The following is a 56940-nucleotide window of genomic DNA, read 5'->3' on the forward strand; positions in this document are numbered from 1 at the left end:
GGCCGGCACTCTCCGGCCCGGGCACCGCGGCCGCGGTCCGTCGCGGACTGCGGCCGGCTCAGCTGTCCCTGTCGCGACGGCGAAGGCGGAAGCCGCCGAGGCCGAGAAGGATCGCGCCGACGCCGGCCACCACCCCGGCCTGGGTGGTTTTCATGCCGGGGCTCGCCGCGGTGTTCTCCATTGACGACTGCCTGGCATTGCGGCCTGCCGCGGCGGGACCGCGGTTCACGTTCTTGGTGTGCGGCAGGGCGACGTAGGGGAATGAGCCGCCGAACGGGACCTCGTTGGTGTCGACCTTGTCGCCGTCCGCGAGCGCGGGGACGAGAACGCCGGTCTGGGCGGCGCCCTCCACGGCCTGGAGCGAGATGTCGATGACGTCGTCGGCGAGGCGGCGCCCGTTCGGGAAGCCGGCCAGGTCGCCCGCGAGGACGCCAAGGCGCTTGGGCCGCGCGGTGGGCGGCACCGCCATGTTCAGGCGCAGTTCCTCCGCCGGGACGATCTTCCGGAGCGGCGCGTCCTTGTTGAGGCGGTGTGCGTTTAGGTCCGCCTTGATCGGACCGCAGACCTTGCAGATGCCCGTCAGGTAGATCTCGGCGAGGTCGTTACGGGGTGTCGCGGGGGCCGGGATGCCGTAGACACGCTCAATGAGCTTGGGCAGGATCGGGTCGTACACCTTGTCGACGACAGGCTGGACGGTACGGTCCTGACTGGGGTTGAGGGTGTTGAAGGCGTCCTTGAACTTCAGCGGGACGACGACCTCGTTGACCAGCGGGTTCCCGAGGCGAGAAACCTGCTTCCACTGCGCCCTGCTGCTTGCTTTCCGGGAGTCGTTGACGGTGACGCCTCGACGCTCGGTGGTCGACCACACACCGATGACCGGGTTACGGGAGGGGGTTCCCCTGAGGGCGAGCTGCCTCTTGGGGACCTGGATGGCGATGGTGTTGACGTTGTAGCCGGCCAGGGTGTCCTGCCCTCGCTCGCTCAGGTCACCGCCGTAGAGGAGGTCGAAGACGCGCAGGTCGGCGAAGAACGGGTCCTCGGTCTGCCCTGCGTACGTCTTGCCGCCGCCCGGCAGACCGAAGGTCGCCTGGTTGCGCAGCGTCGCGTAGTCGGGCATCGACGCCTTACCGGTGCGGGACGGCGCGGCCGGCACACCAGACAGGACGGTCCTGCTCCTACCGCCGCTGGTGATGACCAGGTCGTAGACCTGGCGGAAGTTCAGGTCCGGGTCGTTCAGCGAGGTGACCTGGCCGGTGTTGTAGAGGAACTGGTCCGCTGCATCGCGGTAACTGCTGCGGAAGCGCCAGCTGTAGGTGATGTCGGCGACGCCGTCACCGCTGTTGTCGACCTTGATGGTGTAGCGCAGGTCGTCGCCGAAGGCGTAGAAGTTCGGGCCGCCGTTGGGCTCCTCCATCGGGATCCAGTTCGCCACCATCGTGACGGTGTCGGCCTTGTCGGGGCTGGTGAACGCGTACACGTCGGTGTTGTCCGCCCGCGGGTCCCCGGCGATCAGGGGTGCCTCACGGTGGCTCGAGGCCAGGCTGACGCCCGGGGCAAGAGCCATCGCACCGAGTCCGGCGGCCAGGGTCGTGGCACCGAGCACGAGCAGGGACTGGTCCAGGACGCGTCGAGAGCGTGGCCTGGCCGGGGAAACCTTCACGGCACTCCTTCTATCTGCTGACCCCCCTGCCTGGCAGGCATACGGAAGCGAGGGCAGGCTGATCGGGACGGCGTTCGGCACCGTGGCGAGATATCTCGCACCGGCCGTGCCGACGGGAAGAGGGGTAGATCAACGGGGATGGCCGAAATGCGGCCACACCGTCAAGAACTACGCAGCCGTAGACAAGCACGCCGAAACCCGTCCCGCGCAGACTTCGATTGCAACCTGACGTCAGCTGCGCGACCCGCGACGGATGAAAGCGCCGGTGGGACCGGCAAAGTGGCGAAGTGAACGTCCCGCAAATTCAACGACGACACAGACGCCGGACACTGGGCCGAAAGGGTCGCTCCCCTCTTATTGCAAGCTGACTGCAATAAGAGGGGAGGTGGGAGTTCATTCTTCCGGCGCAGCGGAATAGCCTCCTCGTCGGTGCCGTCGGCGAGGAAGGCTGCCTTGAACGCCGCGAGGGCGTCCAGGGCGGCGGTGCACTTCCTTGTGTTGCGTACGTAGGGTGAATGTTGATCTTCATGTGGCGTCCGGTGAGATTGCCCGAAAATCGCCCGCTCGGAATACAGGGTGGTCAGCAGTCCTTCGCCGTGAACGAAGTACTGCCGCAGCTGGATGAGCTGCCGTTCTCCTCGCCGAAACGGTGTGTCTGTGGTGTCGGTCGAGGTGACCGACACGGTTGTCCGGGTCGCCGCCCGGACGACCGCACAGCAGGCGGCCTGCCCGGGCTGTGGACGCTGGTCGATTCAAATACACGGCTCCCATCTGCGGTTTCCTCGTGATCTGCCAGCGGCTATCAAGTTCGCCGTGGTGTCCTTACGAGTCCGCCGGTTCATCTGCGCGGAGGAATCCTGCTCACGCAGGGCCTTCGCCGAGCAGGTGCCGGGACTCGCCCGCCCGTTCGGTCGGCGGACCGAGCGGTTGCGATCGACGCCGGTCTCGGTCGGCTTTGCGCTCGCAGGCCGGGCCGGGCCCGGATGACGAATGTGTTCGGAGCCCCGGTCAGTCGCAACACTTCCTGAGGCTGATCGCCTACTGATCTTTTCGTAAGTTCGGTGGGTGTGGTGGGCGGATGGTCAGGCCGGTATGGGCGAGGAATGACCATGGCAGTCGGGGGTTGGCGTTGATGCGGTGGATGCCTTGCTCGGTGGCGTCGGCGACATCGGCGAGGTGGTCGCCAGCGAGGTTGGCGAGTTCACGCTTCTTGAGCGAGGACCACAGCAGTTCCACCGGGTTCAGCTCGGGAGCGTAGGCGGGTAATCGTTCCAGGGTGAGCCAGTCCTGTTCGGCGACCCAGGCCCGCATCGCCCGGCTCCAGTGGGCGGACAGGCCGTCCCAGACCAGGACCACTCGCTCGCCGCGGTAGAACACCTTCACCTGCTCCAGGACCTCGATGAGCCCGGCGGTGTCGTAGCTGCCGGGCTTGAGGTGGAAGCACAGGCGGGCCCCGCGATCGGGGTCGGTGGAGTGGTAGCCCAAGGCTCCAGCCATCGACGCGCGTTTCCAGTTCAGACGGTGCCGCAGGAGCGGAGTCCGCCCTCGGGGCGAGTAGGTGCGGCGGATCTGAGGGAGCAGGGAGACGCCTGATTCGTCGAGGAAGACGATCCAGGCACGTGTGTTCACGGCCCCTTTTTGATGCGCGGCCACTCGTGCGCGATCCAGCGGGCGATCTCCGACTCGTCCCGCTCGACCGCCCGCCGCTCGGGCCGTTGCAGGCTCCATCCGAGCCGGCCGGTCAGCAGCCGCCACACCGACGCCCTCGACAACACCACCCCCGTTGCCCGGGTGACGACCGCGCCGACTCGTTCCAGGGTCCACAGGTCGGCCTCGAAACCATGAGCCTGGGCACCTTGCTCCAACGCGGCCCGGACCATCTCGACCTGGGTGTCGTCCAGCTTGGGTGGGCGTCCGGTGGCTGCCCGTCTCCGCAGGCCCGAAGCACCGTCTTGCTCCCACACCCGCCGCCAACGCCGCACACTCTCGGCACACACCCCCACCGCCCTCGCGATGCACGCCTGCAAGGGGCACGCCCAGCAGGCCGAGGCCGCCACCCGGGCCGCCGCGCACCTGCGCACCGCCTACCAGTCCGCCGCCGCCCAGCCCCTCGGTGTGCTTTACCAGCGCGGTCGGCGTCTGAGCAGGCCGATGCTCCAGCGGCAGACCGTACTGGTCCGGGAGGCGGTGCCGGAGCTGGCCGAGCAGATCCTCGCCGAGCCCGGCTGGTACGCATTGGCCGCCACCGTTGCGGAGGCCGAAGCCGCCGGCCACGACCCGGCCGCTCTCCTGTCCGACGTTGCCGCACGTCGCGAACTCGCAACTGCGGACTCCGTCAGCGACGTGCTCGTGTGGCGGATGCGGCGGACCGCCGGCCTGCCCGCCGATGCCTCCCGCCTGCCCGAGACCAGCACCGCAGGGAGCCGGTCCACACCGCGCGGATCGACGACCAGGCCCTCCACGCCTGGCAGGCGGCGCAGCGGAGCGGAGAACGAGCGTCAGACCCGGTAGGGCTGCCGGGTGCCGCCACGCGGCCTCAGCACATGTCCGGGAGGAGGGCTAGCGCCACCGCACCGCCCGCCATCCACAGCATGGTCATACGCCACATCGGGCCTCGGTGGCGACCAGGTCCGCTGCGGAGGCTGCGGGCTCACGTGCGCCCGCAGGACGGTCGGGCATGGGACAGGTGGGGCGCATCGAGCCATAGGGCATCGCGGAGTTGAGCGCACGAAGGAAACGGCTATGTGATCGGGCACACCACGGCAACGTCGCCTCGCCGCACGGAGACACGCAGCGTGGCCAACTCGTCGCCGGGGCAACCGAGAAGCCCGATCACCCTGCTGACCTGGCCGAAGGTGACTGTGGACGTTGTGAATTGAAACCGCCAGGGGCGTGGGGCACGATCATGAAACGCGCAGGACGAGGTGCCGAGGTAGAGGAGGACGCCAGGGTGTTTCACCGGATACGCCGCCGGGCCAAGGAGCCGAGCGAAGCTCAGAGACGGTTCGCCGAGCTGCACGCACAACTGCAGGACCAGGTCCCGCCCGGCTTCGGCGTGCGGGCGCCTGAGCCGGAGCCCGCCGCGCCAGCCGCCGTCGTGGACGACTTCCTCCCGCCCGAGTTGCGCGTGCCGAGCCACGACCAGGTCGACGGCAAGATGATGCCGTGGAAGCAGCCCCTCGTCCTCGACGGCGAGATGGCCGCCTGCGCCGAGTGCGGCGCGTACCGGGACTGGCTCATCCTCTCCACCCGCGGCGAGATCTGGCTGCGCTGCCGGGCAGGCCACCAGCAGGTGGAGACCCGCATCGACACCGCCTGGTTCAACCGCAACAGCGGCCCCGCAGACGCGACGTACGCCACGTTCGAGGACTGCCTGCGCCACCTCGGGCACTGACCACCACTCCTACGACCCCACCGGGCCCTCGGGCCCGCACTGACCACCCGTCGCCTAGCACCAAGGGGTCAGTTCCGTCATGCGCGTTCGCGTCGCCACCACCGCCCTCGGTATCACCGCCGTCCTCCTCGCCCTGCCCGCCTGCTCCACCGACCCCACCGGGGCCAAGCACCAGACCCCCTCCCCCGTCCGGACGGGAAAGCCGTACGGCGCCGTCCAGGAGACGGCCCCGATCTCGTCGGCCGCGCTGGAGTCCCGCCTGCTCGACCAGAGCGACCTCGGCAGCGGCTACCTGCCCAAACCGCAGCGTCCGGCCCAGCACGACGACGTCACCGTCGTCGGCTGCCCGGCCCTGAGCGAGCTGGGCGGCGACGCCGCGACCGGCGGCACGCTCACCTTCCCGCACAAGGCGAAGACGGCCTTCACCTACGGCGGCAGCTCCTCGGAGATCTCCGAGGACCTGTACAGCGACAGCGCGAAGAAGCTCTCCGACAGCATCGGCCGGATCTTCGACGCCATGACCGGCTGCCCGGCCTACCAGGTCATCGCGGGCGGTACCCCGATCGACGTCACCTCGCGGAAGCTGCCCGCACCCCACGCCGGCGGCGACGAGCAGTGGAGCCAGCTCCTGACGTTCACCGCCGCAGGACGGAGCACCGTGGTCAAGCAGACCGCGATCCGCGACGGCAGCCTGCTGCTGATCGTCTCCGGCTCCCCCGCCCTCGTCGACCGCCACCTCGAGACCGCCCTCGCCAAGGCCGCCACTCGCTGACTGTCGGCTACCTGATGGGTGCCCCCGACCGATTACGGTCGGGGGCACCGTCGCACTGCCGAGTGGAGCTGAAGGGCGTCACAACGAGCATGCCCGAGCCGACGCCTAGGGAGACGAGCAGGAGGCCCCAGCGCCGACAAAGCCTGGGTGCAGGGCCGGACAGGCCGAACACCTCGTCAGCTTCCCGCTGTGCCCGACCCCGTGCTCGCTACGAGTCGGGCCCGCCTCAGCCCCGGTCGTACCCTAGCTCCCTCCTCCACTCGTGTAGTGCGGCGGTGAGCGCTGTCCCGTCCGCACGCGCTGAACCGAGGCCCCTCCGGATCTGGGCGCTCTGACTGATCACGAAGGCCCGGTGATCGTCAGGGAGGTGGTCCAGCACCGTGCGCCGAGGGCCGCGGCGATTGCTCTGAGGCAGCCGTCCCAGCACCGGCATCCCGTGCCGGGCCAGTTCGGCGTCGACCATGCCGTCGAAGGAGTCTGGGCCGCTCGCTTCGGGTTCACCTTCGAGCAGCAGGCCGGTCATGGGTACGTCGGCGTAGGGGAATCTCGACAGCCGACGGTTCAGCCATGCCACTGCGGACTCGGCGGGGGTGAGTTCGATGGTCTGACGGTGGAGTCTCCCGGAGTGCACCGTGGTGCTTCTGGTCGTTTTCGGGAAACGGCCGCCAGCGACGATGAGGTGGTCGTCGGCCAGCGGGGAGATGGACAGCGCGGGCATCTCCACGCACTGACACTTGACCATGATGATGTGGTCGAAGTCCGCCCGGGCTCTGGTGATGTCGTCTTCGAGGCTGCCACGCTCGGTGCGGCCGGCCGCACCTGTGAACATGGCGCCGGATCCTCCAGTCAGGCGGGAACGCTGCCAGGAGATCTTCCCGTCGTGCCTCTCTCGGTCCCATGCCCAGACCCGCAACGCGAGTGTGAGCAGCCCCTGCTGCGCCCAACCAGCGGCGAGTTGCTCAGCAGCATCCATGAGTTGCCCGTCGTGGCCCTGGGGGTCCAGCAGCTGGAGGACGTGTCCTTTTGGGACTTCACCCACCACGGTGTCGCCGGGAGTGTGCCGTTCGCGCAAGATCGCCGCGGTGGCGCGGGGGCGAGTGCGCTGCCGGGCGGCGGGTGCACCCTCGCCGTCGACCGTGCGGATGGTGAGCCGAGCTGAGGCGAAGCTCTGGACGCACTGCTGATGGTCGCAATGATGGCCGCTGGTGTCTGCGGTCAGTCCCGGGCCAGCCACCGGGTCGGCGAGGATAGCGGCAATGTCGTTGTCATGCAGGTCGCTGCCCTGCGGTAGACGCCGTTCCACCGTCCAGGCCAGGCCGTGCCCCTCCGGCTGCGGTCGGCTGGTGACCGTGACGGTGCTGTCGCCGGCCAGTTGCTCCCACAGGCGCAGCCGACGCAGTACAGCGCTGGCCAAGCGATCGCTGGAAGGGTGTACTTCTTGGGGCTGGGCGCGAGCCGAACGGCTTGGGGCCCGTGCCGGACGGGTGCTGATCCGCGCGGGCCGGGGCAGTGGATCGTGTGGGGTGTCCTCAGTCCACAACGGCACGTGGCGTCGGGCCTCCACCGCTGCCCGGTGGGCGACCAGGAATGAGGCCAGATCACAGCCTGTCCGTGGCCCAACCAGGAGAACCTGTCCGGAACCAGACCTTCCCACGACCAGCTCGATCCCCCCGCGCCTCGCCGCAGCGCGTAGGTCGCCGACGCCGTGCCGGGACCTGCGCCCATCGCGATAGGGCAGCAGCGGCAGCATCGCGGTAAGAAGTTCGGCTGATTCCAGGCGCAGGACAAGCCGGTCAGCGAAGGGGACGATCTCACTGATGCCCAGCGGGTGACGGCCTCGTCCCGTGCCCAGGGCCTGCAGCAGGTGCGACTCCAACCGCTCCTGGTCGCTGTTCTGGGCCGCTGGTACCGGTGCGGACCAGTCACGCAGTTCACGTAGGTGTCGCCGCGCCCCCGCCAGGCTCTCGCCGGTGAACTGGCGGCGGACACTGACGATGTGCTGCTCGATGAACATCACGCTCTCCTTCGTTCCTGCCCCGACCCGGCAGAAGGCGCGTGAAGATCAACAACAGACCGGTTGGCGTGGACAGTATGCGAGGAGGGGTTGTCCGCCGGTACCAGGGTCGGTTCACGGCACCCGGAACTGGCCGCCTCGCACAGCCAGGTGGCAGCAGATAACCCCATGGATTGGCGATGCTTCAACTTCCAGAGTCCGTAACCGGCAAGGTCCATCCGAATGGATCACAGCAGACGTGCCTGCGGTCGAAGCCGGTGGAGGCGCTTGCCGGACGGGGGCGGACCCGGACGACCGGTCGGGCTGGGTCTATTCACGTTGAAGTTGCCTGTGCGGCGTGTGGATCAGGCGCGAGAGTGACCGTCATCCATTCCACTGCCTCGCCCCGAAAGGAGTGCCCGACAGGATCGGTACCGCCGAGGTCGTCGAGGCTGAAGCCGGTCACCATGACCATGTCCGAATCGACGTCCACGGAGACGAGATGGCTTCCGCATCGGGGGCAGAAGCCGCGATGAAGAGTGGGCCAGGTCGCGTACCAGGTGGGCTCGCCGCCCAGGCCGGTCCAGGCCAGCGTGGACTTCGGGAAACCCACCCACAACACAGCGGGACCGCCCGAGAGACGCTTCTCGTGACGGCATGAGCACAGGTGCGGATCGTACGGAGCACCTGCCACCTCATAGGCAATGTCACCGCATTGGCACCGGCCCGTCCGCAGCGTCGGGGCGGTGGTTGATTCGAGCATTTCGACCTCTCCTTCACGACCGACCAGTCGCGGAGTCAGTGTGCTCCCCGCGAGTCCGGCCGCGCTGATGTTCGGGAGTTCGTGCCCCCTGCGAGGAGGCAAGTTCATCCCGACCGGTGAACAGCAGTCCAGAAACGGACCGAGCCGGCCGCCCCGAATGCGGGGTGGCCGGCTTCACACAGGTCGGGCAGACATAGCGGTCCAGCTTCTTCAGTCGGCCGGGGCGCGCAGGAGGCGCTCTCGGGTGGCCTCGGGCAGCACCCGGCGCAGGACCGGTGCAGTCGTGCTGAGGGAGGCGGCGAAGGCGGCGACGAGGTCGTGCGGAACGCTGCCCCCGAAGCTGGCCGCCCACAGGCAGGGTGCGCCGAGCGCGGGCTCGGCCCACGCCTGCCATCCGGCCGGTCCCCTCTCGTCGCCTTCGGTCGTCAGGGCGCGCGGGTCGGCGTCCTGGATGAGGGGCGGTACCTCGCCGAGGCTGATATGCGAGGTGAACGTCGGGTCCGTCGCCGCCGCCTGGGGCTGGTCGATATCGCGGATCCATCCGTGGGCGGCGACAGCGTCGAGGACCAGCTCAGATCCGGCAAGCTGCACGGCGGGTTGGTCGCTTGCGTCAAGCGCGACGAGGAAGTCGGCCACCGCCTCGCCGGGAACATCGCCGGTGAAGTAGGCCGACCACTGGGCGAGCGGGCTGCTCGCCTCGGCGCGGGCGGAGATCTGCCAGGCGATCGGCAGCTCTCCCAGGTGGAACGGCTCGTCCGCCAGAACCCACTGGGCCCACCGAAGCGTGTCGGGGCTGATGTGCAGGACGGTGCTGCGCAGAACCTGGCGGTCCTCCAGCGCCTCGCCCGGCTCATGCCGTCCGCGGACGATCGTCAGGCCCGTCCAGCCCAGGCCGGAGAGGGCGTCGGCGACCACGTCGTAGAAGCGCCCATCATCACCGGCAAGATGCCGGGGACCGACCCAGAACGCGGGCTGCGGGGTGAACGGGTCGGGCGGGACATCGGGATACAGGGGCGCCTCCAAAGGCTCGGTGCGTATCTAGTTGCCGACGGCACGGCGGCGGGGACGGCACGGGGGTGCCTGGACAGGGCCCTGCCACGTCAGCGCGACGGCGACCTCCGGCGGCAGGTGGCCGAGCTGTGCGTCCTTGTCCCGCCCTTCGGCGAGATAGACGACCTTCCGGCCGGTCTCGTCCACCGACTCCACGACCTGATCCAATCGGTGAGCCATCGGGAAGAACGGGTTCATCGCCTGGCGGACCGGAGCACTCCGGTCGCAGGCGGACAGCAGATCGATGAGACCGCCGACGGTCATCTCCGGGGACGTCACGAACAGCCTCCTGGGGTGCGGGGAAACGGGGAGCGATGGAACGGGCCGGCGGTCGGTACAGCCGGCCACTGACAGACCGGGCATTACCTGTCGGTGTCCGTCCTGTCAGAGGCGGCGTGAGGTCTCGAGCACGCGCGCTACGGCGGCGGCGACGATGTCGGCCGGCGTCTCGGTATCGAACGACAGGTGGTAGCCACGGACCTTGGCGGTGCCGGTGACGGCGATCTTCCATCCCTCGCCGTCCGTTCCGGGGCGGCCGAGCGGGAACCAGCCGAGGTAGAACCTGCCGTCCGTGGAGCCGACGTGCACGTCCCCGCGATCATCGACGACCACATGGAAGTCCTCGGCGGAGAACTGGTCCATGACCAGCGTCGGCTGTCCGGGACCGAGCTGCCACTCCCGCAGTCGCAGGGCTTCGACGGTGGTGGAGAAACCGGGGCCCACAGGGGCGACGGTCACAGGCAATCACCTCTCTGACCTGGGGTTTCTTGCAAGGTCGTCTACGTTGACATGTCCTCGCACCCGTTGGCCAGTCTTTCCGCGACCTTTCCTGTCTGCCCCCGGCGAACTGTCCGTTGTCAGCGAAGCCAGCCGCCTTGCCATCCAACCCAGTCGAGTAGCGGTGATCTCTCGGTGTCTCCGCAGTGGACACGGCCATGCCATTAGGCGTGAGCTACGCACTCTCGGATGGGACACTCGTACACATGAAAGAGGTGCGCTGCGAGCGATGCGACAACGTCATCGGCATGGGGTGCGCCTGCCCTCCTGATGGCAGCGTGCCCAAGGCGCACCCGGACGAAAGGCGTGTTCGACAGGAGTGGCGGCGGTTCCCCGGCAACGCCATCTTGATCAAACAGAATGGTAAGGCGCACGTTCCAGGCGCCTGCGATCACATGACAGAAGACGAGGTGCGGCCCCCGAAATGGGGTTGGATCCTCGATCCGTCCCCCGGAGATTGGGGCCGTATCAGCGAAGGCAGCCCAGCCATCGCCACTGGGGGGGAACGCGAAGCTGCGGGCGACGAGCCGGTGCATGACGTGCATGGGGACTCTCGGCGGCTGACGAGCTGCAGGGCGTGCTGTGCTGTGGGATAGCTGACCAGAGGGCGGGCGGCTTGCCGTCGGCCCTTGTTCGTTTCGTGGTTCTAGGCACGCCGGATGCGGCACGACTCGGTTCGATGGCAAAACGACTGGGTTCGATGTCAACGGACACGAACTGCTGTCCCTTGCCACCCAACGGAGTCGTTTGACAGCAAACTCATCTTCCGCGCTCGCGCGTGACGCCGAAGCCTCTCGCACGGCCGGTGTTGCGCGGCTCCGGCCAACAACGACGCCCAGCCACAGGGAGGGGCGACCGAGCACATCAGTTGGCCACTCTGAGCACCGCATCTGACCCCTGCTCTCTCCGCCTCAGCGCGGGGAGAAAGCGGCATGGGGACCAGCTGAACTAGGGTCCGTCTTCAAAGATCATGAGCGGTGGATCATGGTGGGGTGACTCGCCGTCATGAACTCACCGACCGCGAGTGGGGCTTGCTCGCTCCGCTGATACCGCGGGCCGTCTGTGGACGGCCCCGGTCGTCGGACCGCCAGGTCATCAACGGGATCCCCGAGGCCCTGCGACCGCCTCGACCCCGACCCAAAGGTTGGCGTGTTCACGCCGACAGGGGCGGGGTGTCAGCAGCCCATACTGTGGCCTGGACCAGCCGCGTCCTGGCCGGTTGGCACACGACAGCGGCGTCGCCGGGCCCAGCCGTGGCGCCCACAAATTCCGAGGAGACTCTCGTATGAGCGGATTACGGATGACCGGACGTCTCAGATCGCTGGCCCTCGTCCTGGCCGCGGGCGCATTCATGGTCGGCGGTCTGTCCAGTACAGCGGCGTACGCGTCGGAAGCCGCCCCACAGAGCGCCGAACCGCAGATCGGCATCCAGTTCCACCCCGACGGCACGGGTCAGTGCGAAGGGAGGACCGGGGAGCAGTGGGCCACCTCGCCGAACTGGACGGAGGCCATCCGCTTCGACACTGATAACCGTCCCGGCGGCTGTCAGCTGGCGTTCGGCGTCACCGACCCGGACGGCACCCTCGCGGGCTCCTCCATCAGCTATCAACTCACCCGCAGCGCCGGCGGTGTAGGCCAGTGCGGGGACAACCTGGGTCCCAACGCGGTGCCGATGCTGCCGATCCCGGCGTTCGGGACGCCGGTCCGGGTCGACACCGACAGCCAGCCGGGCTGGTGCAACCTCACTTTCACCGTGACGGGCAGGATCGTCCTCGACGTTCAGCTCTATGCCGACGGTGAACCGGGCCAGTGCTCGGACTCCTCGCCCGTGACCCGCTCGGCCTTCGCCAACTCTCCGGTCACAGTGAAGATCGACACCGACGGACGCTCCGGCGGCTGCCAGTTCCTGCTGCGCCTGCGGCACTTCTAGGCTCCGTCTTCAAGAGGACCTTGCCCGGAGCAGGAGCGATGTGAGTGTGACCGTTACTTCGTAAGAGGTGGCGGTCTTCTCGTATCGGGTGGCGATGCCGCGGAAGCCCTTGAGCCACGCTTTGCCGGCCTTGGAGATCCCGGAGCCCGCTGGCCCGTCGTACCTCGATCCCGATCTAGCGGGCTCCGCCAGGTCCTCGCGCTGGCAGACCTCCGCGACCTGGCCGGGGCCGGGGCCGGGCTGGACGGTGAACCGGGTGCTGGGGAGTGCGGAGGCTTTTGGCGGGCATGCGTGATATTGACCGTATGTACTCGGGACAAGGGTGACAGGTGTGGCTCTACCGTGCGCGAAAGACGGACACCAGCCGACAGCGCCCCCGTCCGCCGTGCTCTTCGACGGCAGCGAGCCGATCGCTGACGCCCGGCACGCGGCCCGCCGTTTCATGACCGACGTCGAGGCCGTCCATGGGCTGCACGTCTCGGATCGTGCGACGGGCGTGGTGGAGCTGGTGGTCAGCGAGTTGGTGACCAACGCGTTCAAGTACGCCCCAGGGCCGTGTCAGCTGGACCTGGAGGTCAGCGATGATGCCGTGGCCATCAGTGTGTGGGACACCGATCCGACACTGCCGAGGGCCTGCAGGGCTGATCCGGGCCGGGTCGGGCGCCACGGCCTGGAGGTCGCCAGGGCGGTGTGCCGGAGCTTGGAGATCAGCCACGAGCCGGTGGGCAAACGGGTCACGGCTGCCGTCGTGCTGGCCGACGATCCCGGCAAGCCTCCGCCGGGCCAGAAGTGACGGCCACGAGTCCACTACACGCCCGCCCGCCTGGGAGTGCCCCTTCAACCCGGCGAACCGGCACCTCTCCCCTCTCCGACATGAGAGTTCCGGCCTGCGTACACCCGGACAAGACCAACCTGGAGCCCGACAGGCTCGCCCCGTCGCCGAAGACACCGCCGGACCGAGAAGGGGCAGACCCGCCTCCGGGGTACGCAGGCTTCCTGGCGTGCTCGCCTCATGTGCTGGCGGGGCCGGTCATGAAGCACCGGTCCGCCAGGACGCACCAAGATCGGCAAGATGCCTGCGAAGTGCGCCGCACTGTTCCTCAAGGTCTTGCGAGGTGGGAGACAGGAGATAGACATTGTCTCGGTAGGGGCGGAAGCCCAGGCGCTCCCACCCCTGGGCGATCCTGGCATTCACGCGGTCCCACTCGGACCTGTCCGTCAGACGCTGGCTGCTGAGGTCGGTGATGCCGGGCGAACAGGCGATGGCCCGGCAGCCGGCCATGAGCCGGGTGATCGCCTCACTCGCGAGTACGGCCGCCAGTCCGTGCCCGCGCCATGGGGGATCCAGCGTCACCCGATCCATGACGAGCAGCGCGGAGCCGACGTAGTCCAGTCGCTCGCTGGCTTCTTGGGTGAAGAAGCCCGTCTCGGGATCGAGGAGGACCTGGGCGGTCTCGTACAGCTCCTGGGACTCCTCTTCCATGGCCCAGAATGCGTTGCGGCCTCGGTCGAGGTGCACCCGGTAGAACGTCATGGACCCGACGGCGACGTCCTCGACGGTGCCCGACGGGGAGTCGGGGGCCACGTACCCGCTGGGCCTGACCGGCTCTGGCCCTGTGCCGTGGGTGTGCTGGCGGTGCAGGACGGCCACGTTCCAGCGCTCCAGCGTGTCAGCCTGTGGGGTGTCCCAGAGTTCGTCGTCGTAGGAGATGCGCAGGCGGAGCTCGGAGGGATCGCCGGGCAGCGAGGAGGGCTCGATCACTGCGGCAGCCTACGAGGCATCCACGTGTTCGAGGACGACAGAGCCCCCGGATTCCAGGCTGTGGAATCCGGGGGCTCTGTGTCGCGAAGAAGGCGGGGTTGGGGTCAGCTCTCGGTGGAGTAGTCGGCGGGGCCGTCCGTGCGGCTGCGGCGCGCCATGGCGAAGGCACCACCGCCTGCCGGGATCAGCACTGCCGTGCCGCCGATCAGGGGTTCGGGACGAGGGCTCAGCGGGTGCGGGCCCCGGCGGGGGTAGCCAGCTGGGCTGGAGTGCTGCGCGGGGTACGGCCGGCCGTGCGCCTGGGCACGGATGCGGCCCAGGCGCCGGGGAACCAGACGGCGGTGTACTGCTCGATGGCGTCGCGCAGCCCGGTGGTCACGGCCCCGTCCCACGGCGGGCGGCCGGGGCGATGGTGCTTGTCGAAGGTCCCGTGCTGCTGGGTGTTCGGCCGGGTGTTGGTGGCCTCGTCGCGGCGGTGGAAGGTGCCGTGGTCCAGGAAGCTGAGCGCCACCGCGTCGATCTCGCCGCAGTCCGGGTGGACGACTGCCAGGCGCAGGCCGCCGTAGGTGTCCGCATGGATGGTGCGGCTGAAGTCGATCCGCAGCCGCAGGGGCGTGCCCGGGACAGGGGCGGCGTAGTAGGTGTTGGCCACGACGGTGTGGTCGTGGAAGGGGAGGCACAGCTCGGCGAAGAACTCGGGCGCCATCAGGGACATGAGGGAACTCCAGTCGAGGTCGGGCCAGTGTCAGCGGCGTGGGCCGGGCAGGGCTGGCCGGCTGGTGGTGCTCCAGCGCGGGATGCTGGGCGCGGGGAGCGCGGCCGGGCGGCGGGATGCGGCGGCCCGCTGCACGTCGAGCGGAGTGGGGGCCACCGGGCCGGGCGGGACGATCGGGGTGAGCTGGGCCATCCCCTTGAGGTAGCTGAGGGTCTCCTCGCGCCATCGGGGCAGCGGGGCCGGGTCGGCGACACACTCGGTGACGGCGGCGAGCAGGGCGACGGGCGTGTCGGTGCTAGCCGTGGCGTACTAGGCGGGCCGGTCGATGGAGCTGCCCGCCCACAGCTGCCAGCGGGCGTCGCGTGTCGTCAGTTCGGCTTCCGGGTCGAGGTCGCCGGTGGTGAACTCCATGCCGGCGAGTCCGTCCGGGGCCTGGACCGCGAAGACGCCCCAGCGCGGGCGGTCGATCTCCCAGCCCTGTTTCAGGAGCGGGACGATAGCGAGGAAGGGATCGTACTCGTCGATCCCGGAGACCGGCCGGGCGAGGTAGGCGTCCGGCCCCTGCTCGTACGCTGTCGCGAGGGCGATAGTGAACGCGGTCACCAACTCGGTGGGGACGCGGTCGTTGAAGCAGACACCCCATGTCGGCGGGCCGAACGGATCTTTGTAGGCGTTGATGCGCCAGAGCCCGTCGTACTCGCCTTCGGGCAGGTAGCCCAGACGTGCGCACCGGTCGGGGGCGCTGACCTAGACGTTGCCGAGATCGTCGTACTGGAGGTCCCAGCCGAGGTCGAGCAGCGGGCTAAGGGCGGGGTCACCGGTATAGGTGCTGCTCGCGAGGTGGCGCGGGAAGACGTAGACGTCGCCGTCGATGTCGCGGCGGGGATCGGGCCGGGTGTTCATCGGTCCGCCCTCGTGGTGACGGTGATCTCGTCGGCGGCGGTGTCGAGGCGTTCGGTGACCTCGGCGGTGTTGCGGCCGGTGACGATGTAGAACCCGGCCCGGGCGGTGAACAGGTCGCCTCCGGGTGGCAGGACGAGTTGGTCGCCGATCTCGCGGATCCACTGGACCTGGCGCAGCCAGGGGGTGTGGGCGGCGAACGGCTGGTTGATGTGCCGCTCGGTGAGTGTGCCGGAGGCGGCGGGGTAGAGCATGCGGATACCTGCGGCTCCGCTACGGGTTGGGGTGAGGTTCGGCGCTCGGCCGCAGGCGAGGTCGGCTGCGGCCTTGGGCAGGTCGATGCCGGTGGCGAGGAGGACGAGGTGGCCGATCATGTCGCCGCCGACGCGCGCGTTGACTTCGATCAGGCGGGGCCGGCCGTCCACGAGGCGCAGCTCGACGTGCTGCACGCCGTCGGTGATCCCCAGCGCCTTGACCGCAGCGGCGGCGGCCGGGGCGACCTGTACCAGGAGCGGGTCGGCGGCATCGACGGTGTGCCCGGTCTCGTCGAAGTACGGTGCGGGGCCCAGCTGCTTGCGGGTCACGGCGACCGCCGTGGTGACGCCGCGGTGGGTGACGCACTCGACGGAGACTTCCGGCCCGTCGAGGTACTCCTCGACCAGGACGCCGGTGTCCTCGCGGCTGCGGCTCGCGCCGGCCGAGGCGAACGCGAAGGCGGCGGGCAGTTCTTCGGGCCGGTCGACGCGGATCACGCCGATACTCCCGGCGGACGCGGCGGGCTTAATGACAGCGGGATAGCCCAGCGTCATCGTCGCAAGGCCGGCCTCCAACAGGGTCCGTGCCTTCATCGAGGCGGCCGACGGTACGCCGTGGCGGGCGAACAGGGTGCGGGCAGTGGCTTTGTTGCGGCAGGCCCGCATCACCTCGACGGAGGAGGAGGTGAGACCGAGCGCGCGGGCGAGACAGGCGATGGGTACGAGGTTCCACTCGTCCCAGGTGACCACGCCGGCAAGGTCGTGCCGATCAGCCAGTGACCGGCCGCAGGCCAGCAGGGCCGCGGGGTCGCTCAGATCGACCACGGTGTGGTCGATGATGAACGGCTTCTCCCACGACGGCTCGTCCCCGGTCAGCAGGACGCAGTCGTACGCGGCGGCCACCTGCTCAAGGATGTAGCCGCGGTAGGTCTCATCGCCGGGCGAGACGACGAGAACACGGGGGCGTGCGGACAAGAAGGGTTCTCCGAAATGAGTGCGCGGCAGGATGGGGGAAGGGTGCTGTCAGTCGGCACGGCGGCGGCGCAGCTCGAACGCGCCGGCCCAGTTGGGGTGGGCCGCGATCAACCGCCGGGCGTAGAGGGCGGTGAAGTTGTTGTTCAGCCCAGCCACGCCGTAGGGGAGTTGGCGGCGCAGGTCTTCGAAGAGGTCCTTGAGGCTGACGCGCGTGTCACCGGCGGCGAGGCGACGGGCGGCCATACGCTCCAGGGCGCGGTAGACGTGCGGGTTCCGAGCGTCGAAGGCGTGGAAGCGCTCGGTGATGGTAAGACCGGTCGCGCGATGCGATCCGAGGGCGGCGATGGACATGCAGTTCTCCACAGGCTGGGGGCGCAGCGCGGTCAAGTGCGCAGGGCAGGATCGGTGCGTAGGCGGGCGAAGGCGCAGAACAGGCCGAGGGCCTGCAGCGCGGCGCAGATGGTGATGACGTGGCCCAGTGCGTCGGGCGGGGTGATCGCGGTCAGCACGCCGGCGACGGGGAAGGGCAGCAGGAGGATGAAAATGGTTGCCGACAGGGTGCTGGCGAACCGGTCGGGTGGGATCAGGCGGGAGCGCAGGGTGCGCAGGACCACCGTCATGCCGCCCTCTGCCGCCATCAAAACCGCGACCATGACCAAGTAGCAGAGGTAGTCGGGGGCTTGAGCGGCGGCGAGACAGGCGATTGAGGCGAGGGCGGCGCAGGCGGCTCCGACCGGCCACAGGCCCAGGCGGTCGATCGCGAACCGGCAGAGCGTGACGCTCAGGAGCGTTGCTGCCGCAGCGGCGGACCACACGAGGCCGACAGCGGTGGCCGAGTACCCGAAGTGCTTGACGACGATCACCGGACCGGCGGCCTGGAGGAAGCCGATCGCGAGGTTGGAGAGGGTCAGCCCGGTCACGAGCCAGCCGAGCGCGGGCAGGGACCGGATGGTGCGCCACCCGGTAAGCAGCCCTGCACTCGCGCCGCCCTTCGAAGCCCGGACTGGGGCATCGGTCGAGGGCGGTGTGCGCAGGGCGAGGAGCGCGGCGAGAAGCGAGAGCACCGTGATCACCGCGAGCATCTTCGGCGGGCTCGTGAGCAGGAGCAGTCCGGCGAGCGCCGGTCCGGCCAGGGTCGCGGTCTGGTCGATCCCCAGCAGGACGGCCTGGACGCGGTGGGCCCGCGTCCCCGCTCTACGGCTGGCGGCGGCGCCTGCGGTCTCGGCCGCGATGTAGCTGAACTCGGTGAGCACGCCGGTGGTCGCCGCGAGCACCATCACGGTCGCGCTCGCCACCGTGCCGGACGGATGGAGGTGGAGAAGGAGCGCGCCGGCGGCGAGGGCCAGCGCGCGTCCCAGGGAGGCGAGGTGGAAGACGATGGTCGCCCCGCGCCGTTCGACGATCGCTCCGGCCCACCCGAACGCCGCCAGCCTCGGGATCCACTCCAGGGCGAACGCCAGGCCCGTGAGCGCCGCGGAGTGTGTGGTGGCCAGGACCAGGAGCGGGATGCCGTAGGTGGACATGGCGAACGCGAGGGCGTCCGCTGTGCGCGGCAGGTAGATGCTGCGCATCAGCCCGGTGGTGTGGTGTGCGTGCCGGGGTGTGACCGCTGCGCTCACGCCGCCGGCTCGGGCTTGATCACCGTGGCCGCCTGAGGGTTGCCCGCCAGCCAGTGGATCAGGAGCGTGCGGGGACGAGACAGGTCCGCCTCTGCTCCGGCACAGGTCAGGCGCGCGGAGGCCAGCGGGGAGTGACCGTCGGAGCGCTCGGTGGTGAGGGATGGTGCCAGAAGGTCAAGGCCGTGCTGGATACGGCTGCTGAACTCGCAGACAGGGGCTGGGACGGCGTGGCGTCGGGCCCAGCGAGCGATCGCGTCGTACAGGTCGGCCAACTCCGTCCCGGCGTGTGTCAGTTCCAGACCGGCGCCGGGTGCCAGCCGGACGAGACCGAGGGCGCGGGCCGTGTCGGATGCGCTGCGCAGTTGGTGCGTGGAGAGGTCGGGCAGGGTGCCGGCCAGCCGTCGCGGCGGTATGGCGCCGTTGTCGTCGATCTCGGTGACCAGGCGGATCAAGGAGCGCGAGGCGAGCAGCTCGACAGCGCGACGCGCTTCGGCAGAGGTGTAGGGGGTGTTCATCGGCGCGGGCCTCCCGCCGGGACGGCTGCCTTCGGGCGGGCGGTCGTGGCGTGCGAGAAGAGATCCCCGTTGTGCCAGGCCGGTGAGGACTGGGCTGCCCGAATGGGTGGGAGCGCCGTGGGGGCCGGCCTCGACTGGCTGCTGACCCACGGCCGCGGTGTGGGCTTCGCTTGCGGGTTCCCCCAGATCGGGTGCTGGGCCGCTTGGTCGAGGGGCTGTCCGGCGGACCAGGCGGACAGGGTTCCGAGCACGGGGCCAAGGCCGTCGCCGGCCGCGGACAGCCGGTAGGGCCGGCCGATGCCGTCGGTGTCGACCAGGCCGTCGGCGACGAGCTGCCGCAAGGGCGGATAGATGTTGGTCCAGTCGCTGCTGGGCATCACGAGCCGGGCCAGGGCCCGGCCGCTGGCCTCCTGGCGGGACTTGAGCACCCACAGGATGGCGGAGGCGTGGCGGCGGGTGAGCAGGGTGAGGCTGTCTTCGATCTGCTCGATCGCGGGCAGCGGGCGGTCCGTCGTCTCCAGGTGTTCCTCGGCCCAGTTGACGATCGTCGGCAGGACCGGCAGCAGGGCGGCGCCTCGTTCGGTGTGGCCGTAGGCCACGTGCCGTGTGGTGTGTTCGGTGCGTTCGACGAGTCCGGCCTCGCACAGCGCCCTGAGCTTGAGGTGGGTCTGGCTGTTCTGCAGCCAGGACACCTTGGCCGCCAGTTCGCTGTAGCGCAGGGGCGGGCCGGAGAGGGCCAGGAGGATCCTCACGTTCCAGCGCGGGGTGATCATGGCGAGGGCCTCGGTGACCCGGGCGATGTCGGCATCGGTGTCAGGGGGCAGAGCGGTGATGGCCAAGGGAGGACTCCTGGGTGAACGAAAAGGGGGGGATCGCCCGCGGGTCAGCGGCTGTGCGCCGAACTCGGCGCCGTATGAGGCGGAGCCGGAGCTGGCGGCGAGGGAGCCGGCGGGGCAGGTGTCGGGGCCGGGACGCGGGCCAGGCTCTGCAGGACGGCGGCGACCGATTTGGCCTGGACCTCGCGGACGGCGACGGCTTCGGCGAGCCGGCGGGTCCCGTCGAGGAGGTGGGAGACCTCGTGCGGGCCGATCTGCCGCTCGGGGTGAATGAGCCGGGCGAGATGGTCACGGTGGAGGTCGATGCTGCGCTCGGCGAGGGCCAGGTCGTCGTGCATGCCGAGCAGGGCGGAGAGCATTCCGGGCGGCTGGCCCTGGGCGTGGGCTTCGAGATCGGCGAGCGGTGCGCCGTACAGGTCCTCGATCCGTCCGGCTATCTCGAGGGACGTCGGATGGGGCAAGCGGTGGCTTTCACGGTGTTCCGTGCCGGGCCGCCCCGGCACGTGGGGGTGCCGGGACGGCCCGTCGCCGGGCGGCCCCTGGTCGGGGCACCGCGGCGGTGACACGCCTTCAGGCCGGTGTCACGAGAGGGCTTCGGGAGGAGGGACAGCTCCTACTTGATGAACTGGTGCCAGGCCCCGCACTTGGTGGGCTTGTGGCCGCTCTTCACCACGCAGACCCTCAGCTTGAAGTTCACGCCCGAGTAGATCGTCGGCGTCTTCCAGCTGCCCCGGCCGTTGGCCAGCTTGTCCGTGACGTCGGTGACGTAGTAGCCGTTCCGGACGGTGCGGACCTGGGTGATCGCGCTGTAGCCGTCCTTCTTGAGGTCGTTCGCGTACACAGCGCTTTGGGCGCTGTTGTAGTAGCCCTCGGCGCGGTTGCCCGGGGAGGTCCACCAGCCCGAACTCGCCGCGGAGGCAGGCGTGGCGGCCAGCCCCGCCGTGAGGGCGAGGCCCAGGGTCGCTACGGCCGCCCCGGTGCGGATACGCGGTTTCTTGATCAGGTGTGACATGGGGATATTCCGTTCTCAGATGTGGTGGCGCGCAGCTGGGGACGGCTGCGGATGCCCGGGGGTCAGCGGAGGGCCGGCCTGTCCGACTGCCGTGGGAGGGGGCAGGGTCGTGGAAACGCGCGCCTGCGCGAGCCGGGCAGGCCGGGGCTGCTGGCCGGGGGGCATGGTGCGCAGCAGGTCATCCAGGGCAGCGCGGTAGCCGTCGCGGGCGTCGAGGCCGGCGTCCAGCCACTGCGCGTCGAGGCGGAGCTGGTTCGCTGACAACTCGGCCATGTCGCGGTCGGGCGCCATGTCGGCGTGTACGCGGTCGCGGACTCGGGCGACCTGCTCCTCGGCCAGCGCGAGGAAGGAGCGCAGCTCCAGGGCTCGCGTCAGCGCAGGAGAGCAATCGGCGCTGGTGGCCGCCGCGTACAGCTCGGGCACGAGGGCGCCGAAGACCTCGGCCAGTCGGCTGTCGACGGTGCTGGGCTTGAGCCGGACGCTCATCGCTGCACTGCCCTGCCCGTTCGCGATGCCGTTGCCGGCTCGGTCGCGGGGCGACGCGGGGCGCTGGTCTGCACGGCCGGACCCTTGTGGGTGCCGCGGTTGAGACGGGCGAGCCGGTCGGCGGCGAGACCCTGCTTTCCCGGGGCGTTCGGATCGAGGAGCCACCGCACGACCAGGGCCCGTCCGTCCCGCGTGGTCACGGCCGCGTTGACGCGGTGGGCGAGGTCCATCGTCGGGTCGTCCACCTCGCTGGGCTGTGTCTGCAGCGCAGCGACGAGGGCGTCCTCGGCCCGGTCGAGTGCCGCCTGGGACTCGGTGAGCAGGCCGTGCCACCTGACGATGTCGGTGGCATCACGGTTGGCCGCGGGGGCTGCGGCGACCGCTGCCTTCAGCCGGTCGAGATCCATCCCGAATCGCGTTTCGATCTGTTCGGTGAGTACCCCCACGACATCCGTGGCGGCTTCGGCTATCTCTTCAGGCAAGGAGAGTTCCTCTCCGAAAAGGGCTCAGCGGCCCGGTCGTTCAGGGGGCGTAAGTCGTGAATGCGATGAACTCGGCAGCGCCACATTCCGGTTGTCGCGAAGCCCTTGCCGTGGTGGTTGCGGGCGCCGCGCAGCTGCTGGTGGGGCCCCGCAGGGGGAGAGCGATCGCGCCGATCATCGCGGCGGTTTTGAAGGGTGGGGTCGTGTGCATGCGGAAGAGATCTCCGTGCAGGCATAGGGATTGCGTGGAATGGTGCAGCGGGGGTCTTCCCTGCGGCCCCATAAGAGTCCGGAGAATCGCCGGTTTGGCTAACCGGCGATCGTCGGCTATGTTTCGCCGCTCTCCCCGGTCTCAGCGCTCAGCGCGAGCGGCCGGGAGGGCGCGGAGCAGGGGCCTTCGGCACGCCGGCTGGGCGGCTGGCTGCGGCTGCCGGGCGGACCGGAGGGAGAGGGCCGGGCTCGCCGGCGAGCCGGTCGCGGCACCACTGCAGGGCCTCGCCCACCGTGTCGAAGCCGCCCTCGCGCAGGGTGTAGGACCACGCCTCGGTGTCGACCTCCTCGACCAGGACACGAAACGGAGAGAGGGTTCGCTGATCGAGGGCACGCAGGGCCACCACGGTGACCGGGTCGTCCAGGTCGTCCCGGGTGTAGGAGTAGCCCATCGCGAAGTGGTCTCCGTCGCCGACAAGACGCTGTTGCAGGGCTCGTGTCATCTCGTCTGCCGGCGGCGGGCCAAAGTCCGGGTTGAGGCCGATGGCGTCGGGAGGGCATCCGCGGTGGATCAGCCAGGACTGGCCCATCGCGGGCAGCGGCAGCAGAGCATGATCCCAGTCGAACGTCCGCCTCGCCTGGTCCCGCTGCAGGTGTACGGCGATGTACTGAGGGATGCCTGGGTGATCCCAGGTGGCGGTGCGGTCGAACAGGACGTAGTAGCTGTGCACGCCGTCAGGGGTGTGGTGTTCGGCGAGGGGGACGAGCATGTCCTCGCGCACTGCGACGTCTCGGTAGAAGGCGCGGTAGACCCAGGTCGAAGACGACTTCGGGGATGCCCTTCCGGGTGGGCGCAGGGTCGATGGGAGGCAAGAAGAATCTTTCGGTGCGGGGTCAGCGCCGGGGCGCCGGAGTGGATGGCCATGAGCCGGGGCGAACAGCCCTCTTCGGCAGAGGGGTTGGAGTCGGCTGGGGGCGAGCGGTGCGCAGTGCGGCGCGTCCGGCGTCGGTCAGGACAACGGGCTGTCCGGCGTGTACGGGGTGGTCGGTGTCGCGGAAGGCGAGCCCGGCGTTCTCCAGCCGCTGCAGCTCTACGTAGGGGATGCGCGCACCGGAGGCGCACGTCACCGACATCCGGTGAGTGAGCAGGTGCTCGTAGAGCTTGGCGCCGCCCGCGATCGCGAGCAGGGCTGCCTGGTCGGCAGCCGATACCGCGTCAGCCTTGACCGTCGGCAAGGTGCTTGCGGCGGCGGCCTCGATGGGCTCCAGGGCGGCCAGAACCCGCTGCACGACTGCGGCGCGTACGTCGGCGGCTTCTCCCAGTTGGTCGAGCGTGCGGGCGATGCGCTGGAGCAGAGCGCGATCGACGGGGAACTCGCCGCTGGACAGACGGTTGAGGAGCGTTCGGTGGAAGGTGACGCCGGTTTCGGCCTGGGTCAGCTCGCGATGCTGGTCGACGAGGCGGGCGTGGTCCTCGTCGAGGACGCCGCGCTCGCGATGGGTCCACAGGGTGTCGACATCGTGGCCGGTGGCGGCCTCGATGCGGTGGTCGAGCGAGGAGAGCGCACGCCGGCCTTTGGCCGGCGCGGGATCAGGGGGCATAGGCAAGATCTCCAGATGGTCAACGGGATTGGTCGCGCGAGGCGTTGTGCGGCGGGCGGGGCAGGCCAGGTTCTGCGGAGAGCGGCGGTCCCGGCCTGGGTGCCGGCGCGCGGGTGGTGAGCTGGGGTGAGCAGGAGCGGGCCGCGTGCGTGCGGGCACTCAGGGGCCGGCGGGGCATCCCCAGACGGCGGCCGACCTCGTCGTAGACGTCGTTGCCGGCCCGCGGGCGGACGGCGACCACGTGGATCTCCCGCCGGTAGGCGGACTCCGCCGGTGCCGGGCGCACGCCGTAGACGACGCGCCAGTCCTTGCGGGAGTCGACGAACAGCTTGCGGTAACCCTCCAAGTCACCGGTCAGCCGCAGCCCGAAGCGCTCCGCGTTCACCACTTCCTGCAGGTAGGCGAGGGTGAGGTCCCGGATGTCGCTCGGGGCCTGGAGGAGATCGCTCAGCGCGCGCGGGTCGAAGCTCAGGCCGAACGCCGCCCGCTGCTGGCCCCCGCTCACGCCGTCAGCTCGAAGGACTCACCGGACCCGGAAGATTCCGCCACCTGGGCCTTCTCGCCACGTGCCGAGGGAGGCGGGCCGGGCAGGAGGCGGTGAGCCGGGCGATCCGGGGAGGTCATGCACGCCGACAGCGGGCCACCGGGCGCACGGATCGCGGCCATGGCGTGGGCGAGGAAGTCGCGGTGCCACACGAACAGCCCGGACAGGCCCGACTCGGGGTCCCTGTGCTGCTGGTAGGCGAGCCACAGGGCGTGCAGCCACGCCACCACCACGTCGTGCTCCTGCCATTGCAGGCACCAGGGCGCCGCGGTGGTGACCTCCGCCCCGTAGACGGGCAGGAGGAAGTCGTCGACCCAGTCCGACAGCGAGTCGAGTTCGTCCTCGCGTTCCTCCCCGTCCAGCTCCAGGATCGGACGCGGCTCCGGCGGCGCGGCCGGGGGCGGGCCGCCGAGCCCTGGCATACCGAACGCCGCGAACGGCGACTGGGCGGGACCGGGCGGCGGGGCGGAGGCGAGGTGGTCGAGCTGCTGGGCCTGCTGCGCCGACTGCTCCATCAGCCGCCGGACGCTGGCCTCGATCCCCTCCAGTTCAGAATCCGGAAGACGCACCGGCTCCAACCCCCCATCGGCCGGGGAATCCGCGGGCTCAGACATAGAGGAATGATCTCCTAACAGGAAGGGAATGTGAGAAGCGGACACGGAAAGGGCAACAGCCAGCCACCCGGCCATGAGACATGCGAGTCACGCCAGCGGTGGACGTGAGACCGGCCCAAACTTCCGTGGCAGAAGACTTGGTTACCGGGTCAGCCGGTGAGAACCACGTCATCCTGCGTGAGGGTTTCGCGGATCGTCTCGGTGAGCCGGTCGGCCGCGATCGATGCATAGTGCTCGGTCTTCTCCACGCCGATGAAGTCCCTGCCTTCCAGCAGGGCAGCGACCCCGGTCGAGCCGGATCCGGCGCAGAAATCGAGGACCGTGCCGCCTTCGGGGCTGATCTTGACCAGGTCGCGCATCACCTCGACGGGCTTTTGCGTGATGTGCTGGCGCCTCGCTCCGGAGGGCTGCGACGCGGAGTACATGCCGGGCAGGTAGACCGGATTCCGGGCGCCGTCGATCGGCCCCTTGCTGGCCCAGACGATGAACTCGCAGTTCTGGGTGAACCGGCCCTTCTGGGGCCTGGCCTGCGGCTTGTGCCAGGCCAGCACCCCTCGCCACAGCCACCCGGCCGCCTGGATCGCGTCCGTCGTGGTGGGGAGCTGGCGCCAGTCGGTGAACAGCAGAGCCGTCCCGCCGGTCTTGGTGAGGCGGTGGGCTTCGGTCATGATCTGCGTCAGCCAGAAGCCGTAGCTGCGCTGGTCCATGTTCTCGCCGGTGAAGTCGGCGAGGCCGTTCTTGGAGTCGGCGGAGGTGTACTTCTGCTTGGCGGAGCGGGTGGTGCGCTCCTTCGCGGTCCTACCGCCGGAGTTGTAGGGCGGGTCGGTGATGACGGAGTCGACGCAGCCGTCCGGGAGGCCGGAGAGGACGGTGAGGGCGTCGCCCTGGTGTAGGGAAAAAGGCAAAGAGGGACCCCGATTCGGGTGCGGAAATGCGGAGGGAGATATCCGCCTCGCGCAGGAGTCCTCGCGGGCCGGAAGTGGGCATGCAGAAGCCCAGGGCCACGGACCGAGGAAGGTCGAGGGGGAGTCCTAAAACTGTAGAGGCGAAACCGCCGACGACCAAGAAGTGCCCATCGAGGTATCGGTTTCCGGCACCTCACGCCGACTTTTTGGTCAACCGCCGATCCGCACCTACTGTTTTTGAACCGCCCGGCGCACACCGCCGCTGGCCACTCCCCCGCCACACCTCACGGAGGTACCCCCTGCCCCGGCACACCTAGCTCACGGCCCGGCCACGCGGAGCGGGCGGCAACTCGCCCCGCACCGGCCCGCCGTTGATCGCCCACCCCGGCCGCCGCGCCCTTCCACCACACCTCGCGCAGCGCGGCACGCCGGACACCGCACCCCGAAGAAGGACACATTCATGACGTCTCGATGCCCACCCATCCCCGAACACGCTGACCGGCGAGCGGTCCGCGCCGGTTGAAGGCGCTCGCCGCCGGCATCGGCGTCGTCGTCCTCACTCCCTTCCTCCTCGGCGGCGCGGCCATGATGATGGTCAGCTCCAGCGAAGCCACCGCCCGTGCCATCGGACCGTGCCTGCCGGGCGTGGACACGGACAAGGTCACCGACCAGGTCACCAAGATCCTCGACGGCGCGTCCGGCAAGGACATGCACGTCGAGGGCCTGGACCTGCCCGCCGAGCAAGTCCCCAACGCTCAGACGATCGTGGCCGCCGGTCTCTCCCTCGACGTCCCCAGAAAGGGACAGATCGTCGCGCTCGCCACGGCGATGCAGGAGAGCCGACTGCGCAACCTCGCCTACGGCGACCGCGACTCCCTCGGCCTCTTCCAGCAGCGCCCTTCCCAGGGCTGGGGCAGCGCCGAGCAGATCCGCGACCCCACCTACGCGAGCGAGCAGTTCTACCAGCACTTGCTCAAGGTGAGCGGGTGGCAGCAGATGACCGTCACCCAGGCCGCCCAAGCCGTACAGAAGTCCGGCCTGCCGGACGCGTACGCGCAGTGGGAGAAGCTGGCCACCGCGCTGCAGGCCGCCATCGCCAAGACCTTCCCCGGCGGTGACGCGGACCGCAAGGCCACAGACCAAGACAAGGAGCCGTCGACCCGTACGACCGGCTGCACGCCGGGACAGGACGGTTCCGGGTTCGGCCGCATCCCCGAGGGGAGCGTCCCGAAGGGCTACACGATTCCCAAGGACGCCGATCCGAAGGCCCGCAAGGCCATCACCTGGGCGATGCAGCAGCTCGGGACGCTCTATCAGTGGGGCGGGTCCTGCACCAACGCGCACGGCCCCGATCCCATGGGCCGCTGCGACTGCTCCAGCCTGACGCAGCAGGCGTACGCGCACGCCGGCGTCAGGCTCACCCGTACCACGTACACGCAGGTCGATGAGGGCAAGGCCGTCTCGCCCGCTCGTCTCGCGCCCGGTGATCTGGTCTTCAGTCGCGGCACCGCCGCACGGCCCGAGCATGTCGGCATGTACATGGGCGAGGGCCTCGTGATCGAGGCGCCGCGCACCACCAAGCCGGTCCGGATCACCCCGGTCAAGGACTGGACGATTCTGGCCGCCCGCCGCGTCCTGTGACCTCGCCCGCGCCCCTCGCGCATATCCCCCCGCCGTTCCCTTCCCGCCGGCCCTCGCCTGGCCGCGTATGCAAGGAGCCCCGCCACAGCTATGTCCCACCCTCTCGCAGACCGCGTCCTCCAGCTCGCCTACGACCCAGGAATCTCGCCGAAGGGCGGTGGTCTGCCCGGTCTGAGCGTGCTGAAGAGCGTCGTCAGCAGCATCAACATGTTCGGGATCATCGCCGTCGTCGGCGCCCTCGCCGTCTCCCTCGGAGTGTGGGCCTGGGGCCACCACTCCGGTGGCCACCAGGCCGAGGCCAACGGCAAGAAGGGCACCTACGTCGCTGCGGGCGCCGCACTCGGTCTGGGAGCCGCGAACGGAATCGTCGCCTTCTTCTCCAACCTCGGTTCGCAGATCCGCTGATGAAGAACCGAACCCCCTCCTTCTCGCTCTCCTCCTACGGCACGGGCTGGTCGGCCAACCGGCGCATCGCGATCGTCGCCGCGGTCGTCGCCGTGCTGCTGGTCATCGCCGGGATCGCCGCTGTCGTGACCGGCAGCGCAAACAACCAAAGGGCTCCGGACACCGCCGCGCCCGCCCCGGCCGGCAGCCCGTCCGCCTCCGAGGCCGCCCCCGAGTCCTCCTCCGGCCCCGGGTCGGTGCCCAAGCCACCGCAGATCTCCGACCCGGTCGCCTACGCCAAGGCAGCCGCCCAGATGTTGTGGTCCTACGACACGCGCGATACCAGCCGCGACCAGCAGCTCGCCGGCATGCGTGCCTGGATGACCAAGGAGTCCACGTACGCCGACTGGGCCTCGGTCTCCGGCCAGGTTCCCGACCCGTTGCTGTGGTCGCGGATGGCCGACCAAGACCAGCACGCCTCCGCGAGCATCACCGAAGGCCACTACCCCTCCGCGTTCAAGCAGGCCCTGGCGGAGAACCCATCGGAGATCACTAAGGCGTACATCTACGCCGTCACCGTCACGGGCAAGCAGACCATCGCCTGGAACAAGGGCGGGGGCGGAGCCGAGGAACGGGCCGTGACCCTGGCCGTGCAGTGCCGGCCCTCGTCCGACTGCTCGCTCGTCGCCATCGCCCCGCGCGTCGCGCCCTGACCGAAAGGAGCTGCTCATGGGGTTTTGTGAACTCCCCCTGGCGGACAAGGTCTGCGCGGTCGGCGAGGCCGTGGACTTCGCCTCCGACCCGGGCAAGGCGATCGGCGACTGGATGGCCAAGAGCGCCGGTGAACTGGCCGCTGCCGCGGCCGACCTTGCCGCCAAGACCGTCGATGTCACCACCCGCGTGGACCTCAACGCGGGCTGGTTCCGCGACAACTACGAGATGATCCTGCCCATCGGTCTGGTCGTGCTCGTGGCCACCTTCTGCGCCCAGCTCGTCCGCGCCGCGATCCGGCGTGACGGCCAGGCCCTCACCCAGGCGTTCACCGGCACCGCCTCCGGGGTGATCTTCGCGTTCGCCGCGATCGCCCTGACCACCGTCGCGATCGAAGTGGTCGACGCCCTGTCCGCCGGCCTCTTCCAAGCCGCGAACACCGACATCGCCTCAGCGGTCCGCCGCATGGTCAAGGTCAACCAGATCCCGGGACTGGCCGGACTGGGCTGGCTCGTCGCCGTCTTCACCGCCCTGGCCGCCGCCGTCGGCGCGCTGCTGTACTGGTGCGTGATGATGGTGCGCAAGGTCGGCATCCTCGTCATGGTGACCCTGGCGGTCTTCGCCGGTGCCGGAGGCGGCTGGGAGGCCGCACGCCGCTGGCGCAGGGGCTGGATCGAGGCCACCACGACCCTCGTCGTCTCCAAGCTGCTGATGACGGTCGTCTTCGTGCTCGGCATCGCCGCGATGGGTAAATCCGAGGCCAAGGACGGGCTCTCCGCGCTCGCCGATGTGATGGCAGGCATCGTCATCATGATCTTGGTGTTGTTGTGTCCGTACGCGACCTTCAAGTTCGTGCACTGGGCAGCAGACGGCTCCGACGGTGAGTCCCTCCACCGCGCCGGTGGCGCCGGAGCCCAGCTCGCCAAGGCGCACGCCGAGAACGGCGCCCGCAAGGCCGCGGCAGCAGCGGCCACCGCCGGGACCGGAGGTGCGGCAGCCGGCGCAGGCGCCGCGCTGCAGGGCCCCGACGCCGCTGGCGGAGGGGGCTTCCCCGGCGACATCGCCGCCCACCCGACCGGCGGCGGAGAGGGCAAGGACGGTTCTCAGGGCGGCGGAACAGGCGTCTCGCCCGGTGGCAATGGCATCAAGTCCGGTCTGGACAAGGCCGTCCAGCCCGCGCCGACCAGCGTGTCCGACGACACCAGCGGACAGGTGGGCGGCAGCCCGGGGCCGGGCGGATCCGGGTCGAGCGCCGCCTCCGGCCAGGGCAGCGGATGGCAGCCCACCGCACCGACCACCGCCCCGCCGCCGCAGGGCACGCCACCGTCCTCCGGCTCACGCAACGCCGCAAAGAGCGGGGCGAGCGGACCGCCGCCTCCGGCCGGTCTCTGATCCCCTGCCAGCTTCCCGGGGGCGGGACGTGCACGCCGCCTCCCGCCCCCGGGTTCCACCCGCCTCTCCAGGACCCGTCCTTTGACTGATCTCTCCGTCGCCCCGGTCACGGTGAAGTTCCCGCACCGGTCCCGCCGCGGCATCCTCCTCGGCCTCTCCCTGCCCCAACTCATCCTCGCAGCCACTACGTTGGCGCTGCTGCTGATGACGCTGATCTCCACCGGGCTGCTCGGCGCCGTGGCTCTGGCCCCGTTGTGGGCGGCATCCGGTGCGCTCGTCGCGATCCGGCGGCACGGGCGCTCCCTGATCGACTGGGCGCCGGTCGTCGCCCGCTACGCCCACCGCCGCCGTATCGGCCAGACGCTCTGGCTCGCCCGGCCCGTCACGCGGCCCCGGCAGGATGGCGTCCTCCATCTGCCCGGGAGCGCCGCCTCGCTGAAGGTCGTCACTCCCGGCGACTCGGCCACCGGCGCTGCCGCCGTGCACGACCCGCACCAGCAGACCCTGACGGCCGTCGCCCGGGTCAGCAGCCGCGCTTTCGCCCTTCTCGACGCCGCCGCACAGAACCACAACGTCACCAGCTGGGGCCGCGCGCTCGCGGGCATCGCCCGCACCGGGCACATCGCCACCGTGCAGGTGCTGGAGCGCACCGTCCCCGACAGCGGCGACACCCTCACCCGCCACTGGACCCGGCACGGGCAGCCCGAAACGCCGGTCGCCGGACAGGTCTATTCCGAACTGGTCGCCTCGGTCGGCCCCGCCGCCGCACCCCACGAGACGTACCTCGCCATCTCCCTCGACCTCAAGGCCGCACGACGCCTCATCCGCCAAGCCGGCGGTGGCCTGCCGGGAGCGTTCACCGTCATGGAACAGACCACGGCCAGCGTCGCGCAGGCCGCCCGCAACGCCGGGCTGATGGTCACCGGGTGGCTGACCTCGCGGGAGATCGCCGCCGTCATCCGCACCGCCTACGACCCCCACGCGCTCGCCGCACTCCAGCAGTGGTCCGACACCGGCAGCGCCGAGGCCGATCCCGCAGCCGCGGGGCCCGTCGTCCAGATCGAGGAGTACGACCGCCTCGCCACCGACAGCGCGCGGCACGCGACGTACTGGGTGGAGAACTGGCCGCGCACCGAAGCGAGCGCCGGGTTCCTGCACGGGATCATGTTCACCGCCGGCGTCCGACGCAGCCTCTCCCTCATCTACGTGCCGCAGGGGCTCGAGTCCGCTCTGCGGGACGTACAGCGCCGGAAAGCCGCCATCGTCGCCGACGCCCACGAGCGCGCCCGCCGCGGGCAGGTCGATTCCGAAGAGGATTCCGTCGAGTACGCCGACGTCAAGACGCGTGAACGCCAGCTCATCGCCGGCCACGCGGACGTGGCCCTGACCGGCCTGGTCACCGTCACTGCCGCCACCGACGCCCTCCTCGACGCCGCCTGCGCACAGATCGAGACTCACGCCGTCACCTCCGGCGTCGATCTGCGACGGCTCAACTACCAGCAGCCCGATGCCTTCGCCCTCAGCGCGCTCCCCCTCGCCCGCACCGCCCTGTGAGCCGGCCCCATCCACACCGGGCCTCCCCCTGGCCTGCTGTTCTTCGCTCATCCGCGACGGACCACCCGTCGCCGCCCCTGCCGCCCGGCAGGAAGGACCACCACCTTTGACCTCACACACACCCGCGGACGACGCGCACCCCTACCTGCGCGCCGCGAGCGCCGGAGTCCGCCACCACACCCGCGCCCTCGCCCCGCCGGACGCCGCCCCGCCCCGGCCGGCGGACCGGCAGCACCTCGACGTGCTCCACGCCCACCTCACCGCCCTGCTCCACCTCCTGGACCAGCTCGCCGAGACCACCCGTCCTCCCCATCCCGCCGCCGGCCGCCTCCTGGCCGCCGCGCACACTCGCCTCTGGCAGGCCACCAACGAAGTCCACAGCGCGTTCCACCTGCTGCCCACCGACACCGCAGCGGACGCCGAGGCACGCACATGCCGGCCCGACCGGCTGCCCGAGGGACCGCCTGTTCTGACGATCTGCCAGCGCCACCTCGCCGCCGGGCACAGCATCCGCCGCAAGACCACCCCCACCGACCTCCGCTCGCACACCACAGCCTGCGTGCGATGAGCACCACCCGCAGAATCGAGGGCCCCCGATGAGCCACCGGCCCGCCCGTCGCGCCTCCGCCTCCCCCTTGTTCACCGCCCACGGCACCGACCGCGCCAGCCGCAAGGCCGCCCGCCGACAACTCGCCGAAGCCACCGCCAAAGCCCGCACCGAAGCCGGCACCCACCCCGCCCAGGCCACGACCGCCGAACAACAGACGCCCGCTCCGCTCTACCCGGCGGACGGCCGACCCGGGCCCGCCTCCGCCCGTGGGAACCGGCTCAAGCTCCCCGCCCACCGCATGACGACGGCCATAGCCGCCGGCGCGTACCCGTTCCTGGCCGAAGGCGGCCTCGGCGCCGAGGGCATCTACATCGGACGCGACGTCCACGCCGAAGCGAGCTTCGTCTTCGACCCGTTCGCGCTGTACGGCAAGGTCGAAGGGTTCACCAACCCGAACCTCCTGCTCGCCGGAGTCATCGGCCAGGGCAAGAGCGCCCTGGCCAAGTCTTTCGCACTACGGTCGGTCGCCTTCGGCTACCGCGTCTACGTACCGTGCGACCCGAAAGGCGAATGGACACCAGTGGCGCAGGCCCTCGGCGGCAGGTCCGTCGCCCTCGGGCCCGGACTGCCCGGACGGCTGAACCCCCTGGACGCGGCCCCGCGCCCGAAGAGCGCGTCCGAAGCCGACTGGGCCGGCGAGATCCGCAAGCGACGCCTGCTCCTCCTCGGCTCCCTGGCCCGGACCGTCCTGGGCCGGGACCTGATGCCCATGGAACACACCGCCCTGGACATCGCCCTCGACGCGGTCGTCACCCGCGCCGCCGCCACCGGCCGCACTCCACTTATCGGCGACGTCGCCCACGCCCTCAACAACCCCCACGCGCTCGACGAAGCTGCCGGGATGATGTCGGGCCGACTCGGCGAGGCAGCCCGCGACCTCGCCCACGCCATGCGCAGGTTGGTCCACGGTGACCTGGCCGGCATGTTCGACGCGCCCTCCACCGTCTCCTTCGACCCGAGCGCGCCGATGCTCACCATCGACCTGTCCCGGCTCGGCGGATCCGGCGACGACACCGCACTCGTCCTCGCGATGACCTGCGCCTCCGCCTGGATGGAATCCGCCCTCTCCGACCTCGGAGGCGGCCGGCGCTGGATCGTCTACGACGAGGCATGGCGCCTGATGCGCCACGTCGGGCTGCTCCAGCGGATGCAGGCCCAGTGGAAGCTCTCCCGGGGCCTGGGCATCGCCAACCTCATGGTCATCCACCGGTTGTCCGACCTGCTCACCGCCGGCGATGCCGGATCACAGGGACGTGCCCTGGCCGAGGGCCTGCTGGCCGACTGCTCCACCCGCATCATCTACCGCCAGGAGACCGACCAACTCCACGCCGCCGCCTCCCTGCTCGGGCTGACCTCCGTCGAGATGGACGCCATCGCCCACCTCAACCGCGGCCGGGGCCTGTGGAAAGTCGCCGGACGATCTTTCATCGTCCAGCACCTCCTGCACAGCCGCGAACTGGCGCTCTTCGACACGGACGGCCGCATGCACTGAAAAGGCGCCAAGTTCACCAATCCCGACAGCACTCCCCCAAGGAAGCCGCCATAGAAACTCACCCGACCACCGCACTTCTCCCCCTGCTCGACGAGGAGGAACTGGCAGCCCTCGCCCAGGACATTGAGGAGAACGGACTGCTCCAGCCCATCGTCCTGGACCCGCAGGGGCGCATCCTCGACGGCCGCGGGCGCCTCACCGCCTGCGAACGCGTCGGCATCGAGCCTGCCTTCCTCACCTACGAGCAGGACAACGTCGACGCCTACGTCCTGTCGGTCAACCTGCGACGCCGCAACCTGACCAAGGGGCAGACAGCGATGATCACCGTCAAGGCCCGTTCCCTTAAGGGACAAGACGGTCGTTCCCCGAGGGAACAGACGGCGCGTTCCCTCGGGGAACAACTCGGCGTCGCTACCGCTGTCATGGGCCGCGCCAGCATCGTTCTTCAGCATGCACCCGACCTGGTCGATCCGGTCATCAACGGCGCCATGGGGCTCAACGAAGCGTACGCAGCCGCACAGGAGAACAAGGCGAAGGCCAATTCGGCAGAAGCGCAGCTTGCCAAGCTTCGCGAAGAGGATCCAGAACTGGCTACCCGGGTAGCTGAGGGACAGCTGTCGCTGGCCGGGGCATGGGCCGAGCGCCGCGAACGTGTGGAGGAGCAGAAGCGCCAGCGACGGGTCGCCACCCAGCTGCTGTGCGAGGTCCTGCCCTCGCTCGCTCAGGTCCGGGGCAGCCGCACCTTCGCCCTCTACGACCCCGACCTGGCGCCGCCCGGCCGGGCCGTGACCCAAGAGGTCATCAAGCATGCGGCCACGGCACTGGCCGAGATGGCTTCGGTGTGGCAGGAGCGTAACCTTCCGTGAACCTCACTTCCGACCCCGTCCTCCGGAAGATCGCGCTGGAGGCAGCCCAGCAGGTCACCACCGACACCGGCCGCATCCACCAGGACGAGCTTCTCGAAGCGCTCTGCGAGCGGCTTGCTCCGCGTAAGGAACTGCTCGGCCTGGTGATCAAGAAGGCGGGCCAGGCCATGATGCGAGACCTCGGGGAACGCCACAGCCCGCGCCGTCATCGCACCACCAACGGGCTGTACCACCCCAAGAGCATCATGAAGCTCGGCAACGGCATCTGGGTGTGGATGAAAGACAGCAACTTTACCGACATGACCGAGTGGGGCCGTATCTCCTCACGCAACTTCGTCCAGACCGCCACGGCAGAAGCACACAAGCAGGACTACGTCAGCAGCCGAAGCGACGCCTACCGGCAGAACCCCCACTGCGAGCGGCTCTGCGTGCTCGAAGAGTCCGTCTTCGGCTACCGACAGGACTCCTTCGACGACCTCGGCATCGACTCCGGCACGGCGTAAACCGGTCTGGTCTTCTGCACACGGGCCCACCCGGGCCCCACCGTCTCCGTGGCAATCCCCCCTCGAACCTGCTGATGACGGCGGCCAGCCGGGCGCTGTCGGTCCTGGCCCTCGCCGAAGAAGCCGGCCTGAGCAGACTGCGCGCCGCCTACGACCCGGCCCCAACCCCCGCGACACCGACCGGCGCCCAGCGGGGGGCCACGGCAGGTATGCCGCCCGCTCCTGCGCCCCCGGCTCTGCGCCCCGCCGATAGCTCTCTTCCGACTGTTCCGGTCCCAAGCGACCTTCACCGTCGCGCACCACCACCCGCTCACACACGGAGTCCTCTTGGAACGTCCCCCTCACATGAATGCCACCCAATGGGGTGAAGACCAACGGCGCCGAGCCGATCACGACGACCTCATCGCGCAGGTCGCCGACCGTGAAGCCCAACTGGAACACGGCCTGATCGCCGCCTACGACGAGCACGCACTCGACGTCAGTCCCCTTCCGGAGCCGGAAGCCGGCCTCGCTCCCCGGACAGCTCATCCACATAGGCCGGAGTCCCGCAGGAGAAGCCGTGGCCGCTGACGAGGCGAACACCACCGACGCCCGCACGGCTCCGCTCGCGCCACTTCCCGACCACCGCGACGTGAACACACCGTGGTGGCAGGAGCTGTGGCGTCGTCACGCGCACATCACGACACCGCTGCGAGCGCGCGGCCTGGAGTGCGACATCGAGTTCGGCCTCAGCGCCTACATCGTGCGCGTCTCGCTCCCCGACGACAGTCAGCTGATCATCAGTCCGCCGCAGGAGCCGCCCTCCGAGCGCCCGCCGGGAGACCCGGAGGGCTGGATCGTGACCCGTGAGCGCAGCAGCGACCGGTCAAGCCTGTTCGAGCGCATCTACGACTCAGCTCCTCCCGCCGACCCCGGTGGCCCCGAGCAGCCCGAAGCCCGCCACGGCGGCAGCGCCCCACCCCTGATCGAGGCGATCGACCACCACCTCGCCCAGCTCGGACTGCTACCTCACCCCATCCCGCCCCGCGAAAGCCCCCACCTGCTGCCAGCCCGACCGACACGCCCGTCCCAGGCCCGGGACGTCCCCGGCACACCAGACCGTGGCCCCGTCTACGTCTACGGCGACGCGCTGCGCGCTCTGACCGACCGGCTCAACGGAGCCGAGTCGCACGCGGATGCCGCTGACCTGCTACATCAGATCCTGGAGCCCACCGACGGTCTGCTGGAGCGGCTGGGCGAGTTCTTCGAAGCAGCCGGCGAGAAGGCCAAGGAAGCCGAGGAGGACGACGGCTTCGACCTGTCCTACGACCTCGCCGAAGCCGCCGCCGAGATCCGCAACCTCGGAGAGGTCCTGCACGTGGCTGAGGACCGGATGCGTGCCCTGACTCCACAGGAACCGGCACCCCGACGGCCAGCATCACCGACGCGCACGCCACTTCCCCCGCCCGTCCACCCACCGGGCACACCGCGGCACACGCGCTGACACCGCACTCCCCTCCCCGCTTCCCCCTTCGCACCAGAGCCTTGGAGCCTTCCATCCCCATCCCCCGACGCATCCGGCCGCTGCTAGCCGGCACCTGCCTCGCCCTGGCCCTGACCGGCTGCGCCACCGACCACGCCACCTCCTCCGACACCAGGCAGACCCCCAGCGCCAGCACCGCGCCTAAGCCCGCGCCCGCCCTCACCGCCGCCAAGGCCCGCGACGTCATCGCCCGCTACTCGAAGATCAACAACAAGGCCAACAGCGCCCGGAACCGGCCCCTGCTCGACACGGTCGAGGACGGCGCGCTGTACGCGATGTCCGTCTCGGACTACACCGAGACCGAAGGGCTCCCCGCAGCAGACCGCAAGCCGTACAAGCCGTGGTCCTACGACACCGCGAACGCCAAGCTGTACATCCCGCGCCTGGCCTCCGGGCAGGACCGCTGGTTCGCCGCCGCGCTCTCGTCGCAGAAGGGCAAGGCCCCCTCGCGTCTGGCCGTGTTCGCCGAACGCCCCCAGCACAAGCGCTGGGAGATGGTCTCCGTCATCGACCTCAACAGCCGGAAGCTGCCGGACGTCGCCCGCGATCGGGACGGATACGCGACGGCCGTCGCCGCCGACGGCAACAAGCACCTCGCGGCCGACGCCACCCTGCTGCGCACAGCCGTGCTCGACAACTTCGCCACCGGAGGTGTGAAGACCGGGACGAAGGTCTTCGCGCCGACCAAGGCGAGCAAGGAGCAGATCGAGGTCCACGACGAGACCGGCACCCGCTACGGGGACCAGGGAACGACCGTCTTCGCCGGCACCGACAACCGCTACAAGGACGCCTACGCCCTCAAGACCAGCGACGGCGGCGCGCTGATCCTCTTCTCCCACACGCACACCCAGACCGACGCCGTCGCGCACTCCGGCCTGCAGATCAACCCCGGCAAGGACGACCGGGCCTGGCTCCACGACGTGCCCCGCTCTTCCATCCGCTACACGTTCGTGTGCAACGACGCCGCCACCGTCCCCGCGAAGGCCGAACCGTCCCGCCTGATCGGCTACACCTGCGCCCGCACCGACGCCTCCGGCCCGCCGGTCGCCCCCTGGTCAGGCCGCCCTTAGACGCACCGTCCCGGCGCGTCGCGCGCCACCGCCCCGGCGAAGACCGGCACCTCACGCCCCGCCACGCGCCGCTAGTCCCGCCCTTCGTCTCCCGGAGCCTTCCCTGCCCCCGCACACCGCGCCCCTGATCACCGTCGTCATCGCCAGCCGCCTGCGCGAAGACCGGCTGGACTATCTGAGCGCCATGCACGCCAGCTTCACCCGGCAGTCCGTGCCGTGGGAGGCCGTGATCGCGCTCGACGGCGCCTCCCCCGACCGCCTGCCGGCCCCGCTCGCACAGGACCCCCGCGTCCGCGCGCTGGCGCTTCCCCGGCCGGTCGGCGCCGCCTGCGCCCGCAACCTGGCCCTCACCCTGGTCCGCACCCCGTACATGAACTGGGCGGACGACGATGACGAGTTCACCGACGACGCCATGGCCGTACGGCTGAACACCCTGGAGTCGACCGGGGTCGGCTGGTGTGCGGGCTGGAGTCAGGACCGGCACCCGGACGGCTCGACCACCCTGTGGCGCTGTCCCACGCCGCCCGGTCGGCACGAGGCCGGTGACGTGTGGACGTACTGGAAGTCGCCTGCGGACACCATCCCCATCGGGCCGACCACGATCCTCGCCCGCACCGACCTCGTGCGTGCCGCGCCGATGGGCGGCCTCGTCCAGGGCGAGGACTACTGCGCGGCCCTCGGCGTCACCGCTCTCGCGCCCGGCATTCTGCTGCCGGTCCCGGTGTACCGGTACCGCAAGTGGGACGGGCAGATGACAGCCCAGGTCGGATATGACCAGCTGGAGGCGGCGGCCCGCGAGCACGCCTGGGCGTACGGCCGCAGCCTGCGCGCCGTCCTGCGCCCCGAGGACCTTGGCTCACCGACGGCGAAGCGTTCTTGCGTCAGGCCCGCCTGAGCGCAGCACACCGCCGCCCGGTCCTCCCCTCAACGCGGTCCGGCCCGCGCGCCGCGGTCCCTGGCAGTTCGACCCCGACACCCCGAGGAGAACCCCGCCCACCTTGCAGCCCGATATCCACTTCACCTTCGGCGACCACGAGGAGCACAGCTTCGTCGCTTCCTTCGCCTCCTCCCTGCCTGCCCATCTCGCCCACTGGTACCTGGAGCGCGAGCAGTTCGAGCCCGTTCCCGGAAATCCCGGTCTTTACCGGCTCACCGAGCCCGGGCGCGACGGAATCCGCCGCACCCGCCAAACCGTCCACGACCTGCGTCGCCACGGCTACACCGTGCAGGCCGACATCCGCCTCGACCCGTCCCTCCCCGCCGGCCCGCCACGCCCCGCCCGGCCCAACGGGCTCCAGGAGCGCCACAGCCGTCTCGCCCATGCCGCCGCCGGCCGGACGACGCAGCGCTCCGCACCGCCCACCACCGCCCCGCCGGCGGCCCGGCCGATCCCGCCGAAGCCCACCTACTCTCCATCCGTCCATTTGACGGCCGCGACCGGCGGGCGGTCCCGATGACACCCGCGAGCATTCCGGTCCCCGAGGGCCCCGTCCCGACAACGCCCGAACTAGCCAACGGCGCACGCGATTTCCGTTTGCGGATGGCGGTCATCGACTGCGAGACCGAGGCCGCGCTCGACCTGACACGCGACCGCTACGGCCGCACCGTCCACGCAGGCGCCGCTGCCACTGCACGAGCCCGCCGCGACAAGGCGGCGGTCGAGGCATACGCCACCCACCTCGCCCCGCACGCCGAGGCTCTCCTCGGCGCCGCCTGCCTCGTGCTCGCCGAACTGCCACCCGCACGGCACCTGGCCGGGTGGCAGGCCGTCCTGGACGGCCTGGCCGCCTCCGCCGTCCAGATCCGCAGGGCCCTCGACCGTCCGGCCACCCCCGGCTCGGCGGCCGAACGCACTCAGCACGCGGCCTTGTTGCCGCACCTCACCGCCTGGGCGGACCACGGCTCCATCGCCAGCAACCCCCCGACCAGCAAAGTGCCCAGCACCACAAGGCTCCGCTGAGTGACGAGGAACAGCAGCTGTGGACCGCCAGGGCCCAGACCGCGCAGCGGCGCGGCGCGCTGGAGCTGACCGAGTCGTGGTACGCCGCCGACGGGCAGCCGATCACCCTCGCCCATCTGGTCGAGGACGACGACTCGACCGTGGTCGCGCTGCGCGGCGACCCGGACGCACCGGGCTGGCAGGTGATCGGGCACTACGCCCACGAATACGAGGCAGGCAAGGTCCTGCCCGCCCCGGTCCCGCCCGGCGTGCTGAGCGCGGACGCCTCCCGGTTCAACCGCCCGGCACCGGTGCCGGAGGTGTCTGTGCAGGACCTCATCCGCGACGTCGTCGAAGGCCAGAGCGCCGGTGACGCATCCAATGCGCTCCTCGGCGCCGTGCAGCGCGGCTACGCCGCCGGCCCGATGGTCTGCCTCCAGGAACTCCTGGAGACGAGCGGCCAGTTCGCCGGAGCCCTGGAGACCGCGCAGGGCCGCCAGGTCGCCGCCCGCCTCGCAGCGCTGGGCCGGCAGATCGAGTTCCTCACCCGCGAAGTCGAAGAGGCGGCCGAGGACCTCGGCGCGACCGTGGCCATCCTGCCCCCGCACCGCACCCCCGTGCTGCGCGCCCTCCCGCGACCCGCCGTGGACACCACACCACCCACGCCGCCGCCCCGCGCCAGCACCCCCGCCCACCACCGCTAATCCCCCGAGAAAGCACCCGTTGTCCCCGACCGCACCCCCGGCGGCCCCGGCACCGCGCATCACCTACCGCGCGGTGCTGGGCAGCCCGTACGTCGCCCGCCTCCTCGGCGGCACCCTCACCGGCCGGCTCCCCAACGGCATGGCACCCGTCGCCATCCTCCTGTGGACCACCGCGAGCGGCAGCAGCATCGCCTTCGGCGGCCTGCTCAGTGCCCTGTACGGGCTGTCCTCCGCGCTGGCCCAGCCGGTCAAGGGACGCCTGATGGACCGCCACGGCCAGACGGCCGTGCACCTTCCGGCCGCCCTGCTCAACTCGGCCCTCCTGGTGGCCCTGCCGCTGACCGGACCGTACGGCGGACCGGGCCTGGCCACGGCCATCGTCGTCGCCGGCGGGCTGACCGCCCCGGCCCTGGAGGCCGGGCTCCGCGCGCTGTGGCCGAGCGTGCTGCCCGACCCCCGCCTTCGGCACGCCGCGCTCGCCCTCGACACCGGCACGCAGGGCCTGCTGTACATCGCCGGCCCGCTGCTCGCCGCCGCCCTGGCCTCCGCGTACAGCCCCACGGTCGCGCTCATCGCCACCGCCGTCCTCGGTTTGTCCGGGACCGCCGTGGTGGTGCTCGCTCCGCCATCGCGGCGCTGGCGGCCGACACCGTCAGCCGGTGACCGTCACGGTGCCGTTGGCCGTTTGACCAGCCCCCACCTGGTGCTCCTGTTCGTCTCGCTCACCGGCATCGGGTTCGCGCTAGGGGCCATGAATGTGTGGTCGATCGCTATGGCCGAGCACCACGAGCAGGACATGCTGTCGGGCATCATCCCCGCCGCGTTCTCCACCGGCAGCTTCCTGGGCGGCCTCGTCTACGGAAGCCGCACCTGGACGGGACCCACGGCCGACCGGCTGATCACCGCCTGCGCGGCGTTTCTCGCCGGGTGGCTCCCGCTGCTGGCTCTGCCTGGCCCGTTCGCGGCCACCGCCGCGGTCGCTGTGCCCGGCGCGTTCCTGACCGTCGTGGTCGCCTGCGCCTACGTGAGCACAGACGCCCTTGCCCCGGCGGGCCGGACCAGCGAGGCGTACGCGTACTTGATTCTCTCGATCGGCGTCGGGCAGTCCGCCGGTACCGCGCTGGCCGGACGCCTCGCCGAGCAGCCCCTCGCCATCGCCGCGCTCCCCGCCGCCGGCGCGGCCTTCGCCCTCGCCGTCCTGCTCGCCGCGCACCGACAGCTCCGCCCCGCCGAGCACCGGCCGCGCGGCCGGCACCGCCGCCCACTCCGGGCCCGCCACGAGACACCCTCATGAGGGCGCAACCCGACCACCTTCCAACCGCTGTTGTTGGTACACCCGGCTATCAGAACGTGCGGAAAGGCGAGTCAAGTAGCTGAGGGGCGGTGAGACCCGCCCTGGAGCATGTCGGCAGTCATTGCCCATCGTTCGTGGTCCAGCCGCGCACCGTTGATGTGCTGGAAGCTCCGGGCCCGCCTCGCCTTCGCCCAACACCCCACCGCTTTCCCGCCACCACCGATAGGAGATCCGCCTTGCCCGAAGCACCAGCAGAGCCGTTCATGACGATCCGGCACTCCATCACCGGCGAGATCACCACCACCGGCTACAACGCCGCCGCCCGGCGGATCCTGCTCCAGGACGGTTTCGAAGAGACGCCAGGCTGCGCCTGCCGAGCGACGGAACCCGGTACGGAGCGGACGCACGGGCCTGCTCGGCAGCCAGCGAGCTGCTCGTCGCCGGCCATCCCCTGCAACTGGGCCGAGCCCTCGGTCGGCCGGTGAGCGCCGACGGTACGCCCCGGTTGGCCCGGTCGCCGATGTCGGCACAGTCCGTGATCCGCTCCGAGAGCGGTCAGCCTCTCCATCGCATCACCAACCCCTCCCGCACCCACACCTGTTGAAGGGGCCTCGTTTTGACCACACCCGGAACGCCTACCGGTCCAGCGCGCACCAAGGCCGGCGAACTACGGGCCAAGGTGGCCCGGCTGCTGGCCGACCGGCCGGCGGACACGCTCACCATCGGGGACATGGCCAGGCAGCTGGGCCACTCCCACGGCGCCGTCCGCAACGCCGCCCTCACCCTGGTGCGACGCGGCGAGGCCGACCAAGGCGGAACCGGACAACCGGAGTTCCGCGCGAACGCGAAAACCGCCGCAGCCGCGCAGACCGCTGTGATCAGCCCACCGGGCACCCACTCTCCCCGCGCCCAGGCGGCCACGGCCCGCACGACCACTCCCGCAGCAGCCACGCCCCGGCAGACCGGCCCGATCCGCCGCGCGGGGGGCCAGCTCTACCACCCCCGGGAGCTGGCCGATCTGCCCGACGTCGAGGCGTTGAATCGCCTGCGCGACGCCGACGTGCCGGTGCTGCTCTACGGCCCTCCGGGCACCGGCAAGACGAGTCTGGTCGAGGCGGCGTTCGAGGACCTGCTCACCGTCGCCGGTGACGGCGACACCACGGTCGGCGACTTGATCGGCGAGTACACACAGGACGACGCGGGAGCCTACGTCTTCCAGTACGGTCCGCTGGTCACCGCGATGACCGAGGGCCGCGCCCTGCTGATCGACGATGCCACCTTGATCTCACCGAAGGTCCTGGCGGCGCTGTATCCCGCGATGGACGGGCGCAGGCAGATCCAGGTCAAGGCCCACAAGGGCGAGACCATCAAGGCCGAGCCGGGCTTCTACGTGGTGGCGGGCCACAATCCCGGCGTCCACGGGGCGGTTTTGACGGAGGCGCTCGCGAGCCGGTTCAGCGTGCAGATCCAGATCGGCACGGACTATGACCTCGCCCTGGCGCTGAGGATCGATGCGCGGGTGGTCCGGGTCGCCCGACACCTCGCCCGCCAGGTCGAACTCGGCGAGCTGGGCTGGGCCCCCCAACTGCGGGAACTGCTCAGCTACCAGAAGACCGAGGCCGTCCTCGGCACCAAGGCCGCGCTCGCGAACCTGGTCGGCATCGCTCCTGCGGAGGATCGCGACGCCGTCGCCGCCGCCGTCATCAAGGCTGCCGGCGTCAAGAAGATCGCTCCCCTCACCCTCGGCAAGCAGCTCCCCGCCTCAGCCGCCCGGCAGCCCCCGGGCAGCACCGGCTCCGCGCACCGGGGCCGCTCGCGATGAGCGCCCACCACCACGTCCAGTCCCCCGCCACCACGCCGGACGACGACGCCGACCTTGCGCGATGGGACGACGACGGCGCGCCGCCCGCGCAACCCCGTTCCTCCCCGGACGCGTGGCTGCGCGTGGGAGCCGAACTCGGCGATCGGCTGGTCGCCCTCTCCGGCCGCCAGGACCTCCTGGTCACCTGCCGCCCCGGCACGCGCAGCGGCGCACCGGCCGCGTTCTTCCCCACTCTGGGCGAGGTCGAGTTCGACGCCGGCCTGTTCGCCCCGCTGAAGCCCCACGAGATCCATCCGCGGATCGTGGGCGACGAGGAGCGGTATCCCGCCGCCTGGGGAGTGTTCGTCCACGAGGCCGCGCACGCGGCCCACTCCGTCTGGACGAAGCCTGCCGGAGCGAACCCCCGTGTCGTCGAGGCCGCGCTCCTGCTGGAGGAGAGCCGCGTCGAAGGCGCACACCTGATCACCCGGCCCACCGACCGCAGCTACCTGCGCACCAGTGCCCGAACCTTGGTCATGCCCGACATCGCCCACCCCACCCTCCAGGGCATCGAGCAGGCAGCCGCCGTGGCGGCCCTGATCCTCGGCCGCCGTGACGTCGGCATCCTGGACGCCGGCGAGACCCGGCCCGTCGCCGATCTGTGCGAAAAGGTGCTGGGCGCGCCCCTGTTGGCCACCCTCACCCGCATCTGGAGCGACGTCCACCAGTGCGCCGACCACGACGCCACCACCATGCTCGCGCACGCTCAGAAGTGGTGCGACGCCCTGGACGCCGCGGCCCCCGCCCTGCCGGTGCCGGGGAACCTCGCCGATCTGCTGTCCGGCGCCGTGGGGGTCGTCATGGACAGTACGGCAGCCACCGACGCCGCCGACCTCGCGGCACAGGCCGCAGCGACCAACGCCCTGGCCAATCGGTCGAGGGAACAGGCCAACGACCGCGCTCAGCAGGCCAGTCGGCGACGGCAGGCCGCCGCCACCGCGAGTTCCGTTTTCAACTCCGGCGGCGCCACCGTCACCCCCGACGGCACACCGGCGCCCTACAGTAATCCGGTCACCGGCACCCGTCGGCCCACCGCCGCCGAGCAGAGTGCCGCCGCGCGCCTGGGCCGTGCCCTGCGTGCCGCCGCCTACCGCGAGCGGACCGAGGAACGAGTCACGAGCCCCACCCCTCCCGGCCGTCTCAACATGCGCGCGGCCCTGGCCCGCGACGCTCAGCGCGCGGCCGGGTCGGTCCCCACCGCGGAACCGTTCACCCACACCCGCCGCCGGAACTCCCCCACCCCGCCGTTGCGGGTGGGGATCGCGGTGGACGTCTCCGGCTCCATGCGTGCCGCCTGCGCGCCCGTCGCGTCCGCTGCCTGGATCGTGGCACGCGCAGCAGCCCTGACCGACCCCGACTCCCGCACCGCCACCATCGCCTACGACACACATCTGACCGCACTGACCCGGCCCACCCACCGGGCACCGGAGCGCGTGACAACGTTCGGTGCCAACGGCAGCAGTCACAACCTCGCCAACGCCCTAGACGCGCTCGACCACGGCCTCGAACTCAGCCGCCCCGGTGCCGGCCGCCTCCTCGTGATCGTCACCGACGCCGTCTATACCCCCGACGAAACCGCTCAAGCAGTCACCCGCGTCAAGCGGCTCACGACCGCTGGCTGCGCCGTACTCCAGCTCACCCTCACCGCCAAGTCCCACCACTTGCCGGGAACCACCTTGCTGCACCTGCCCCAGCCCTCCAGCGCTCCCGTCGCCATCGCCACGGCGGCCACAGACGCCATCCGCAGGACACGCTGAGACGACGCAGAAGGCGGAAGCGTCCCCGAGACCACCGCCACGCACTCCAGACCACCTCCGTCCGCCGCATGAATCGTGCATCTGATGCGCGACCCTCCGCAACGACGCAGGCCACCACCCCAACCGCCGACGAAAGGCACTCGATTTGAAGCCCCAGACCAGCAGCCCGACCTCGAACGCAACGCCCATCAAACGGAATTCCCCGGGGGTTCGAACCCACTGGTCTGTGGAGCACGCCTGCTCTCACGCCGTAGTTCATGACCTTTCCGGCCGTCCCGCCGACAAGCGAGCGGGCTTCGCACGCTGGCTCGCGTGGAAGGACTGCACCGCCTGCTGGAAGGCGGCGCGCGACGCCGACACCGAGTCGAAGGAGGAGTGGCTCGCGGCGAAGCGCGCGGAGGAGCGGGAGGCTGCCGTCGCGTGGGCGACGCAGTTCGACATGCCGCAGTTGCAGGGCCCGGAGAGGGCCCTGGACTGGGGCGAGCGCTCCCGCCACCAGCTGATGACGGCCGCACACACTGCGTTGGTCGTAGAGGGGGCCTGGGACGAGGCGAACTGGGCGGAGCTGGAGGAGAAGGCCCGCTTCGTCACCCGTGCCGGGTGGTGGGTCGACCAGCGCGATGCAGAGGGCGCTGACCTGCTCGAACTCCTCGACGCCGCACGCGAAAACGACCGCGGGACGGAGAACCCGTTCCGCTGACGGCGGGGCAACATAGCCGCCAAACGCCGGTTAGCCAAACCGGCGTTCCTCCGGACTATTGATGCTCCCACCCCGCCCGCAACCGCGTGGAAGGAACTCATGTCCCAACCCCCATCCACCTCGGCGTTCGCGCCGACGCCCGACCCGCTCACCCCCGACCGGGACATCACGCACCAGCACTTTCAGGCCGGTGACACCGTCGTCGTCCTGAAGGGGGTGGCCGGCGGGGAACTGTGGGGCGACTCGATGCGCGTCGTGGCCCCGTCCTGGCACACCCCGACCGACGAGGACGGGTGGCGGCTGCGGGATGCGACCGGCGGCGCCCAGTCCTACGTCACCGCCCACCCCCGCTACCTCGTGCACCTCTCACGCCGCTGCCCGGACTGCCTGATCTACCTGCGGGCCATGGAGGACACCCTCCTACCGAGGTACGCCGGCCGCGACGAGCTGATCGACTGCGGCTGGTACACCACCACCGCCCTAGGCCAGCTCGTGCACATCGCCGACATCCGGAGCGGCCGGTGATCCCCCGCCTGCACGAGCGGACCCACCGGCCCCACGACCCGCTCGAAGAGGCGCTGGGGCGGCCGGTCTCAACGAACGAGGGCCTGACGGAGCACACGATCGTCGCCCGCTGGCCCGGCCTGGATTACTTCACCCTGGACGACGAGCAGAGGATCTGGACGTCCGTCCAGTGGGCCGAGCACCTCGAAGACCCCTACCTGGAGCATCCGTTCGCCGCCAGCCCCGACGACGACCGGCGGGCGATCCTCCACCTCGACATCCGCCTTCACCCGGACGACCGGGAACTGACCGGACCGGAGTGGGCCGAGGTCGCTCAACGGCTCGCGCGGGCCGCCGGCATCGAGATCCCCGGCAAGGAACATGGCTGCCGGTGGATCGCCGTCCAGGCCCAGCCAGGGCGCCTCGATCTGATCGCCAACCTGCTCCACCTCGACGGCGCGTGGCACGCTCCCCCCGCGGACAAACTGCGGCGCCTGGCACAGGAGGCGCGTCGCATCGAACAGGACCTCCACCTGATCCCTGTCCGATCCGACCCCTCTTCGCGACCTGCCGTCCGCCCGGCGCTCACGGCGTCGGCCCAGCTCGCGACCCTCCTCACGCAGCTCGCCGACGAACAGGCCGGCCCTCTGGCCGCGGTACGCGGACTCGTCGAGCACACCTCGCACCGGATCGCCCGCCAGCCGGGAGCAGCCAGCACCGATACGGCACACCGCCTGGAGCTGATCGCCCGCCGCCTGCACACCATCTAGCAGGACCTGGAGACCACCGCAGCCCACCTGGTCCAGCCCCCTGCCACCGCCGTACTGCCCGCCGTCCGGCACACGGCCCACCGATCGCCGTAGGAGAAACGTCTCTTTGCCCCGTTCCGATCGCGTCCTGGACATCCGCCGCGACCCGCACTCCGACGAACTCCTCGCCCGCGGCGGCGACTGCGAGGCACACAGCATCCTCCAGCGCGCCGGGTTCATCGCCGTCGTCCGCGTCCACGAGACCTACCACCGCGCCCCCACCGGCCTGACCGAGGACGACGAGTCCCGTCTCGCCACCGACGCCGTCGCCCGCCTCCGGGGCGCCGGATACCACGTCGACTGCGACACGGACTTCGACACCGACGCGCATCCGGCCAGTTACCTGCCGCTGGGCGCTTCCGTCACTCACCTCGCCGAGCGGATCCGCGAGGCCACCACCACGGACGAGGCCGCCGAGCGCCTGACCGAGCTGACCGCCACCCACGACGGCATCCTCGCCGCGCTGGACGAAGTCCTCACCGCCACCGCCGACTTCCACGACGGGCTCGGCCAGGCGGCCGACCCGTACATCGCCCGGCGGCTTCGCTACCTCGCCGACGAGCACCTTCGCGTCATCCGTACCGACCTCTCCGAGACCCGCAACCAGCTCGCCGACCGGCACGCCCCGCACCCCGGCCGCAGCACCTGCACGGAAGAGGTCCCCGTCACCGAACACGAGCGCTCCGCCGTGTGCGCCTGCCCGCCCCCGCCGCGCACGCTCCCGGCCCCGCCACCCCCGGTGGCCGCCGGACTGCGCCGCTGATTCCCACCTCGCTCAAGGACACCATGCACGACCACGACACCTCCGAGCGCCTCGCCTCGTACGCCGACGTCCTCGCCGGGGAACTCTCCGGCACCTGGACCAGCTCCCACCTCCCGCCGGACGCCAAGGACGACCTCGCCGAACTCACCGACCGCATCTGGGACCTGGACCTGATCGCCGCCTCCCTCGCCGAGCACCCGCTGAAGCAGGCCGCCGTCCTCACCCGCACCGACAGCGCGCAACTCGTCGTCCTCGACCGCCATGACAGCCGTGAGGGCTTCCTCATCGCCGCCGTCGCCCCCGGTGACCTGCCCGACGAGGCATACCGAGGCGTGAACGAACCGAACGGCATCGCCCTGACGGACGACCCCTTCACCGGCGCCGAGCTGGTCGCCGGCGACCTGCTCGCCCGCTACGACGCCGCGCTCGCACAGGCCCGCCTGAACGCGACCGAAGAGATGCTGCCCTCGCAGCCGGACCGCCTCGTCCTGACCTGGCAGCCGGACGGCAGCATCACCACCGCGCCCGTCGACAACCGTTCCGGTGCGATCCTCATCGCCAACGGCTTCGTCCAGGACCCACAGAGCGGCATCTACCGCCTCAACGGCGATGACAGCCGGGCGCAGGCCCGTGCCCTGCGCGCGCTCGGCCCGCAGCTGGACGCGATCGGTATCGGAACCAGCGTGCAGCATCCCCCAGACCGGACCCCTCCCACCTCCACCCCGGCTTCCGCTCCGCCGGTTCCGGCAGGCGCCCGCACACCGGCAGCCCGAGGGCGATGACGCAGACCGAGCCCGACTTCTGGGTGCTGGAGTACGTCACCATCACCAAGGACCCCCGCACCGACCTGGTCGTCGCCATCGGCGGCACCGAGCAAGCAGCGGACATCCTCCAGCAAGCCGGCGGCTTCCTGACCGCCCCCGGACCCCGCGGGGACTACCACCGGCTACCCCACGGCCTGCCCATCGAGCAGCAGCGCCGCAAGGCGACCGCCGCCTCATACGCCCTGCTCGCCGCCGGCCACAGCGTCCACCTCGACCCCGCCCTGAACACGCTGGCCACACCCGACGGAGAACGCGAAGCGGCCCTGCACTACCTGGCCCGGCTCGCTGAGCGCGCCTCTGGCGCCGAGACCAGCAGTGAGGTGGCCGAGGTCCTGACCGAGATCGCCGCCCCGGTTAACGGGCTTCTGCCCCTGACCAGGGAGGTGGTCGTCCGGGCCTGGATCGCCGCCGACGGCCTCCAAGGCGCCGCCCCCGGCGAAAAACCCGAACCCATCGCCCAGCTCGGCGATACCGCCAACTCGCTCTCCCGCGCCGCGCACCTCATTGGCCTCGCCCGCAACCACGCCGCACGCGCTGCTCACCGGCCGGACCCCACCCTGACGGCCCCGAGCCCTGCGCTGCCTCGTGCCGTCCCGGCGGCCCGCCGCCGCTGAACCGAAACGAGGTCCATGGCCAACCTGGCCGACGAATACGGCACCGATGTCGAGATCTACATCAAGCCCCTGACCACCACCATCCACGCCGACACCGCCTCCGGTTCCCCCGCCGCACTCCACGACCTGCTCGACCAGCTCGGTCTGGAACGCCACGAATACCCGGCCGACGCGCCCCTCTACATCTGGCACACCGTGCCCGAACACCTCGACGCCGATGAGCAGAAGCGTCTGGCCAGCAGGGCGATCCCCGCGCTGCTGAAGGCCGGATACGAGGTCGACTGCACCTCCGAGATCCTCGACGCGAGCGCCTACCGGCAGGCCGTACGTGAGATCCGCTCCCGTACATCCCGCCCCGCCCCAGAGCAGGCCCCAGCTGCCCCCGCCGCCCGCCCGGCACCAGCCAGGCGCGCCCAGTAGAGCCAGTTGTGCGGGCCCCGGTATCCCGCCGGGGCCCGCCCTGCGGCACCACCCGTACCTCGGAGAACCCCGTACCCCCATACATCAGCAACCGACCAAGGCCCCGACTCGCCGCAGCCCTCTTCCGCCGCTATCTGCGCGCCTGCATTCCGACCGGCCCCGACCGTGCCTCCCCGCTGGCTGGCGCCCGCCCGGAGGCCGTCGTCGCCGAGGCCCAGCGAGTCGGGCAGCGCCACCACCACTGACCGTCCAGCGACCCGGAGGAGCATGACCCACCCCGCCCCCGACCCGGTGAGACTGGCTGACGAGATCACCCGCCAGCTCGGCCAGCTCACCGACCACCTCTCCCAACTGTCCCCGCCCCAGGCCGCGCAGGTCATCGCCCGCATCCTCGACCCAGACAACGGCGTCCTCGGCGGCATCACCCACCTCGTGGCCACCGGCAGCGTGTTCGCCAAGGACCAGGCCGAACAAGGAGTCCTCCCGGCGGAGGTGTGGCTCGCCCTGGGCCGCGCCTCGAACGAACTGCACGACATCACCCTCGACCTGGACGAACACCAACACACCCTGCAGCGCGTCAGCACCCAGCCCGCCACCACCGTGGCGAAGCCGCCGGCCCCCGCACCGCTCGTCGTCCGGCGTCGCCGGTGAAGAAGAAGCAGTGGCAGGGCAGGGGGCCCGGCGAACACGCCGAGCAGCACTACCTGGTCCAGCCCCGTGCCCTGGCCGGCGGCGGCGACGTCCGGCACGCCTCGGAGTTTCTGCGCGCCTCAGGCTGGCGGGACAAGTCCAAGAAGGACGGCCCCCTCACCATGGAAAGCCCCGACCGCACCGTCCGCGTCGCCTATGACCCGTACCTGCTGCCCGGCGGGTGGACCATCCACGGCAGGGCGGAAGGTGCGAACGGCGCGTGGTCGGCGCACCTGGGCCAGCAGACCCCGGTGGAGATCGTCGCCGGTCTGACCGATGCCCTCACCCGTCCCCAGTCCGCCCACGCCCCCAACGCCTGGGGGCCCTTGAAGGAGCAGAACTGGCACACGCTTTTCGAGGGCGGGCACTACATGGCGACCAGCCCCGACGGGACCGCGTGGATGCACTACCGGCAGAGCGTCGACGGCGAGGCGATGTGGTGGACCGGAGCGAAGGACACCCAGGGCTACGGCTGGGCGGCGAGTTTCACGCCGAACACGCCAATGCACCTGGTGCAAGCCTTCTCGACCGAACTCGCCAGTCCCGAGCCCGTGATGCGCCCGCGCGGACGCGTGCCGCTGAGCCCGCAGATCCGCACCCGGTCCGTCTCCGTCAGACCGTCCCAGCTCGGTGCCTGGCAGCAAGCCCGGATCACGGACGCCCGCGCCGCCACATGGGCTCGCAACAGCAACCGACGTACCCGGCCGCGCACCACAGCCCGGCCCCACACCCCGGCCGTCAGCGCCCGCACCCGCCGCTGACCCTGATGCCCACCGTCTAAAGGAGCCCGATGCCCGCACTCACCCCGGACTCGCTTCACGCTCTGACCGAGACTCTGGCGGACCTCACCGACTACCTGCGCGAGAACCCCGACCCCGAGGAGGCCCTCGCTCTCGTCGAGCCCCTCCTCGACGAGTACACGGGCCTGCCCGTCCAGCTCGCCGACACCCTGCGCGCCCTCGCCCGCGCCGTGCAGGACCACCCGGACACCCCGCGCACCGCACACGTCGGCCTTCTGGTCGCGGAACTGCGCATTGCCGCATGGGAGCAGGCCGACCAGCACACCCTCCACTACGTGCTCGACCACCTGCGGGCCCTGCACGGCAGCCCGGCCGGCAGCGAAGCGGGGTGCGGCCGGTGCCCGTGAGCGAACGGCAACTCGCCGCGTTCGCCGACCAGCACGCCGGACGCATCCCACTCGACACCAGCCCCCGCCACCTCGCCGGCCCCGGGGACGCCCGCCACGTCACCCACGGCCTGGCCGCCGCCGGATGGAGCCCCGTCTCCGACCCGCTGAGCGCCGAGATCGTGCTGCGCAGCCCCGACCTGCGCCACCGGCTCCAGTTCGACCCGCAGTCCACCACCTCCGCATGGTGGCGGCTGCAGGCAGCGCCCACCGGCACCGAGCCCGGCTGGTACGCCGAGTTCGGCGAACACGTCCCCGCCGAAGTCCTCGCCGGACTCACCGACGCACTCATCGCTCCGCCGCCCACCGGCCCGACGAGCCTCCTGCCCGTGCTGGAAGCCGCGGGATGGATCATCGACGGCCGAGGCATCGCCTACAGCGCCCCGCCGGGGTGCAAGGTGCTGCGCCTGCCCGAGAACAGCGCGGGCACGGTGCCCTGGCGCGAACAGGAGCGCGTCACGTGGCACATTGACGTCCGCGACCGCTTCGACGACGCCAGCCGTGGCACCCACCTGTGGCACGCCGCCTTCAACGGCCACACCCCCGAGCACCTCGTGACCGCCTTCGTCGCCGCGCTCGCCGATCCCGCGCCGCTGCAGCGCGGCACGTTCGACCACACCGCTATCCACCACGTCGTGCAGAACCCCAGCTCGCTCACCGCGCAGCAGACCGTCGACGCGCACACCACCCGAATCAAGGCACTCCGCGCGCAGGCACGCACCGCCCGCCGGCAGCAGACGAAAGCCGCAATGCCCCCGGCACACGCCGACACCGCGCAGCCGGCCGCGCGCCGCTGAACCGACAGGACCCCTGCCCATCTCTAACGATCACCGCACGCACCGCTCCTTCCTCCGCCGCCTCGACCGCTACGTGCGGGACAGCGAGAAGATCCTCGACGCCTGGGACGCCTACTCCGACGAGCACACCGACCTCGACGGCTGGCCCTACGACGACCACGCCTACGGCATGCGCAAGAGCCAGCGCGACGCCGACACCGCCGAAGGGTTCGAGCCGCTCCGCTACGGCGCCCGGCACCTGCTGGCGACCGCTGAGACACAGCTGGCCCAGCTGCCGAAGAAATCGGTGCAGAGCCGCTGGGTCTACCAGCTGGGCGTCCTGCGCTACGCCCTGGACCGGCTCGACGCACTGCACGAGCAATGGCTCATCACCCGCGACGCCCTCCCCGCCACCGCCAAGCCCGGAACCCCGGCCTTCGACGACGCCCTCGCCGGACATCACGCCGAATCCTGGAGCTACCTCGACGACTGGGCCACCCACGGCAAAGCCATCCGCGAGATCAACACCGCCGCCCGCAACGCCCCTTCGCCACTGCTCCCCCGCCGCCACGCCCGGCCGCCGCACCACGGCACGGAAGTGACCATGCCCCCGACTCCCGAGACCGTCGAGTCGACTTCGTCATCCCGCGCCACCTCGCCGACGGCGGTGACCCCGCCTGGATCACCGTCCCGGCACGGCCACAGCCACTGACCCTCCCCGCCCGGAGTACGTAGCCCTTGCCCCCTTCATCCTCCAGCAGCAACACCGACGGATACGACCTCGTCCTGCGCCTCCTCCTGGGCGTGCTCGCCGTCGCCGTCCCCCTCGCCCATCTGGCCTGGCTGTCCGGCAACATCACCGCCTACCTCACCGCCACCAGCTGGGTCCCGTACCAGCCGACCGCAGCGCTGCTCCACCCCGAGAAGCTGTGGCCCGAGGCGGGTGAAACGTCCTTGCTGATCGGCGCCCGCATCGTCCCCGTTGTCCTGTTCCTCGCCCTCGGGGCGGGGGCGGGCGTCCTGTGGGCCCGGCACAAGAACCGAGGCGGCGGGCGGAAGAAGATCACCGGTATGGCCAAGGCCCGGGACATCGAGCCCCTCATGGCCAAGGCCATCACCGACAAGGCCCGCTCGCTCCGGCCGAGCCTGAAGGACACCAAGCACATCGACGCGAAGGACACCGGGATCCTCCTCGGCAACCTCCAGGGCAGCCGCCACGAGGTACGCATGGGGTACGAGGATGTCGCCGTCGCGATCATGGCCCCGCGATCGGGCAAGACCACAAGCCTCGCGATCCCGTCCATCCTCAACGCGCCCGGACCCGTCCTCCTCACGTCGAACAAGGCGGCCGGAGACGCCTACACGGCGACGCTCGACGCCCGGTCGGAGGTGGGGCGGGTGTGGACCATGGACCCGCAGCAGATCGCCCACGCTGAGCGCGAGATGTGGTGGAACCCCCTCGCCTCCGCGAAAACCCTGGACGGGGCGAACCGGCTCGCCGGACACTTCCTCGCCGCCTCGGTGGACGCCTCCCAGCAGGGCGACTTCTGGTCGAAGGCCGGCAGCAACATCCTGTCCCAGCTCCTGCTGGCCGCCGCGCTCGACGAGCGCCCGATCACCGACATCATGCAGTGGCTCGCCTTCCCCGCCGACCGCACACCGCTGGACATCCTGCGCGACCACGACTTCGCCGCCGTCGCCGCTCAGCTCAAGGGCACAGTGGAGGGGCCGCCCGAGACCCGGGACGGCATCTACGAGACCGCCCGACAGTACGCCGCTGCCCTGCTCAACGCGGAGATCGCGGCATGGGTGACACCACAGAAGGATGCCGCCGAATTCCGTCCGGCCGAGTTCGTCACCTCCAAGGACACGTTGTTCCTGCTGAGCAAGGACGGCGGAGGCGGAGCCTCGGCGCTGATCGCCGCGTGCGCGGATGCGGTGATGCGAGCCGCAACCGCACAGGCCGAACGCGCCGGCGGGCGCCTCGACCCGCCCATGCTCGCGATCCTCGACGAGGCCGCCAACGTGTGCAAGATCAGCGACCTGCCCGATCTGTACTCCCACCTCGGCAGCCGCGGGATCATCCCGATCACCATTCTCCAGTCCTACCGCCAGGGCCAGAAAGTCTGGGGAGACGCGGGCATGGACGCCCTGTGGAGCGCTTCCACCGTGAAGGTGATCGGCTCCGGCATCGACGACCCCGACTTCGCCGACAAGCTCTCCCGGCTGATCGGCGACCACGACGTGGAAACCACCTCCACCTCGCACTCCGAGTCCGGCAAGAGCACATCGGTGTCGATGCGGCAGGAGCGGATCCTTCCCGCCGACGCGATCCGCGCCCTGCCCAAGGGCACCGCGCTCTGCTTCGCCACCGGCATGCGCGCGGCCATGCTCGACCTGCGCCCCTGGTATCTCGAGCCCGGGGCCGACGACCTGTCCGCCGCGTCCGCCCACGCGTCGAAGGCGATCACCGCCCGCGCCGTCGCCAAGGCCGCACCCCAGCGGACCGACTTCACGAAGGCCGCCTGACCGCGTCCCTCCCCCGAGCGGCTCCGAGTCTCCCGGGCAACGCGATCCGCATATCCAACTGCCCCGCATTTCGCTGGCAGTTGTTCAGCAGAGAGACACCTCCCGCAGAATCACATGGCCTTTACCGACCATCCTGATGTCTTCGTCGGCGCGACCGACGACGCCTGGACCTTCGTCATCCTCAACCGCCGTATCCCCGGCGCCGCCCGCATGCTGACCGGGGCGGGATTCACCGCCCGCCAGCACCTGGGCCGCACCATCTACGTCCTGCCACCCGAGACCGCCGAGGACGCGCACGAGCGTGCCGGTGTCGCTGTCTACGGGCTGATGGCCCACACGATGGACCTCGTCGACCTCGCCTGGACCACCCGCCACCACGGGCCGGAGCGGGCAGAACTCGACGTGTCCATCCGCTTCGCCGACGGCACCGTCACCGCGACCGCGGCCAAAGTGGCTTCACCCGGGCGGGATCCGAGGCACAGTACGCGCTGCCGCCCGGGCAGGGTGAAGACGAGGCACTCGGCCCTGTCGTCCGCGCCGAGTCCCACCTCTACGCCAGCGGCATGAGTGTGCGCGTCACCCTCGGCATCGCGACCCTGCAGGACATCCCGCCGGCCCCCTCCCACGCCCCGGTCGCACCCGCGCCACCGTCCACCCCACCGGCCAAGCGGCGCAGCCGCTGAACCCCGTCCCTCCTCTCCCGGGAGTAGCACTCTGCGTCAGATCGACATGACCGCCGAAGTGGACCGACTGCGCCACCTCGGCAGCGACTTCGAAGCCCTTCTCGGCGAGATCCGCTCGCTGACCCTGGCTCCGGGCACGGACGCCCGGCAGCAACTCACGCGGAAGGTCGTCGCCACGCACGAGCTGGTCCAACGCGCCATGGAACGCCTCGCCGCCCTCGACGGCAGCCAGTTCACCGCCGTCCCCGGCAGCCGCCCGACCATGGAAGCGCTCGCCTCCGTCGTCGAGGCCGCCAGCGTGGCCGCGTCCGACCTGGCCAGGGCCCTTCTCGCTAACCCGCTCGAGGGCGCCCCGTTTCCCGGCCCGCCCGCCGATGAAGCCGCGGTGCGCCGAGCGCGCCACGCGCAGGCGGCTCCCGCCATGGCGGAACATCTCGCGGACGCCGCCCACCAGATCGACCTCGCCCACACAGGCTGCTCTTACCTCGCCAACGGCATCACCCGCGACCTGAAGCATCACCGAACGCAACCGGTCCGCCTCCCTCTCCTCCGGGCCGCCGGCCGCAGCCCTGCCGTCAAAGACGCAGCACACGGCGCGCCCCACCCGATGACCCTTCCCGTGTCTTCCTTCGCCAGCGAGTCAGCGGCACCCGACGCATCACCGAACCCGCCCAGCGGTTGGCGCTGACCGCCGTCGTGTAGGCCCTCAGGGCGCGGCGCGGGCGCCGCTGCGACAGCGCGGTCCGGCGCGGTGTCCCGGCAGGCATCGACCAGCCCGGCACGGCTGTCCGCAGCGATCACAGCCCGGAGTCCCCTCCCCTATGCCCAAACCACCCACCACAACGCAGGTGTTGCCGGTCCTCGCCACGGACGGCACGCCCCTGTCCGTCTACCGCGATCCGCCGGTGCGCCCGCGTCGCAGCAGCGCGACGGTCGTACTGGTGCACGGCGCTTCGGTCACCGCCGACCTGTGGCGCCTGCACACCCGGCACCTGAACGAGCTGGGCCTGGACGTCCTGCGCTACGACCAGCGTGCCCACGGCCACACGCCCCCAGGCACGGCACCCCTGACCATCGCGCAGCTCGCCGACGACCTGCACCAGATCCTGACCCACCTCCAGCCCACCGGCCCGCTCGTCCTCGCCGGCCACTCCCTGGGCGCCCTCGTCCTGCAGGAACTCGCCGCCGCGCACCCGCAACTCCTCGACCGCGTCCGGGGCATGATGCTGCTGTCGCCCACCGCACGCGGTGCGACCGTGCTTCCCGGCCGCGGCCCCCGGGCCCTGCTGCTCGCCGCCGGCCGCAGCCTCACCGCCCTGACCTGCGGCCACGCACCCCAGCTCGTGGATCTCCTCCGCCGCGCGCTGCCCGC

General features: G+C 70.7%; 61 protein-coding genes and 4 pseudogenes (1 of these 65 only partly in view). 40 read left to right on the plus strand and 25 right to left on the minus strand.

Annotation, left to right across the window (positions count from 1 at the left end):
- Window positions 1–58: 58 nt before the first annotated feature.
- A complete protein-coding gene (locus tag ACFT4A_RS31480; RefSeq protein WP_382836768.1) occupies window positions 59–1660 on the minus strand; it encodes a DUF4331 domain-containing protein in 1602 nt (533 codons plus the stop codon).
- Window positions 1661–2281: 621 nt separating this feature from the next.
- Here ACFT4A_RS31480 and ACFT4A_RS31485 point away from each other — a divergent pair.
- Entirely contained in the window at window positions 2282–2647 is a 366-nt protein-coding gene (locus ACFT4A_RS31485) for a transposase family protein (protein WP_382836771.1), read from the plus strand.
- Between the two features lie 51 nt (window positions 2648–2698).
- On the opposite strand, the gene ACFT4A_RS31490 is transcribed toward ACFT4A_RS31485, so the two are convergent.
- On the minus strand, window positions 2699–3289 hold the full coding sequence (locus tag ACFT4A_RS31490; RefSeq protein ID WP_078646726.1) for a transposase: 591 nt from the start codon (window positions 3287–3289) through the stop codon (window positions 2699–2701).
- Window positions 3286–3657: a winged helix-turn-helix domain-containing protein gene (locus tag ACFT4A_RS31495; RefSeq protein WP_382836774.1), complete on the minus strand. Its 372-nt coding sequence runs from the start codon at window positions 3655–3657 to the stop codon at window positions 3286–3288. Before ACFT4A_RS31495 ends, ACFT4A_RS31490 begins: the two co-directional genes overlap by 4 nt.
- Before the next feature lie 19 nt (window positions 3658–3676).
- Here ACFT4A_RS31495 and ACFT4A_RS31500 point away from each other — a divergent pair.
- The 3 genes and pseudogenes from ACFT4A_RS31500 to ACFT4A_RS31510 form a co-directional block, all read left to right on the plus strand.
- Window positions 3677–4171 (plus strand): annotated as a pseudogene (locus ACFT4A_RS31500) (mobilization protein); the annotation flags it as partial.
- 439 nt (window positions 4172–4610) lie between these two features.
- Entirely contained in the window at window positions 4611–5054 is a 444-nt protein-coding gene (locus ACFT4A_RS31505) for a hypothetical protein (RefSeq protein ID WP_382836777.1), read from the plus strand.
- Window positions 5055–5133: 79 nt separating this feature from the next.
- Complete coding sequence (locus tag ACFT4A_RS31510) at window positions 5134–5826, plus strand: hypothetical protein (protein ID WP_382836779.1); 693 nt, start codon at window positions 5134–5136, stop codon at window positions 5824–5826.
- 226 nt (window positions 5827–6052) lie between these two features.
- On the opposite strand, the gene ACFT4A_RS31515 is transcribed toward ACFT4A_RS31510, so the two are convergent.
- From ACFT4A_RS31515 to ACFT4A_RS31535, 5 genes are all read right to left on the minus strand, one after another.
- Complete coding sequence (locus tag ACFT4A_RS31515; protein ID WP_382836782.1) at window positions 6053–7840, minus strand: hypothetical protein; 1788 nt, start codon at window positions 7838–7840, stop codon at window positions 6053–6055.
- A 313-nt stretch (window positions 7841–8153) separates the two neighbouring features.
- Entirely contained in the window at window positions 8154–8582 is a 429-nt protein-coding gene (locus ACFT4A_RS31520; RefSeq protein ID WP_382836785.1) for a GFA family protein, read from the minus strand.
- Window positions 8583–8792: 210 nt separating this feature from the next.
- Window positions 8793–9605: a DUF317 domain-containing protein gene (locus ACFT4A_RS31525; protein WP_382836788.1), complete on the minus strand. Its 813-nt coding sequence runs from the start codon at window positions 9603–9605 to the stop codon at window positions 8793–8795.
- Window positions 9606–9620: 15 nt separating this feature from the next.
- Window positions 9621–9911, minus strand: a complete 291-nt coding sequence (locus ACFT4A_RS31530) for a hypothetical protein (RefSeq protein WP_382836791.1) — start codon at window positions 9909–9911, stop codon at window positions 9621–9623.
- A 105-nt stretch (window positions 9912–10016) separates the two neighbouring features.
- A complete protein-coding gene (locus ACFT4A_RS31535) occupies window positions 10017–10370 on the minus strand; it encodes a DUF317 domain-containing protein (RefSeq protein ID WP_382836794.1) in 354 nt (117 codons plus the stop codon).
- Between the two features lie 1324 nt (window positions 10371–11694).
- Here ACFT4A_RS31535 and ACFT4A_RS31540 point away from each other — a divergent pair.
- Window positions 11695–12339 (plus strand): hypothetical protein, encoded by a 645-nt coding sequence (locus ACFT4A_RS31540; RefSeq protein ID WP_382836796.1) that lies wholly within the window; start codon window positions 11695–11697, stop codon window positions 12337–12339.
- Between the two features lie 385 nt (window positions 12340–12724).
- Window positions 12725–13132: an ATP-binding protein gene (locus tag ACFT4A_RS31545; RefSeq protein ID WP_382836799.1), complete on the plus strand. Its 408-nt coding sequence runs from the start codon at window positions 12725–12727 to the stop codon at window positions 13130–13132.
- 237 nt (window positions 13133–13369) lie between these two features.
- Here ACFT4A_RS31545 and ACFT4A_RS31550 read toward each other — a convergent pair whose 3' ends face one another.
- From ACFT4A_RS31550 to ACFT4A_RS31630, 17 genes and pseudogenes are all read right to left on the minus strand, one after another.
- Window positions 13370–14101 carry a hypothetical protein gene (locus ACFT4A_RS31550; protein WP_382836802.1) on the minus strand — a complete coding sequence of 244 codons (732 nt, stop codon included), beginning with the start codon at window positions 14099–14101 and terminating at the stop codon, window positions 13370–13372.
- Between the two features lie 226 nt (window positions 14102–14327).
- A complete protein-coding gene (locus tag ACFT4A_RS31555) occupies window positions 14328–14816 on the minus strand; it encodes a hypothetical protein (RefSeq protein ID WP_382836805.1) in 489 nt (162 codons plus the stop codon).
- 30 nt (window positions 14817–14846) lie between these two features.
- Window positions 14847–15719 (minus strand): annotated as a pseudogene (locus tag ACFT4A_RS31560) (DUF317 domain-containing protein).
- The gene (locus tag ACFT4A_RS31565; RefSeq protein WP_382836808.1) at window positions 15716–16945 is read right to left on the minus strand and encodes an ATP-grasp domain-containing protein; all 1230 of its coding nucleotides are present in this window, start codon (window positions 16943–16945) and stop codon (window positions 15716–15718) included. The pseudogene ACFT4A_RS31560 and the gene ACFT4A_RS31565 overlap by 4 nt, the downstream one beginning before the upstream one ends.
- 48 nt (window positions 16946–16993) lie before the next feature.
- On the minus strand, window positions 16994–17296 hold the full coding sequence (locus ACFT4A_RS31570; protein ID WP_382836811.1) for a hypothetical protein: 303 nt from the start codon (window positions 17294–17296) through the stop codon (window positions 16994–16996).
- A gap of 32 nt (window positions 17297–17328) precedes the next feature.
- Entirely contained in the window at window positions 17329–18516 is a 1188-nt protein-coding gene (locus ACFT4A_RS31575; RefSeq protein WP_382836813.1) for an MFS transporter, read from the minus strand.
- Between the two features lie 44 nt (window positions 18517–18560).
- Window positions 18561–19079, minus strand: coding sequence for a regulator (locus ACFT4A_RS31580; RefSeq protein WP_382836816.1), 519 nt, complete (start codon window positions 19077–19079; stop codon window positions 18561–18563).
- Window positions 19076–19918, minus strand: coding sequence for a winged helix-turn-helix transcriptional regulator (locus ACFT4A_RS31585; protein ID WP_382836819.1), 843 nt, complete (start codon window positions 19916–19918; stop codon window positions 19076–19078). The genes ACFT4A_RS31580 and ACFT4A_RS31585 overlap by 4 nt, the downstream gene beginning before the upstream one ends.
- Before the next feature lie 44 nt (window positions 19919–19962).
- Window positions 19963–20376: a hypothetical protein gene (locus ACFT4A_RS31590; RefSeq protein ID WP_382836822.1), complete on the minus strand. Its 414-nt coding sequence runs from the start codon at window positions 20374–20376 to the stop codon at window positions 19963–19965.
- Between the two features lie 152 nt (window positions 20377–20528).
- The gene (locus ACFT4A_RS31595; protein WP_382836824.1) at window positions 20529–20927 is read right to left on the minus strand and encodes a hypothetical protein; all 399 of its coding nucleotides are present in this window, start codon (window positions 20925–20927) and stop codon (window positions 20529–20531) included.
- A 15-nt stretch (window positions 20928–20942) separates the two neighbouring features.
- Window positions 20943–21413, minus strand: coding sequence for a hypothetical protein (locus ACFT4A_RS31600; RefSeq protein WP_382836827.1), 471 nt, complete (start codon window positions 21411–21413; stop codon window positions 20943–20945).
- A complete protein-coding gene (locus ACFT4A_RS31605; protein WP_382836830.1) occupies window positions 21410–21895 on the minus strand; it encodes a hypothetical protein in 486 nt (161 codons plus the stop codon). Before ACFT4A_RS31605 ends, ACFT4A_RS31600 begins: the two co-directional genes overlap by 4 nt.
- 359 nt (window positions 21896–22254) lie before the next feature.
- Window positions 22255–22978, minus strand: a pseudogene (locus tag ACFT4A_RS31610) (hypothetical protein).
- A 21-nt stretch (window positions 22979–22999) separates the two neighbouring features.
- Window positions 23000–23707 carry a hypothetical protein gene (locus ACFT4A_RS31615; protein ID WP_382836833.1) on the minus strand — a complete coding sequence of 236 codons (708 nt, stop codon included), beginning with the start codon at window positions 23705–23707 and terminating at the stop codon, window positions 23000–23002.
- 19 nt (window positions 23708–23726) lie between these two features.
- A complete protein-coding gene (locus tag ACFT4A_RS31620; protein ID WP_382836836.1) occupies window positions 23727–24212 on the minus strand; it encodes a hypothetical protein in 486 nt (161 codons plus the stop codon).
- Window positions 24209–24766, minus strand: coding sequence for a DUF4913 domain-containing protein (locus ACFT4A_RS31625; RefSeq protein WP_382836967.1), 558 nt, complete (start codon window positions 24764–24766; stop codon window positions 24209–24211). Before ACFT4A_RS31625 ends, ACFT4A_RS31620 begins: the two co-directional genes overlap by 4 nt.
- 248 nt (window positions 24767–25014) lie before the next feature.
- A complete protein-coding gene (locus ACFT4A_RS31630; protein WP_382836838.1) occupies window positions 25015–25770 on the minus strand; it encodes a DNA-methyltransferase in 756 nt (251 codons plus the stop codon).
- 519 nt (window positions 25771–26289) lie between these two features.
- On the opposite strand from ACFT4A_RS31630, the gene ACFT4A_RS31635 reads away from it, so the two are divergent.
- From ACFT4A_RS31635 to ACFT4A_RS31800, 34 genes and pseudogenes are all read left to right on the plus strand, one after another.
- Window positions 26290–27411: a C40 family peptidase gene (locus ACFT4A_RS31635; protein ID WP_382836841.1), complete on the plus strand. Its 1122-nt coding sequence runs from the start codon at window positions 26290–26292 to the stop codon at window positions 27409–27411.
- Window positions 27412–27501: 90 nt separating this feature from the next.
- Window positions 27502–27816, plus strand: coding sequence for a DUF6112 family protein (locus tag ACFT4A_RS31640; RefSeq protein ID WP_382836843.1), 315 nt, complete (start codon window positions 27502–27504; stop codon window positions 27814–27816).
- Complete coding sequence (locus ACFT4A_RS31645) at window positions 27816–28508, plus strand: hypothetical protein (RefSeq protein WP_382836846.1); 693 nt, start codon at window positions 27816–27818, stop codon at window positions 28506–28508. Before ACFT4A_RS31640 ends, ACFT4A_RS31645 begins: the two co-directional genes overlap by 1 nt.
- Before the next feature lie 16 nt (window positions 28509–28524).
- The gene (locus tag ACFT4A_RS31650) at window positions 28525–29898 is read left to right on the plus strand and encodes an ATP-binding protein (RefSeq protein ID WP_382836849.1); all 1374 of its coding nucleotides are present in this window, start codon (window positions 28525–28527) and stop codon (window positions 29896–29898) included.
- 81 nt (window positions 29899–29979) lie between these two features.
- A complete protein-coding gene (locus tag ACFT4A_RS31655) occupies window positions 29980–31452 on the plus strand; it encodes an SCO6880 family protein (protein WP_382836852.1) in 1473 nt (490 codons plus the stop codon).
- 106 nt (window positions 31453–31558) lie between these two features.
- Window positions 31559–32020: a DUF6238 family protein gene (locus tag ACFT4A_RS31660; RefSeq protein WP_382836855.1), complete on the plus strand. Its 462-nt coding sequence runs from the start codon at window positions 31559–31561 to the stop codon at window positions 32018–32020.
- Between the two features lie 28 nt (window positions 32021–32048).
- A complete protein-coding gene (locus ACFT4A_RS31665; RefSeq protein WP_382836857.1) occupies window positions 32049–33554 on the plus strand; it encodes a VirB4 family type IV secretion system protein in 1506 nt (501 codons plus the stop codon).
- Window positions 33464–34420 (plus strand): ParB N-terminal domain-containing protein, encoded by a 957-nt coding sequence (locus tag ACFT4A_RS31670; RefSeq protein ID WP_382836860.1) that lies wholly within the window; start codon window positions 33464–33466, stop codon window positions 34418–34420. The genes ACFT4A_RS31665 and ACFT4A_RS31670 overlap by 91 nt, the downstream gene beginning before the upstream one ends.
- Window positions 34417–34923 (plus strand): hypothetical protein, encoded by a 507-nt coding sequence (locus ACFT4A_RS31675; RefSeq protein ID WP_382836862.1) that lies wholly within the window; start codon window positions 34417–34419, stop codon window positions 34921–34923. The genes ACFT4A_RS31670 and ACFT4A_RS31675 overlap by 4 nt, the downstream gene beginning before the upstream one ends.
- 559 nt (window positions 34924–35482) lie before the next feature.
- The gene (locus ACFT4A_RS31680) at window positions 35483–36406 is read left to right on the plus strand and encodes a hypothetical protein (protein WP_382836865.1); all 924 of its coding nucleotides are present in this window, start codon (window positions 35483–35485) and stop codon (window positions 36404–36406) included.
- Window positions 36407–36447: 41 nt separating this feature from the next.
- Complete coding sequence (locus ACFT4A_RS31685) at window positions 36448–37515, plus strand: hypothetical protein (RefSeq protein ID WP_382836868.1); 1068 nt, start codon at window positions 36448–36450, stop codon at window positions 37513–37515.
- A 124-nt stretch (window positions 37516–37639) separates the two neighbouring features.
- A complete protein-coding gene (locus ACFT4A_RS31690; protein WP_382836970.1) occupies window positions 37640–38410 on the plus strand; it encodes a glycosyltransferase family 2 protein in 771 nt (256 codons plus the stop codon).
- Between the two features lie 103 nt (window positions 38411–38513).
- Complete coding sequence (locus ACFT4A_RS31695) at window positions 38514–38972, plus strand: hypothetical protein (RefSeq protein WP_382836871.1); 459 nt, start codon at window positions 38514–38516, stop codon at window positions 38970–38972.
- Window positions 38969–40158: pseudogene (locus ACFT4A_RS31700) on the plus strand (hypothetical protein). Before ACFT4A_RS31695 ends, ACFT4A_RS31700 begins: the two are co-directional and overlap by 4 nt.
- A gap of 19 nt (window positions 40159–40177) precedes the next feature.
- Window positions 40178–41452, plus strand: coding sequence for an MFS transporter (locus ACFT4A_RS31705; protein WP_382836874.1), 1275 nt, complete (start codon window positions 40178–40180; stop codon window positions 41450–41452).
- Between the two features lie 263 nt (window positions 41453–41715).
- Window positions 41716–41937, plus strand: coding sequence for a hypothetical protein (locus tag ACFT4A_RS31710; RefSeq protein WP_382836973.1), 222 nt, complete (start codon window positions 41716–41718; stop codon window positions 41935–41937).
- A gap of 194 nt (window positions 41938–42131) precedes the next feature.
- The gene (locus tag ACFT4A_RS31715) at window positions 42132–43274 is read left to right on the plus strand and encodes an AAA family ATPase (RefSeq protein ID WP_382836976.1); all 1143 of its coding nucleotides are present in this window, start codon (window positions 42132–42134) and stop codon (window positions 43272–43274) included.
- On the plus strand, window positions 43271–45070 hold the full coding sequence (locus ACFT4A_RS31720) for a hypothetical protein (RefSeq protein WP_382836877.1): 1800 nt from the start codon (window positions 43271–43273) through the stop codon (window positions 45068–45070). Before ACFT4A_RS31715 ends, ACFT4A_RS31720 begins: the two co-directional genes overlap by 4 nt.
- Before the next feature lie 226 nt (window positions 45071–45296).
- A complete protein-coding gene (locus tag ACFT4A_RS31725; RefSeq protein WP_382836880.1) occupies window positions 45297–45770 on the plus strand; it encodes a hypothetical protein in 474 nt (157 codons plus the stop codon).
- A 99-nt stretch (window positions 45771–45869) separates the two neighbouring features.
- Complete coding sequence (locus ACFT4A_RS31730; protein WP_382836883.1) at window positions 45870–46295, plus strand: hypothetical protein; 426 nt, start codon at window positions 45870–45872, stop codon at window positions 46293–46295.
- Entirely contained in the window at window positions 46292–47044 is a 753-nt protein-coding gene (locus ACFT4A_RS31735) for a relaxase/mobilization nuclease (RefSeq protein ID WP_382836886.1), read from the plus strand. The genes ACFT4A_RS31730 and ACFT4A_RS31735 overlap by 4 nt, the downstream gene beginning before the upstream one ends.
- Before the next feature lie 106 nt (window positions 47045–47150).
- Entirely contained in the window at window positions 47151–47846 is a 696-nt protein-coding gene (locus ACFT4A_RS31740) for a hypothetical protein (RefSeq protein ID WP_382836888.1), read from the plus strand.
- 23 nt (window positions 47847–47869) lie between these two features.
- Window positions 47870–48628: a hypothetical protein gene (locus ACFT4A_RS31745; protein WP_382836891.1), complete on the plus strand. Its 759-nt coding sequence runs from the start codon at window positions 47870–47872 to the stop codon at window positions 48626–48628.
- Complete coding sequence (locus ACFT4A_RS31750; RefSeq protein ID WP_382836894.1) at window positions 48625–49284, plus strand: hypothetical protein; 660 nt, start codon at window positions 48625–48627, stop codon at window positions 49282–49284. Before ACFT4A_RS31745 ends, ACFT4A_RS31750 begins: the two co-directional genes overlap by 4 nt.
- A 15-nt stretch (window positions 49285–49299) precedes the next feature.
- Window positions 49300–49704 carry a hypothetical protein gene (locus ACFT4A_RS31755; RefSeq protein WP_382836897.1) on the plus strand — a complete coding sequence of 135 codons (405 nt, stop codon included), beginning with the start codon at window positions 49300–49302 and terminating at the stop codon, window positions 49702–49704.
- Between the two features lie 267 nt (window positions 49705–49971).
- Window positions 49972–50355, plus strand: coding sequence for a hypothetical protein (locus ACFT4A_RS31760; RefSeq protein ID WP_382836900.1), 384 nt, complete (start codon window positions 49972–49974; stop codon window positions 50353–50355).
- Window positions 50352–51155: a DUF317 domain-containing protein gene (locus ACFT4A_RS31765; RefSeq protein ID WP_382836903.1), complete on the plus strand. Its 804-nt coding sequence runs from the start codon at window positions 50352–50354 to the stop codon at window positions 51153–51155. The genes ACFT4A_RS31760 and ACFT4A_RS31765 overlap by 4 nt, the downstream gene beginning before the upstream one ends.
- Window positions 51156–51184: 29 nt before the next feature.
- Window positions 51185–51541 (plus strand): hypothetical protein, encoded by a 357-nt coding sequence (locus ACFT4A_RS31770; RefSeq protein ID WP_382836906.1) that lies wholly within the window; start codon window positions 51185–51187, stop codon window positions 51539–51541.
- The gene (locus ACFT4A_RS31775) at window positions 51538–52377 is read left to right on the plus strand and encodes a DUF317 domain-containing protein (protein WP_382836909.1); all 840 of its coding nucleotides are present in this window, start codon (window positions 51538–51540) and stop codon (window positions 52375–52377) included. The genes ACFT4A_RS31770 and ACFT4A_RS31775 overlap by 4 nt, the downstream gene beginning before the upstream one ends.
- A 73-nt stretch (window positions 52378–52450) precedes the next feature.
- Window positions 52451–53068, plus strand: a complete 618-nt coding sequence (locus ACFT4A_RS31780) for a hypothetical protein (RefSeq protein WP_382836912.1) — start codon at window positions 52451–52453, stop codon at window positions 53066–53068.
- A 26-nt stretch (window positions 53069–53094) separates the two neighbouring features.
- Window positions 53095–54885, plus strand: a complete 1791-nt coding sequence (locus ACFT4A_RS31785; RefSeq protein ID WP_382836915.1) for a type IV secretory system conjugative DNA transfer family protein — start codon at window positions 53095–53097, stop codon at window positions 54883–54885.
- A gap of 114 nt (window positions 54886–54999) precedes the next feature.
- Window positions 55000–55452 carry a hypothetical protein gene (locus ACFT4A_RS31790; RefSeq protein WP_382836918.1) on the plus strand — a complete coding sequence of 151 codons (453 nt, stop codon included), beginning with the start codon at window positions 55000–55002 and terminating at the stop codon, window positions 55450–55452.
- A 162-nt stretch (window positions 55453–55614) separates the two neighbouring features.
- Window positions 55615–56256 carry a hypothetical protein gene (locus ACFT4A_RS31795; RefSeq protein ID WP_382836921.1) on the plus strand — a complete coding sequence of 214 codons (642 nt, stop codon included), beginning with the start codon at window positions 55615–55617 and terminating at the stop codon, window positions 56254–56256.
- A 133-nt stretch (window positions 56257–56389) separates the two neighbouring features.
- Window positions 56390–56940, plus strand: partial view of an alpha/beta fold hydrolase gene (locus ACFT4A_RS31800; protein WP_382836924.1) — the 5' portion only. The gene runs 376 nt beyond the window's last position; 551 of the gene's 927 nt are visible here — the first part of the coding sequence; the start codon lies at window positions 56390–56392; its stop codon lies beyond the right edge, outside the window.

The organism is Streptomyces sp. NPDC057099, assembly GCF_042671245.1.
GTDB classification, from domain to species: Bacteria; Actinomycetota; Actinomycetes; order Streptomycetales; family Streptomycetaceae; genus Streptomyces; species Streptomyces purpurascens.

Excerpts from the sequence above, each read along its gene's own strand:
- ACFT4A_RS31730 (WP_382836883.1), top strand. The coding sequence starts at position 45,870 with ATGTCCCAACCCCCATCCACCTCGGCGTTCGCGCCGACGCCCGACCCG.
- ACFT4A_RS31485 (WP_382836771.1), top strand. The coding sequence starts at position 2,282 with ATGAGCTGCCGTTCTCCTCGCCGAAACGGTGTGTCTGTGGTGTCGGTC.
- ACFT4A_RS31755 (WP_382836897.1), top strand. The coding sequence starts at position 49,300 with ATGGCCAACCTGGCCGACGAATACGGCACCGATGTCGAGATCTACATC.
- ACFT4A_RS31710 (WP_382836973.1), top strand. The coding sequence starts at position 41,716 with ATGACGATCCGGCACTCCATCACCGGCGAGATCACCACCACCGGCTAC.
- ACFT4A_RS31615 (WP_382836833.1), bottom strand. The coding sequence starts at position 23,707 with ATGCCCCCTGATCCCGCGCCGGCCAAAGGCCGGCGTGCGCTCTCCTCG.
- ACFT4A_RS31790 (WP_382836918.1), top strand. The coding sequence starts at position 55,000 with ATGGCCTTTACCGACCATCCTGATGTCTTCGTCGGCGCGACCGACGAC.
- ACFT4A_RS31580 (WP_382836816.1), bottom strand. The coding sequence starts at position 19,079 with ATGAACACCCCCTACACCTCTGCCGAAGCGCGTCGCGCTGTCGAGCTG.
- ACFT4A_RS31720 (WP_382836877.1), top strand. The coding sequence starts at position 43,271 with ATGAGCGCCCACCACCACGTCCAGTCCCCCGCCACCACGCCGGACGAC.
- ACFT4A_RS31650 (WP_382836849.1), top strand. The coding sequence starts at position 28,525 with ATGGGGTTTTGTGAACTCCCCCTGGCGGACAAGGTCTGCGCGGTCGGC.
- ACFT4A_RS31510 (WP_382836779.1), top strand. The coding sequence starts at position 5,134 with ATGCGCGTTCGCGTCGCCACCACCGCCCTCGGTATCACCGCCGTCCTC.
- ACFT4A_RS31640 (WP_382836843.1), top strand. The coding sequence starts at position 27,502 with ATGTCCCACCCTCTCGCAGACCGCGTCCTCCAGCTCGCCTACGACCCA.
- ACFT4A_RS31770 (WP_382836906.1), top strand. The coding sequence starts at position 51,185 with ATGCCCGCACTCACCCCGGACTCGCTTCACGCTCTGACCGAGACTCTG.
- ACFT4A_RS31645 (WP_382836846.1), top strand. The coding sequence starts at position 27,816 with ATGAAGAACCGAACCCCCTCCTTCTCGCTCTCCTCCTACGGCACGGGC.
- ACFT4A_RS31745 (WP_382836891.1), top strand. The coding sequence starts at position 47,870 with ATGCACGACCACGACACCTCCGAGCGCCTCGCCTCGTACGCCGACGTC.
- ACFT4A_RS31520 (WP_382836785.1), bottom strand. The coding sequence starts at position 8,582 with ATGCTCGAATCAACCACCGCCCCGACGCTGCGGACGGGCCGGTGCCAA.
- ACFT4A_RS31625 (WP_382836967.1), bottom strand. The coding sequence starts at position 24,766 with ATGGAGCAGTCGGCGCAGCAGGCCCAGCAGCTCGACCACCTCGCCTCC.
- ACFT4A_RS31795 (WP_382836921.1), top strand. The coding sequence starts at position 55,615 with ATGACCGCCGAAGTGGACCGACTGCGCCACCTCGGCAGCGACTTCGAA.
- ACFT4A_RS31555 (WP_382836805.1), bottom strand. The coding sequence starts at position 14,816 with ATGTCCCTGATGGCGCCCGAGTTCTTCGCCGAGCTGTGCCTCCCCTTC.
- ACFT4A_RS31595 (WP_382836824.1), bottom strand. The coding sequence starts at position 20,927 with ATGTCACACCTGATCAAGAAACCGCGTATCCGCACCGGGGCGGCCGTA.
- ACFT4A_RS31750 (WP_382836894.1), top strand. The coding sequence starts at position 48,625 with ATGACGCAGACCGAGCCCGACTTCTGGGTGCTGGAGTACGTCACCATC.
- ACFT4A_RS31515 (WP_382836782.1), bottom strand. The coding sequence starts at position 7,840 with ATGTTCATCGAGCAGCACATCGTCAGTGTCCGCCGCCAGTTCACCGGC.
- ACFT4A_RS31600 (WP_382836827.1), bottom strand. The coding sequence starts at position 21,413 with ATGAGCGTCCGGCTCAAGCCCAGCACCGTCGACAGCCGACTGGCCGAG.
- ACFT4A_RS31570 (WP_382836811.1), bottom strand. The coding sequence starts at position 17,296 with ATGTCCATCGCCGCCCTCGGATCGCATCGCGCGACCGGTCTTACCATC.
- ACFT4A_RS31575 (WP_382836813.1), bottom strand. The coding sequence starts at position 18,516 with ATGCGCAGCATCTACCTGCCGCGCACAGCGGACGCCCTCGCGTTCGCC.
- ACFT4A_RS31665 (WP_382836857.1), top strand. The coding sequence starts at position 32,049 with ATGAGCCACCGGCCCGCCCGTCGCGCCTCCGCCTCCCCCTTGTTCACC.
- ACFT4A_RS31760 (WP_382836900.1), top strand. The coding sequence starts at position 49,972 with ATGACCCACCCCGCCCCCGACCCGGTGAGACTGGCTGACGAGATCACC.
- ACFT4A_RS31540 (WP_382836796.1), top strand. The coding sequence starts at position 11,695 with ATGAGCGGATTACGGATGACCGGACGTCTCAGATCGCTGGCCCTCGTC.